General features: G+C 40.9%; 42 protein-coding genes (2 of these 42 only partly in view). 21 read left to right on the plus strand and 21 right to left on the minus strand.

From position 1 onward, the window contains the following. Positions 1 to 226, plus strand: the end of a protein-coding gene (locus L6494_RS18360; RefSeq protein WP_237989118.1) for an alternative oxidase. 437 nt of this gene lie to the left of the window's left edge; only the last 226 of its 663 coding nucleotides appear in the window; the start codon falls outside the window, past its left edge; the stop codon is at positions 224 to 226. 544 nt (positions 227 to 770) lie between these two features. Then, on the plus strand, positions 771 to 2,042 hold the full coding sequence (locus L6494_RS18365; RefSeq protein WP_237989119.1) for a glycoside hydrolase family 10 protein: 1,272 nt from the start codon (positions 771 to 773) through the stop codon (positions 2,040 to 2,042). 128 nt (positions 2,043 to 2,170) lie between these two features. On the opposite strand, the gene L6494_RS18370 is transcribed toward L6494_RS18365, so the two are convergent. The 5 genes from L6494_RS18370 to L6494_RS18390 form a co-directional block, all read right to left on the minus strand. Continuing rightward, positions 2,171 to 2,848 (minus strand): HAD family hydrolase, encoded by a 678-nt coding sequence (locus tag L6494_RS18370; RefSeq protein ID WP_237989120.1) that lies wholly within the window; start codon positions 2,846 to 2,848, stop codon positions 2,171 to 2,173. Between the two features lie 113 nt (positions 2,849 to 2,961). Continuing rightward, a complete protein-coding gene (locus L6494_RS18375; RefSeq protein WP_237989121.1) occupies positions 2,962 to 5,586 on the minus strand; it encodes a CHAT domain-containing protein in 2,625 nt (874 codons plus the stop codon). 14 nt (positions 5,587 to 5,600) lie between these two features. After that, on the minus strand, positions 5,601 to 6,974 hold the full coding sequence (locus L6494_RS18380; RefSeq protein WP_237989122.1) for a hybrid sensor histidine kinase/response regulator: 1,374 nt from the start codon (positions 6,972 to 6,974) through the stop codon (positions 5,601 to 5,603). Continuing rightward, positions 6,971 to 9,667 (minus strand): CHASE2 domain-containing protein, encoded by a 2,697-nt coding sequence (locus L6494_RS18385; RefSeq protein ID WP_330911025.1) that lies wholly within the window; start codon positions 9,665 to 9,667, stop codon positions 6,971 to 6,973. Before L6494_RS18385 ends, L6494_RS18380 begins: the two co-directional genes overlap by 4 nt. 211 nt (positions 9,668 to 9,878) lie before the next feature. Further along, positions 9,879 to 10,598, minus strand: coding sequence for a DUF928 domain-containing protein (locus tag L6494_RS18390; RefSeq protein ID WP_237989124.1), 720 nt, complete (start codon positions 10,596 to 10,598; stop codon positions 9,879 to 9,881). A gap of 718 nt (positions 10,599 to 11,316) precedes the next feature. Here L6494_RS18390 and L6494_RS18395 point away from each other — a divergent pair. Together L6494_RS18395 and L6494_RS18400 are read left to right on the plus strand one after the other, a co-directional pair. Continuing rightward, the gene (locus tag L6494_RS18395) at positions 11,317 to 11,670 is read left to right on the plus strand and encodes a hypothetical protein (RefSeq protein WP_237989125.1); all 354 of its coding nucleotides are present in this window, start codon (positions 11,317 to 11,319) and stop codon (positions 11,668 to 11,670) included. 230 nt (positions 11,671 to 11,900) lie between these two features. Then, entirely contained in the window at positions 11,901 to 12,650 is a 750-nt protein-coding gene (locus L6494_RS18400) for an NF038122 family metalloprotease (RefSeq protein WP_237989126.1), read from the plus strand. 151 nt (positions 12,651 to 12,801) lie between these two features. On the opposite strand, the gene L6494_RS18405 is transcribed toward L6494_RS18400, so the two are convergent. Together L6494_RS18405 and L6494_RS18410 are read right to left on the minus strand one after the other, a co-directional pair. Next, a complete protein-coding gene (locus tag L6494_RS18405; RefSeq protein ID WP_237989127.1) occupies positions 12,802 to 13,335 on the minus strand; it encodes an HARBI1 family protein in 534 nt (177 codons plus the stop codon). A 19-nt stretch (positions 13,336 to 13,354) separates the two neighbouring features. Continuing rightward, the gene (locus L6494_RS18410; protein ID WP_237989128.1) at positions 13,355 to 13,726 is read right to left on the minus strand and encodes a helix-turn-helix domain-containing protein; all 372 of its coding nucleotides are present in this window, start codon (positions 13,724 to 13,726) and stop codon (positions 13,355 to 13,357) included. Between the two features lie 116 nt (positions 13,727 to 13,842). On the opposite strand from L6494_RS18410, the gene L6494_RS18415 reads away from it, so the two are divergent. From L6494_RS18415 to L6494_RS18425, 3 genes are all read left to right on the plus strand, one after another. After that, positions 13,843 to 14,343: a PEP-CTERM sorting domain-containing protein gene (locus L6494_RS18415; RefSeq protein ID WP_237989129.1), complete on the plus strand. Its 501-nt coding sequence runs from the start codon at positions 13,843 to 13,845 to the stop codon at positions 14,341 to 14,343. Positions 14,344 to 14,871: 528 nt separating this feature from the next. Continuing rightward, entirely contained in the window at positions 14,872 to 16,452 is a 1,581-nt protein-coding gene (locus tag L6494_RS18420) for an NF038122 family metalloprotease (RefSeq protein WP_237989130.1), read from the plus strand. A 190-nt stretch (positions 16,453 to 16,642) separates the two neighbouring features. Continuing rightward, positions 16,643 to 19,210, plus strand: a complete 2,568-nt coding sequence (locus L6494_RS18425) for a two-partner secretion domain-containing protein (RefSeq protein WP_237989131.1) — start codon at positions 16,643 to 16,645, stop codon at positions 19,208 to 19,210. A gap of 75 nt (positions 19,211 to 19,285) precedes the next feature. Here L6494_RS18425 and L6494_RS18430 read toward each other — a convergent pair whose 3' ends face one another. Then, positions 19,286 to 19,735, minus strand: a complete 450-nt coding sequence (locus tag L6494_RS18430; protein WP_237989132.1) for an Hsp20/alpha crystallin family protein — start codon at positions 19,733 to 19,735, stop codon at positions 19,286 to 19,288. Positions 19,736 to 20,257: 522 nt separating this feature from the next. On the opposite strand from L6494_RS18430, the gene L6494_RS18435 reads away from it, so the two are divergent. Together L6494_RS18435 and L6494_RS18440 are read left to right on the plus strand one after the other, a co-directional pair. Further along, positions 20,258 to 20,578, plus strand: coding sequence for a DMT family transporter (locus L6494_RS18435; RefSeq protein WP_237989133.1), 321 nt, complete (start codon positions 20,258 to 20,260; stop codon positions 20,576 to 20,578). Between the two features lie 748 nt (positions 20,579 to 21,326). Then, entirely contained in the window at positions 21,327 to 26,447 is a 5,121-nt protein-coding gene (locus tag L6494_RS18440; protein ID WP_237989134.1) for an nSTAND1 domain-containing NTPase, read from the plus strand. A 271-nt stretch (positions 26,448 to 26,718) separates the two neighbouring features. On the opposite strand, the gene L6494_RS18445 is transcribed toward L6494_RS18440, so the two are convergent. After that, positions 26,719 to 30,267: an ExeM/NucH family extracellular endonuclease gene (locus tag L6494_RS18445; RefSeq protein WP_330911026.1), complete on the minus strand. Its 3,549-nt coding sequence runs from the start codon at positions 30,265 to 30,267 to the stop codon at positions 26,719 to 26,721. A gap of 421 nt (positions 30,268 to 30,688) precedes the next feature. On the opposite strand from L6494_RS18445, the gene L6494_RS18450 reads away from it, so the two are divergent. After that, positions 30,689 to 36,016 (plus strand): nSTAND1 domain-containing NTPase, encoded by a 5,328-nt coding sequence (locus L6494_RS18450; protein ID WP_237989135.1) that lies wholly within the window; start codon positions 30,689 to 30,691, stop codon positions 36,014 to 36,016. A 107-nt stretch (positions 36,017 to 36,123) separates the two neighbouring features. Here L6494_RS18450 and pyk read toward each other — a convergent pair whose 3' ends face one another. Beyond that, entirely contained in the window at positions 36,124 to 37,893 is a 1,770-nt protein-coding gene (gene pyk / locus L6494_RS18455; protein ID WP_237989136.1) for a pyruvate kinase, read from the minus strand. A 351-nt stretch (positions 37,894 to 38,244) separates the two neighbouring features. Here pyk and crtR point away from each other — a divergent pair, with 351 nt between their 5' ends. Genes crtR through L6494_RS18475 form a run of 4 tightly spaced genes read left to right on the plus strand, consistent with a single transcriptional unit; the run spans position 38,245 to position 40,020 of the window. Continuing rightward, a complete protein-coding gene (gene crtR / locus L6494_RS18460; protein ID WP_237989137.1) occupies positions 38,245 to 39,135 on the plus strand; it encodes a beta-carotene hydroxylase in 891 nt (296 codons plus the stop codon). Positions 39,136 to 39,148: 13 nt separating this feature from the next. Then, positions 39,149 to 39,430 carry a hypothetical protein gene (locus L6494_RS18465; RefSeq protein WP_237989138.1) on the plus strand — a complete coding sequence of 94 codons (282 nt, stop codon included), beginning with the start codon at positions 39,149 to 39,151 and terminating at the stop codon, positions 39,428 to 39,430. Continuing rightward, positions 39,427 to 39,843, plus strand: coding sequence for a type II toxin-antitoxin system VapC family toxin (locus L6494_RS18470; RefSeq protein ID WP_237989139.1), 417 nt, complete (start codon positions 39,427 to 39,429; stop codon positions 39,841 to 39,843). The genes L6494_RS18465 and L6494_RS18470 overlap by 4 nt, the downstream gene beginning before the upstream one ends. A gap of 21 nt (positions 39,844 to 39,864) precedes the next feature. Further along, the gene (locus L6494_RS18475; RefSeq protein WP_237989140.1) at positions 39,865 to 40,020 is read left to right on the plus strand and encodes a hypothetical protein; all 156 of its coding nucleotides are present in this window, start codon (positions 39,865 to 39,867) and stop codon (positions 40,018 to 40,020) included. A gap of 37 nt (positions 40,021 to 40,057) precedes the next feature. Here L6494_RS18475 and aroH read toward each other — a convergent pair whose 3' ends face one another. The 3 genes from aroH to L6494_RS18490 all read right to left on the minus strand — a co-directional run bounded on the left by aroH (position 40,058) and on the right by L6494_RS18490 (position 42,210). After that, positions 40,058 to 40,459: a chorismate mutase gene (gene aroH, locus L6494_RS18480; protein WP_237989141.1), complete on the minus strand. Its 402-nt coding sequence runs from the start codon at positions 40,457 to 40,459 to the stop codon at positions 40,058 to 40,060. A 151-nt stretch (positions 40,460 to 40,610) separates the two neighbouring features. Continuing rightward, entirely contained in the window at positions 40,611 to 41,432 is an 822-nt protein-coding gene (sppA, locus tag L6494_RS18485; protein WP_237989142.1) for a signal peptide peptidase SppA, read from the minus strand. A gap of 481 nt (positions 41,433 to 41,913) precedes the next feature. Next, positions 41,914 to 42,210 carry a hypothetical protein gene (locus L6494_RS18490; RefSeq protein ID WP_237989143.1) on the minus strand — a complete coding sequence of 99 codons (297 nt, stop codon included), beginning with the start codon at positions 42,208 to 42,210 and terminating at the stop codon, positions 41,914 to 41,916. Positions 42,211 to 42,699: 489 nt separating this feature from the next. Between L6494_RS18490 and L6494_RS18495 the strand changes: the two genes are divergently transcribed. The 5 genes from L6494_RS18495 (at position 42,700) to L6494_RS18515 (ending at position 46,507) form a co-directional block, all read left to right on the plus strand. After that, entirely contained in the window at positions 42,700 to 43,497 is a 798-nt protein-coding gene (locus L6494_RS18495; protein WP_237989144.1) for an MlaE family lipid ABC transporter permease subunit, read from the plus strand. Between the two features lie 16 nt (positions 43,498 to 43,513). Further along, positions 43,514 to 43,951, plus strand: a complete 438-nt coding sequence (locus L6494_RS18500) for a DUF3119 family protein (protein ID WP_237989145.1) — start codon at positions 43,514 to 43,516, stop codon at positions 43,949 to 43,951. A 160-nt stretch (positions 43,952 to 44,111) separates the two neighbouring features. After that, positions 44,112 to 45,341 carry a DUF3086 domain-containing protein gene (locus L6494_RS18505; protein ID WP_237989146.1) on the plus strand — a complete coding sequence of 410 codons (1,230 nt, stop codon included), beginning with the start codon at positions 44,112 to 44,114 and terminating at the stop codon, positions 45,339 to 45,341. 189 nt (positions 45,342 to 45,530) lie between these two features. Continuing rightward, positions 45,531 to 46,211 carry a glycerol-3-phosphate 1-O-acyltransferase PlsY gene (gene plsY, locus L6494_RS18510; protein WP_237989147.1) on the plus strand — a complete coding sequence of 227 codons (681 nt, stop codon included), beginning with the start codon at positions 45,531 to 45,533 and terminating at the stop codon, positions 46,209 to 46,211. 41 nt (positions 46,212 to 46,252) lie between these two features. Next, on the plus strand, positions 46,253 to 46,507 hold the full coding sequence (locus L6494_RS18515) for a TIGR03643 family protein (protein ID WP_237989148.1): 255 nt from the start codon (positions 46,253 to 46,255) through the stop codon (positions 46,505 to 46,507). 80 nt (positions 46,508 to 46,587) lie between these two features. Here L6494_RS18515 and L6494_RS18520 read toward each other — a convergent pair whose 3' ends face one another. The 5 genes from L6494_RS18520 to pipX form a co-directional block, all read right to left on the minus strand. Next, positions 46,588 to 49,275 (minus strand): DEAD/DEAH box helicase, encoded by a 2,688-nt coding sequence (locus tag L6494_RS18520; protein ID WP_237989149.1) that lies wholly within the window; start codon positions 49,273 to 49,275, stop codon positions 46,588 to 46,590. A gap of 182 nt (positions 49,276 to 49,457) precedes the next feature. Next, positions 49,458 to 50,273 carry a pyrroline-5-carboxylate reductase gene (gene proC / locus L6494_RS18525; RefSeq protein WP_237989150.1) on the minus strand — a complete coding sequence of 272 codons (816 nt, stop codon included), beginning with the start codon at positions 50,271 to 50,273 and terminating at the stop codon, positions 49,458 to 49,460. Positions 50,274 to 50,365: 92 nt separating this feature from the next. Then, positions 50,366 to 50,962, minus strand: a complete 597-nt coding sequence (locus L6494_RS18530; RefSeq protein WP_237989151.1) for a cell division protein SepF — start codon at positions 50,960 to 50,962, stop codon at positions 50,366 to 50,368. A gap of 450 nt (positions 50,963 to 51,412) precedes the next feature. Next, a complete protein-coding gene (locus L6494_RS18535) occupies positions 51,413 to 52,081 on the minus strand; it encodes a YggS family pyridoxal phosphate-dependent enzyme (protein ID WP_237989152.1) in 669 nt (222 codons plus the stop codon). Continuing rightward, complete coding sequence (pipX, locus tag L6494_RS18540) at positions 52,078 to 52,356, minus strand: transcriptional coactivator PipX (protein WP_190708427.1); 279 nt, start codon at positions 52,354 to 52,356, stop codon at positions 52,078 to 52,080. Before pipX ends, L6494_RS18535 begins: the two co-directional genes overlap by 4 nt. A 467-nt stretch (positions 52,357 to 52,823) precedes the next feature. Between pipX and L6494_RS18545 the strand changes: the two genes are divergently transcribed. Then, a complete protein-coding gene (locus tag L6494_RS18545) occupies positions 52,824 to 53,039 on the plus strand; it encodes a hypothetical protein (RefSeq protein ID WP_237989153.1) in 216 nt (71 codons plus the stop codon). Here L6494_RS18545 and L6494_RS18550 read toward each other — a convergent pair. From L6494_RS18550 to der, 3 genes are all read right to left on the minus strand, one after another. Next, complete coding sequence (locus L6494_RS18550) at positions 53,036 to 54,433, minus strand: anthranilate synthase component I (protein WP_237989154.1); 1,398 nt, start codon at positions 54,431 to 54,433, stop codon at positions 53,036 to 53,038. The genes L6494_RS18545 and L6494_RS18550 overlap by 4 nt on opposite strands. A gap of 63 nt (positions 54,434 to 54,496) precedes the next feature. Continuing rightward, positions 54,497 to 55,420 (minus strand): energy-coupling factor transporter transmembrane component T family protein, encoded by a 924-nt coding sequence (locus L6494_RS18555; protein ID WP_237989155.1) that lies wholly within the window; start codon positions 55,418 to 55,420, stop codon positions 54,497 to 54,499. 264 nt (positions 55,421 to 55,684) lie between these two features. Next, the gene (der, locus tag L6494_RS18560; protein ID WP_237989156.1) at positions 55,685 to 57,046 is read right to left on the minus strand and encodes a ribosome biogenesis GTPase Der; all 1,362 of its coding nucleotides are present in this window, start codon (positions 57,044 to 57,046) and stop codon (positions 55,685 to 55,687) included. A 429-nt stretch (positions 57,047 to 57,475) separates the two neighbouring features. Between der and L6494_RS18565 the strand changes: the two genes are divergently transcribed. Further along, positions 57,476 to 57,671, plus strand: partial view of a metallophosphoesterase gene (locus L6494_RS18565; RefSeq protein ID WP_237989157.1) — the beginning only. 668 nt of this gene lie beyond the right edge of the window; the window shows 196 of its 864 coding nt (coding positions 1-196); it begins with the start codon at positions 57,476 to 57,478; its stop codon lies off the right edge, out of view.

The raw sequence follows: 57,671 nt of genomic DNA on the forward strand, positions 1-57,671 counted from the left end.
AGCTAGACTCTACTATCGTGATGGCGACTTATATATGTTTGATGAATTTCAAACAGCGCAGACTCCCGCCGAACGTCGTCCACAAATTGATAATCTCTATGATGTGTTTGTAGCCATCCGAGATGATGAGATGGAACACGTCAAGACAATGATTGCTTGTCAATTACCTAATGCTGCACTCTCTTCCATCAGTCCTCATAGTCTCAAACCTCAGACAGTAGAATAATGGTGAGGCGAACTGTTCCGTAATTTGTCCCTAAAATAAAATACAGCCAAAACACAGAGACATGAAAATTTGTTTCTGTGTTTTGTCATTTTTGGTCAGGAGCAATTTTCTTGCCCCTTATACCCGAAAATAAGAGTATGTGAAGCGATCGCTGATAATTTTCTCTAAATTTTTCTCTTTTACATCAAAAGTTTTCGATATCACATTTATTTTCAGTATTATTGACGTTGTTAGTTATGTCATCATTTGATTCAAAGTCAATAAAGCACGGCTATTGCCGATAAACGTCCATCAGGCACTAATTAAGACTAAATGCGTCAACTATACTAAATATGCTAAGTATAGCATTTCCTAATCACATGAGGTATGCAATAGCCCCCTCCTCGCTTGCGGGGAGGGGGTTGGGGGTGGGGTTCTTGTACCCCTCACTAAAGCGAGAACCGCTATATGCTTCAGTTGATCTGATGCAGAAGTTCGATGCGCCGTACTGAAAAATAACTACCAATCACCAATCCTTTAGTAAGCATCAAAGTATTTAAACTGTATGGCTAATAAACTCCTTCACCACACCCTAAGATGGTGCGTCTGGGTAGCTGACGCATCATTGCAACTAATCAAATCTATTTCCTTTAGCCAAGGTTGGCGGCGCAACGGACTGCTGAGGATGGTTTTCCCCATCCTTGTTTTAATCTCATTTGTCACGGTATTATTGGCGAGTAATTTCACCCCCGTTATTGCCCAAGTTCCACGGCAAGAAATTCGTGGGGTATGGATGACCAACAATGACTTTAACGTCCTTAAGGATCGCCGCAAAGTCCAAGAGTCTATGAATCGACTACGGGAGTTGAACTTTAATACTGTTTATCCTGTGGTGTGGAATTCTGGCTATGTGATGTATCCCAGTGCTGTCGCCCAACGAGCCGATATTCAACCCTTTGTGTTTCGAGGCTCAGATGGACACGATATCTTAGCAGACGTAATTAACCAAGCCCATCGTCGGGGTTTGTTAGCAACTGCTTGGTTTGAGTTTGGATTCATGGCCCCCCCTACATCAGAACTCGCCTTGAACCATCCAGAGTGGCTAACAAAAAAACGCGATGGTGGCGAAACTTCCATGAGTGCAGCTGGAGAAGTTGTCTGGCTCAATCCCTTTCACCCCGAAGTGCAGAAGTTTATTAGTGATCTCGTCTTAGAAGTCGTCACAAACTACGATGTTGATGGCATTCAGTTTGACGATCACATGAGTTTGCCCCATGAATTTGGCTATGATCGATATACAGTTTCTCTCTACACCCAAGAAACTAAAAACCCTCCCCCAGCCAATCCCCAAGACCAAGCATGGGTCAAGTGGCGAGCTGATAAAATCACGGCATTCATGACTCAGCTACACCAAGGTGTCAAAGCCAGAAAACCCAATGCTATTTTTTCTGTCGCTCCCAATTACTATGATTTTGCTTACAAGTTTCAACTGCAAGATTGGCTAACTTGGTTACGACAAAATCTTGTGGATGAGTTAATTGTGCAAATTTACCGTCCCAACCTGCAAAATTTTATCGCCAATGTTTCCCGTCCTGAAATTCAAGAAGCACAACAAACAATTCCCACTGCGATCGGGATTATGACAGGTTTACGCAATAACCCTGTTTCCATACAACAAATTAAGTCTCAGGTACGAGTTACCCAACAACGGGGATTAGGAGTAGCCTTCTTCTACTACGGTAGTATGTGGAACTATTCCTCAGAATCCTCTAATGAACGCCAGACTGGATTCCAAGCTTTATTCCCCTATCCTGCTCTGCGTGCTAGGGTAGATTGAACTTAAGCTAGAAGTATGGGGTTAAGGAAGAAGTTTTCCTTAATCCCCAATCTCCAGAATCCCCAGGAGTGATTTAATTTTGCCTTTATTCACTACTCAAAACTCATTACTCATTACTCATTACTCATTTAATATCCCCTAGCCCCTAATCTCTGTTCTAATACTGCACAAGCTTGTTCCAATGATTCCAATACCTGATAAGCCAAACATCTGATTTCTGGGGATGGTTGTTCTATGTCGGGAATCATAATTGGGTACATCCCAGCACTGAAAGCTGATTCTATGCCTACACATGAGTCTTCAAACACCACACACTGTACAGGTGCAACATTAATTCGGCGACTGGCTTCTAAAAATATATCTGGTGCGGGTTTACCTTGAGCAACATCTTCGCTGGTGACAATAGTTGTAAAGTATTGCAGAATACCTGCATTGGTTAAACGGCGAATGCTTCTATTCCTGGATGTGCCTGTTGCTAAAGCGATGACTATACCTAAATTACTTAACTGACGTAATAAATCTAATACCCCAGCTTTTAATGGTAAACCTTCTTGTAGCTCACGGCGATCGCCTATTTCAATCCGTTGTGCTGTCACCGAATCAAAGGGAAAGCTACTTCCATATCTTTGTTTGAGAATTTTTTCTCGCCAAGATAAATCACGTCCGACAAACTCATAATAAAAATCATCCCTCATCAGATAGCCATGACTAGCTAAAGCCTGTTTCCACGCCCAGCGAGCAATGCTTTCTGTATCAAACAACAACCCATCCATGTCAAAAATTGCAGCTCGGATATCTGGTAGCACACTCAATCCTCTGTTTACCAACACCTAATTATGTAATTATGCCGTTGATGGGCAAGAATAACTGTTGCAATCTATTAATCAGGAAATTTTAACTTAATTATGCACAACCATTTCTAAAGCCAATTACCTACCAATACAAATGCTGACCAATAAAAAGGATGTTGAAAATCAGCATTTTGCAAAAAACTGATTTGAGTTTGTCGTAATGCTTCTGCTTTGCTAATACCCGGTTGTCTAAGGTGGTTATAAAATTCCACCATAAATTTAGCTGTGGATTCGTCTTTTACTGACCAGAGAGTAGCTAGAGTGCTGCGCGCACCAGAACGTACTGCTACTCCAGCCAATCCTAATATAGCTCGATTGTCTCCTTTTGCTGTTTGACAAGCACTGAGAACCATCAATTCTAAAGGTGTAGATTGTGATTCGTTTCTGGCTTGCAGGAATTCACCCAATTGTTTAACGTTAATCTTTTCATTCCAACTGAGTATAAAAGTCTCATCAGACTGGCTACTAAACTGACCATGAGTAGCTAAATGTAACACCGAAAATGGTGTTGAGTCTATAGCTTGTTTGAGGTTGGTGTCGGTAAAATTTTCATTTAAAAGTAGTTTTGAAGAAACTTCTGAGGAAATTCCTGTTACTTCCGATTTTACGGCTGGTAAAGCTTTAAACCCTTGGCGTGATTCACTCAGTGCAGCTGTGATCAATTTGATATTGTCACGTTTTAGCGATCGCGCTGGCATTAACTGCATCCCTGGAGATAGTGCTAAACTGTATTTCTCTACTAAATACTGTTTGCCATCATGTAAAGCTGCCATTGGGATATTGCGTAGAGAACCATCTAGCACAAAAGCCAGAGTTTTTACTCTACTGTTGCTTAACTCAGATTCTAGAGGGCGTATTAACCAATCATAAACTTTTTGAGAAATAGATAATCTTTCATCATTAGAGAAAATTGGATTGAGAGATTGGCGCGTCTGTTTGATGATATTTTCTATTTCCCCTGAAGATAGAAGAGTTTTATAGCTAGATAAAGGTCTGCCAGGAATAGATAAAATTACTTCTAAGCGATCGCCTAAAATAATTGGATAGATTACTGCTGCTTGGTTGTCAATTTGATCAATTTGCTCTGGTTTGGCGTTTACACAAGCTTCGCGAAAGAAATTATCTAATTCTGCTAGTTGTAACGCTTCAATTGTGTCTCGTGCTAGTTTTAAGTTTTGTTGACTGGGTTGAGGAGATTCCAGTAATATATCCACCAGTTCCCGATAAATCGGTTCGACACTCTCCTGAAAAGAAAACTGGACATCACGATTAATTGCTACTAAGTCACTACGTAGGGACTTGAGGGTTTTCACAGCACTATCATAAGCTGCGATCGCACCCTGATTATCACCTTGTTTTTTCAAAATCCGCCCAACTTGCCAAGCCGCTTGATAACTAATATCAGCAGCGTTAATCTCTTGAGTAATTTGTAATGCTTTTTGGCTCAAGTTTAAAGCATCAGCTAACTGCTGCTTCTCAAAGTACAATTTGCCTAACTCATTTAAAGCATAAGCTTGAGAGCGCAAATCACCTAGCATTTGCGCCTGTCGTACTGCACGGGCTAAAATTTGGGCTGATTCTTGATATGATATCGGTTCATTTCCAGCCAGCTTTGACAATTTAGTAAAATTGCGGACAAAATTAATTGTTGCATAAATAGACATCCGACTAGCAGGCAGTTTCTCTAATTGCAACTTAATCTCTGATAATAAAGCCTCAGTCTGTTTAGTTTGTCTAGTTTCTAAATAAAGACTGAGTTGATTTAACTGTGCATCTACTCGTAATTGAGGATTTTTGGTCTGAGCGATAACTTGTTGATAATAATCTAAAGCTATCTCAGTTTGTTGTAAATCTCTAGCCGTATTTCCCAAGTTAAACAGAATATTACTGATGTCTGTAGCGGAATTTAAACCTTGACTAATCTTTAAACTCTGCTGTAAAATCTCTTGAGATTCTTGTAAATCTCCTACTAGTTGAAAAGCAATTCCTAAACTTTGTAATGCTTTTGCCTTAATGATAGAGTCTGGCTGATTTTGAAACTTTTGATGGACATTAACTAACAACTGCTTCCCTCTACGATACAATCCTAAAGCTCGCATTGCTTGGGCTTGGTTAATTTGGCTACCTACCTTTCCCAATTCATCACCAGCTACTACATATGCGCTTTCCGCATCTTGCCAAGCTTTTAAAGCTGCTTGTGCTTTTCCTGTTGAAAGTTTTAGGTTTCCTAGGGTATTCAGAGCTACTGCTAAGATAGCAGCGTTTCCTTGTTTCTGGGCGTTGGGATGTTTTAATATCTCTAAACTATTAGTAATAGTAACTTCTGCCTTTTGCCAATCTCCTAAATTCTGATAAGCTAAGGATAGGTAACTTAAACTCCAAGCTTCATTGACCATATCACCTTGGTTTTTAAAGCCAACAGATGCGGCTTCCCAAAATTTTACAGCTTCAGTAAAGCGTCCAGCTTCAAACAGATTTCTACCCTGATTAAGTTGATATTTGGGACTTGAAGTGTCAGTAATGGAGTATTGCCGTAAACTTGAGTCTGTTACCAGATTTAATTTTGATATTTGTCTTAGTTCCTGGTTAGTCTGTGCAGATACTGCAACACCCGTTGTTGTTAAAAATAAAGTTAGCCCTCCCAGAGAGAGCGCATATTTAGTAAGATTTAGCTTATACTGATTTTTGTACATAAATTTCATATCTACTAATAATCTTGCTTAGTTAGAGAACTTGTTAGTAATTCGCTGCTAACAGTCATATCAGAATTGGTGGGAATTTCAATAAAAAATTCTGTTCCTTCACCTAACACAGAACAACATCTTAATCTACCATTGTGTTTCTCTTCAATAATTTGGCGGCTAATAGATAAACCTAAGCCAGTACCTTTACCTCTTGGTTTCGTAGTAAAAAATTGTTCAAATATCTGGTTTTGAATTTCTACTGACATACCTAAACCATTATCTTTGAATGTAACTATTAGTAATTCTTCTTCTTGCTTCCATGTAGTTTTGATGGTAATTTTATTCATCTTATTATTTCTAACATCTGTTTGACATGATTCATCAATGGCATCAATAGCATTAGCAATCATATTCATAAAAACTTGATTGATTTGCTCAGGGTAACATTCAATTAGTGGTAGATTTCCATAGTCTTTAATTACTTCTATATCTGCACGTAATTTATTACCTTTCAAGCGATGTGACAAAATTATTAAAGTGCTGTTGATACCTTCATGAATATCAAAAAATGCTTTCTTAGATATATCTGAACGGGAAAAATTACGTAAACTCTTGCTAATATTATTAATTCTCTGTAATCCCGTATCGATTGAAGACATAATTTTTGGTATATCTATCAATATTTCATCTAATTCTATTAGTGTGGCATTTTTAGTAATATTTACAACTGGATGAGGATAATGTTGATGATAAAGCTGTAAATGCTGAATTAAGGCATTTATATAATTATAAAGAAATCCTAAATTACCCATAGCGAAGCTAAGAGGATTATTAATTTCGTGAGCAACTCCAGCAACTAACTCTCCCAGGGTCGATAATTTTTCACTTTGCACTAACTGTAATTGAGATTGCTGGAGTTGTTCTAAAGTTAGAGAAAGCTTGCTTGTACGTTCTTCTACTAATTTATCAAGTTCTTGGTTTTTTATTTCAAGTTCTTTAGTCAAAACACGCAATTTTAAATGCACTTGAATTCTTGCTAAAACCTCATCTAAATTAAAAGGCTTAGTTATATAGTCTACCCCGCCTGTGACAAGACCTAATACCTTATCAAATTGATCTGTAAGAGCAGTTAGAAAAATAACTGGTATATCTTGAGTACAGGGCTTTTTTTTCAGTTCTGCACAGGTTTGAAACCCATCTATTCCTGGCATCATCACATCTAACAAAATTATATCTGGTTGGGCATATTCAGCTTGCTCAATAGCACTTTCGCCATCAGTTGCTATTAAAATTTCCCATCCTAAAGAAGAAATAGCATCGGATAAGACTTTTAAATTTGTGGGATTATCATCAACAATCAATATGATTGCTTTTTCAAAATTATTAAAAATGTTCATGATATATTAGCCTTTAAAGATTTAATTAATTCGCGTATTTGTTTTATTTGAAATTTATCACTTAATTGTCTAACTTGTTTAATAAAGACGATAAAATCACCATTTAAATCTAATTCTTCTATTTCATTTAATATTACTTGTATTCCTTTGATATTCCCCCTCATAGCCAAATCTAATAGCTTATCAAGTTCTGATATTGGCGGCGCAACTATCAATTGAGAATTATTCTGTTGAGATAGTTGATTGTCAGCAAATTTTACTTGCTTACTCTCCTCTGCATAAATCCAATCGAGTTGTAAATAATCCTGTAAATACTTGAGTAAATCATCCATTTCTAAAGGCTTTGGCAAAAATTCATTTCCTCCCATTTGCAAACTTTTATTTCTATCACTCTCAAATACACTGGCAGAAGAAACTAAAATTGGAACTTTTTTTAATGACTCTGAATTTCTTAAAGCTTGAGTCATTTCAAAGCCATCCATGACAGGCATTGCTAAATCAGTAATAATCAGGTCAGGCTGATTTGTTATTGCTATATTTAATCCTTCTTGTCCATTCGTAGCTTCAAAGCATTCAAAACCAATTGGTCGTATAAAATTACAGATTATAGAACGGTTTTCCCATTTGTCATCTACAATCAGAATTTTTGGCTGTTTGTCTTGAATACCAATAATTTTTTTCTTCTGTAATATAGTAGCCGGTTGTAACCAATGACTAATAACATTTAAATTTAAATCTAGCCAGAATTTACTACCAGTTCCCAAAATACTATCTACTTGGATTTGACTACCCATTAAATCAGCAATTCTACAGCTAATAGCTAATCCTAATCCCGTACCTTCTGCTTGTTTATTTTTATCCCCTACTTGCTCAAAAGGTAAAAAAATCTTTGTCAATTGTTCAGGAGTCATTCCCACTCCTGTGTCTTCCACTAGAAATCTAATTTTGTTGAAATTGTCTCCTGCTTCTAACACTTGTATAGTGAAAGTGACTCCACCTGTCTCAGTAAATTTAATCGCATTACCAAGTAAATTAATTATTATTTGTCGTAACCGTTTCTCATCAGCATTAATTGCTTGAGGGAGATTAGTATCTGGTTGGTAAACAAAAGAGATACCTTTTTGTTGGGCGCGGATACGACACATTTCGACTACTCCTGTGAGGAAGTAAGAGAAATCAAAATCCGTACTGTGTAATTCCAGTTTTCGCGCCTCGATTTTGGATAAGTCTAAAATATCGTTGATGAGAGTGAGCAGGTGAGAACCACACTGATGAATAATATTAATGCCTTCTAATGTTGTTGGTGCTATGCTTTCAGAGCGTTCTAGAATTTGTGCGTACCCTAAAATTCCGTTGAGGGGTGTCCGCAGTTCGTGACTCATGTTTGCTAAAAATTCACTTTTAGCTTGGTTGGCGACATCAGCAGCAATTTTGGCGGTTTCTAACTCTTGGGTGCGATCGCACACTTTTTCTTCTAAGGTGCGAGAATAATCTTGGAGTTGCTGGTTAGCTTTTTCTAATTGTGATTGTTTATACAGGCTATTAGTAACAATTGTAGCCAGAAAAATTGTTAGCAGTGGTGAAATTACAGGAATCCACCAACCAAGCATAAATGCAGTGTAGCTACTCCCCAAACTGATGCCTATACCAGATAAAATTATGACGATTGGCAATCCAGGCAATGAGTGTTTACCCTTAGATTGAATTTGTAATCCTTGCCAAGTCACACCAGTAGTCACAAAAGACCAGCACAAAATCCATACCCATTCTGCTTGCTTAGACCAAACTCCTAGCAATGGTCTACCATCAACAGCAGCATTTAAAATTTGGCTAACTAAATTAGCATGAACTACTACCCCAGCCATGCGTTTGTCTTCATCCTGTAGATTGCGACTGTAACCAACGTTGACAAAATCATTAATACTCTTAGCTGTAGTCCCAATTAAAATAATGCGATCGCGGATTAATTGTGATGATGCAGAGTCATTCAGGATATCTCGCATTTTTACCGTGTCAAAATTTTCTTTGAATCCACGGTAATTCAAGATAATTTGGTATCCTCCAACATCTGCACCTCGATAACTAAATTCTTCACCAGTCAAAGGTGTAAATACTGCTTTCCCTAACCGCAAAGCAGAACCAGTTTGATCTAGTTGCTCTAAAGCAATACCTTTGCTTTGAAGATACATTAAACTTAAGCGTGGTGCTAATCCTAAAAAGATTTTCTCCTCACTATCACCAGCAGATAGCAAAGCGCGTCTGACTTTACCATCTGTATCTAAAAGCATATCAGCTAATGCAATTTGATTTAATTCAGATAATATAGGTGATGGAGCAACTTGATCCCCTGCTAATTTTTTGACTCCAATCAAGTTAGGCGTAGATTTGATCGCTCCTACCAATTCTTGATGACCTGGTTCTACAGGTAAATCTCGATAAATATCCAAGCCGATAGCGGCTGGTTTGTGTGCTTTTAGTTTGACAATCAGCTTGGCTAAAATAGCGTCAGGAATAGGCCATTTACCAATTTGAGTAATGTCTTGTTCATCAATAGTGACAATTAAAATTCTTTTGTCTGGTGGTTCAGCAGGACGGAGAGCAAAAAATTGCTCCATAGCGTTCCACTCTAACAGTTGAAATAACCCTGTCATCCCTCCAGTCATGACACATATTGCTACAGCAGGTGCTGTCATGAATATACTGCGGCAATCCTGGAAACACACCCTGTATATATACTTAACAATTGCTTTTATAGATGACTTCATCAAGGTTGTATTCAAGAGAGGAAATTTTGAAAATCAAATAATACAAATAGTAATTTATAAAGAAGAAGCAAGAGTGGAAATTGCTTAAAGCTTTTTCCCTACTCTTGCTCTTGTTTTGTCTATTTTTGTTTAGTTTTAGTTAATTAGCAAGAGGGACTTCTGCGATCGCACTTAAATCAACAGACTTTAACATTTCTTGCCAAGAAGTAGCCACAGTAGAATTATTAGGTTGTCTTCTCTTTAACTCAGCCAGAGTAGCTAGGGAATCATACCAAATACCCATACTAGCGAGTTGAGACGCTACCTCTAAACTAGACTGATTCTTGAAATTGCGATTAGATTCAACTCGACGAATCCATCCACTTACCCAAGGACTATCAGGCTCTAATTCTTCAGTGCAAATCATCACTAAAGACCATTGATAATTCTTGCCTATTTTCAGTGCTGAAACTGAACTAGGAAGTTTAATTTCTATCACACCAGGTTTCTGAGGTAAGGCTAAGGTTGTCTGATAAGATTGCTTTCCTTGTTCATCTTGCAAGGCAAAAAGTGCTTTTTTAGCATTCGTTTGCGGAACATAAACCAATATTGCCGGACGCTCTGCTAATGTCAAGCCGATATTCGTTTTTGGTAACAATGGTGTAACTGAGGCTTCGGTAATTTTGCTCATATCAGCACCGCAAGTAGAAGCATCACGGGATGCTCCCCCAGTTGAGGTTTTTGGTGCTTGGGTTTTTGGTGGCTTGAAAGTCACCTGCGCCATACTAGGTGTGATTGAAAAGGGAATCGAGGATAAAGAAAATAAAAACGCGATTCCCAACAATTCTGTTTTGAAAAGATATTTCTTTTTGTTTGCCATAAATAACTTATGTTTTGAGAAGTGTTTAAAAAGCAATTGGGTGCAGATATCTTGTTCCTAGCACAACACGGCGTAAATAAAGCAACTATCTAAAATAGTCAGAAAGCTTAAAAATAAGCACTCTTTTTTTATTTTTGCCTTCTTGTACTAGTCGGTACGTTAACTACTATTATTTTAATGTTATTTTTTATGATGTACCCTCAGTGAAATTACTGCTGACTCATCTTTGAGAATAAGTAAAACAGTAAAGACAACGCTATTTACTTCCTTGTGTTTCAACTTCATTAAATCTTATTTATTTAAATGCAACCTCTTGATTAAATAAGATGAACATATAAAAAGTTTACTAGAAAATACTTAATACTTGCTCCCAGGCTTGGTAATTTCAAAGCCTATCTTTTTGTGATAATAACTTTGAATATTCAAGTTAAATAAATAACTTTAAAAAAAACTCATTTTCACAAAGATTTCTTATAGATTTTTGTATAAACAAAATATTTAATTTTCACAGATATTTAACCTACAAATAGGAAAATTTATTTATATTGGCAGTTAATATTGCAAGGACAGGGCAACAAATAAGCTTGTGTGTTGAACTGACTACCTATTGAGATATCTCAGAAAACGGGCTGAAAATAGTGTGCTTCCTTAGATATGACAAAGGCTTTTTCATACTGACTCTCAATAGTAAACACTCAAATCATTAAGGTTTGTCAAAATGTCTTCAAATTGTTTGAAATCACTTCCTTTGTTCGGATGGCTTACACCCCTAACGTTAGCTGCTTCAATGGTGATAATTAGTAATACTTCAGCCCCAGCATTGCAATTTAATTTGACTGATGCACCAGCGACAACCATAGACCAAATGCTCGGCGATGAAATGGCTAGTAGGGATTGGTCAAATTACCTAGCCGATAATGTCACCGTGATTCCTAGCAATAACAATGAAAATGGCGATCGCGGTGAATCGCTAAACCAAATGATCAGTAGTCTTTACGCCTTGGATTGGAATTGGGATTGGTGGCGTTGGAATGGCTATTGGCGCGACTTGTGGGATCGACTTGTGGGATGACTTGTGGGATGACTTGTGGCAATCCTCCGCCAAGGGACGCGCGTAAAAATAAAATACCAGCCAATCTGTATCAACATTAAGTCAAGCAGAGTCCAACACTTTATCCGCCAGTCCCCAACTTAAAAACTAGAGGTAGCTCTTGGAGTAAAGAAGTAACTAACGATAACTGTCTTACTTCCTCAGCCTCAAGAGCCTCCTCAGCTTATCTATATTATCTTGAGTCTAATTCCATGAATAAAAATATCAATCACAGGCAAAATAAATCTCTTGGCTTAATCAAGCTACTTACACCTCTAACACTGGCTGGTTCTGTTGTCATGGTGGGTGGTACATCAGTCCAAGCCTTGCAATTTAATTTCACCTATGCACCAGGGACAACCCTTAACCAAATGCTCGGCTATGAGATGGCGGGTAAATATTGGTCAAATTACTTAGCCGATGATGTCACGGTCAATATCTTTATTGAGCCGACCAATAAGTTACCTACTAACGTCATTGGTGGGGCAATACCAGGGGTGACTTCGCAAAACTTTACTACCGTTTCTCAAGCACTACAAGCAGATGCTACCTCACTTACCGATCAAAAAGCAGTTGCTAGTATATATAACCGATGTAATTCAACATCAACCTTTGTGCAACAAGGTACTGGTGGATACGTGCAGAATAACTGTACAGGGTATAATGCTTATGCTAGACACTATAATGGTGGATCTTTTAACACTAATTATACTTACGGTGTCAACGATATCAATCTTACCCGTGCAAATGCTAAAGCTTTGGGGCTGATTGATGCTCACGATACTGACTATGATGCTTACATTTTGGTGAGTAACTTAGGTAATTTAACCCAGTCTCTCTCATGGAATTATTTTACTGCCGCTAATAGCAGCAGTAATATTCCTACAAGCACTCTCGACTTTTTCAGTGTGGCAGTACATGAACTGACTCACACCCTCGGCTTTATTAGTGGTATGGACTAGACATCTCCGAAAACAGTCAAAGCCTTTGTTTGGCTAGGCTGTAGCCACTAAATGCAATCATCTTAAATTAGCTATTCTGTACGATGAAATAAGACTTTGAGATATTTGCTGTTGATAATTAGGCAAAAATATCTAGTTATATGCGATAATTTTAACCTGATGATATAGCTGATATTTCTAATGGTAATATTAGCCCTCGAATCCGTAACCTTACTAGCCCACAAATCGTCAAAATTACTTGCTTATATTTGCGGGTATTTAACCTAAATCTCTCTTGGACAACTCGAAAGATTTTGACTGACCGTATTCGATGTTCAACAAAGATTCGTTTAGATGAAAATATTTTGTTCTGTTCTTTCTGTTCAGTTGTTAGTTCTTGATTTCTTGGTTTCTTAATTGGAGTTGTAATTAAATCTTCTCCAAGATATGCCTTATCTCCTTTAAATCTTTGTTTGGCATCAAACTCTGAACGATATTCTCGGAACAAAGTTATATCGCTTTTTGGACCAGGTTCACCTGCCACAACATCAACGATATCACTAGCATCAGGTAAAATAATCATTTGAGTTTTAAATGTATGATTACTCTTCTTACCTGAAAAATATTTCTTTTGTTCATCATTGTCTCTAGGTCTTTCTCTGACTTGTTCATAGCTATCTACTATTAATTCATATTCTGTGAGCATTTCTTTTACTACTTCATAGTCAGAAGCGTTTTTTTTTTACTTGTTCAAGCAAACTTGATGGCAGTAATTCTCGCAAGTTAGGCAACCAATAGTTAAACGTATCGTTGGCTGTAGACTCACTTACTTCAAACTGAATACCTAGAAGTTGAAAGGTTGTCAGATGTCGGAGATACACTAAAGTTAAAATGATTTGTTCAGAAATAGATAATTTTGGTTTCCGACCTCCTCCACCAGCAATAATTCTCACTTTCTTAGATTCCAGTAAAGCTTTTTTTTCATGATATAATCTTTCCCCATTTATGATTAATTGTTGTAACTGTTCATATTCCAGACCTATTAACCTTTGGGTTTGTTTAGGATTCTCTTCAATGTAATTCAGTATATTGCTCATGCTTCTGTGTCAAAATAACGCTTTAATGTTCTTTTATCACAGAATAATACTATTTTGGAGATGTCTTTAGTGCAGGGGGTACGAGAAAACTAGTTACAAATAATGATCTAACTGTTATGGATGCTCTTGGTTGGAATCTCAAACAGAACAATCAAGACTTGCTCACCATCTTCAATAGTGCCAAATCTGGACTCGCCAGCAAGATGGGAGTAACTACTAGTTGGATGAATAATAATCCTACTAAAGCCGCTTTACGTCTGACACCAGGATTCATTGATGCTAATAACAATAGCTACGACGATCGCGGCGAAGCCCTCAATAAAATGGTAACTAGCAGTGGTACTTATGACTGGGGTTGGAACGGTTATTGGTGGGGCTGGAATGGCTATTGGCAAGGTTGGGATGGCTTGGTATCAAACGCCACCTTTAATCAAAATGGCTTTTGGCAAAATTTTGCTTGGGAGACACTGGATGAGTTTGGTGATGGTGATCATCCCAGCAGCTATACTCAAACTCAATCTGTTCCCGAACCCACTACTATCTCTGGATTGTTAGGCATGGCTCTACTTGCTCTGACTGCAAGGCTCAAGCGTCATGACTCAAAAATCAAAACTTAGTTGAAACAACATTTATTCCAGCAATTAGCAACACGAAAAATTAAGGTTAGAGAAATCATGGGTGTCTACCATATTAATTAAATAAAAGCCTTGAAAAAAGATATTCGTGGCTTAATCCAAAACTCCATCATTTTATTTAACACACCAAGTATTATTCCTCTATTTATTAAATATTTTCAGGATATTTAAGTATTTTTCACATCAATAAATTCATTCAAAACAATTCTTAATAAATATAGCAATCCCAATCCAAAAGTGAGGAAAATACTGAGATAGAAATCGTTATCTTATGGGCATTTGAGGCTTATTGAACTCTCACATATCATTTAGGATTGCTATATTTCATGCAAATGTTGTTTTCATGAATTTGCACCAGGTTGTTTAATCTTATAATTCACGCCATTTTTCATATATATTTTACACATTTTCCACAAAGGTATTTGTATATTTGTAATTAATCTGCATCGCTGGGTTGCTTATTTAACTGGAAAACACCAAAGCTTAATTCACGTTTTTGGATTTAATACTATGAATATAAACATCAAGAATCGGCAAAGCAAATCCTTTAGTTTACTCAAACTAATTACACCTTTAACGCTGGCTAGCTCTATGGTAATGAGCGTTGGCTCGTCAGCCCAAGCCTTGCAATTTAATTTCACCTATGCACCCGGTACAACCCTTAACCAAATGCTTGGCTATGAGATGGCTGGTAGATATTGGTCAAATTATTTGGCTGATGATGTTACCCTCAATATCTTTATTGAACCGACCAGTATGTTACCTACTAATGTGATTGGTGGGGCAATACCAGGGGTAACTTCACAAAATTACAGTAACGTCGTTAAAAGACTACAAGCAGACATCACTTCATCTGCTGATCAGGCATTTGTAAACAATCTCGGCAGTAAATGTAATAGTCAATGGGTGTATCTCAATGGCAGATGGGTATATGAATGCGTGGGTTATTCTGTTACCACAACCAGTAATTTTAGCGCCTTTAGTTCTAGTACCAGTCAAATTAATCTTACCCGTGCAAATGCTAAAGCTTTGGGGCTAATTAACCCTCACGATACTGCTTATGATGCCTATATACTTGCAAGTAACTTAGGTAATCTTACTCATCCTCTCTCATGGAATTATATTTCTCCCACCAATACCAGCAATAATATTGCTACAAAGACTCTAGACTTTTTCAGTGTGGCAGTACATGAACTGGGTCATAGCCTGGGCTTTATTAGTGGTGTGGATTCACCGGAATATGCAAACTTGTTGTCAACACAAAATCGTTGGCTCAGACCAGATCCGTCTAAATATACTTACTTGATGGATATGTTGCGTTTCTCTGACACTTACACGGCTCAGTATATGAAAATAGTTGATTTATCTATAGGTTTAGAGGCTACTTTATCTATTGATGGCAATACAAAATTAGCTAATATGTCTACTGGAATTAGTAGATTTGGAGGAGACGGTTATCAAGGCAGTCACTGGAAAAGCGATGGTATCTATGATGGCATTATGGAGGCTACTCTGGGTGCAGGCGGCACGAGAAAACTTGTGACCAATAATGATCTGACTGCTTTAGATGTCATGGGTTGGAATCGATGGAATAACACTGAAAACCTACTCACCATCTTCAATAGTGCCAAATCTGGACTAGCAGAAAAGGTAGGAGTTGCTACTAATTATTGGGGTTATCTAGGTACTTCGACTTATATCAGTTGGATGGATGCTTATCCTGATTGGATTGCTTCACTTCTAGCACCTACTTACATCGATGCCAATGCTAATGGACGTGACGATCGCGGTGAAGCATTAAACAGCATGATCACTAGCAGTGGTAGATACAATTGGGGTTGGAATGGTTATTGGTGGGGTTGGAATGGCTATTGGCAAGGTTGGGATGGCTTAGTAGCAAATGCCGACTTTAATCAAAATGGCTTTTGGCAAAATTTCGCCTGGTCAACACTCGATGAAAATGAAGATGGTGATCATCCCAGTAGCTATTCCCAAACTGAATCTGTTCCCGAACCTACAACTATCTCTGGCTTATTAGCAATGGCTGTACTGGGTATTGCTGCTCGACTCAAGCGTTGTCGTGAAAATTAGCAAAGTATTGATTGTTATTTTAGTCAAATTTTGGGGAACTATACGTTAGTTACCAAGACAATATTCCATTTACAGAAATCACTTCTGTTGATTTTAATCACTCTAATTTGTCCCACTTGCTTACGGTTGAATTCATGTTTGCAAGGGGATTTTGTATTAGATAAGCTGGCAAAATTTATATAGAAATAAAATGCTGATTCCACAACAAACAAAAATATTATTTTTTTTAACCTTCTGCCTAGTTCTAGAAACACCTTTAAAGGCATTGGCACAGACTCAACTTAACCCTGATAACACCTTACCTACCAATGTCAATAATATCGGTGGTGGTGTGCATGATATTACTGGCGGTGCTAGACCGAATAATGGTGCTAACCTGTTCCACAGTTTTCAAGATTTTTCAATTCAATCAGGTGACACTGCACGGTTTATTTACGATACAGGTATCAACAATATTATCACGCGAATAACGGGAGGGTCGTCTTCCCAAATTAACGGGACTATTCAAACACTTCTGAATGGTACTAACAATATAGGCAATGCCAATTTATTTCTGATTAATCCGCATGGAATCATCTTTGGTGCTAATGCCAAATTAGATATAGGTGGCTCATTTATTGGGAGTACAGCAGATAGCATCAAATTCGCTGATGGCACAGAATTTAGTGCTACCAACCCTACAGTTACCCCTATTCTGACTGTTAGTGTACCTCTTGGTTTGCAATTTGGTTCTCATCCTAACAGCACAATTCGCGTTAACGGTTCAGGAAACAAGTTAAGACTCAATCCCGATTTTTCCCTCAACAGTAATAACCGTCCACCAGGATTAAGCTTCACAACGCCAAATGGTCAGACTTTAGCACTAATTGCGGGCAAGGTGGAACTAGATGGAGGAAATATTACTGTACCCCAGGGAAGAGTTGAATTATGGTCTGTAAATAATGGTGAAGTTACAATAACCAATCCTAATGGACAGATGCAACTACAACCGACACAAGAAATTAGTTACGGTAATGTTGACCTACTGAATGCTGCTTCTGTAGATACTAGCGGCAATAGTGGTGGTTTTATTGAGGTGCGAGGGCAAAATGTGACTCTCGAAGATGGCTCAGTGATAGTCACAGATACCAGAGGTAATGGTTCTGGAGGCATATTGAATATATCTGCATCTGATGCGTTGAGTGTCAACGGGTTTGTATTAAATCCTAACAACCAGGTGTTTAGCGGTGTACTAGCTGATGTTGGCTCAGGTGCAAGCGGAGAAGGAGGTAAAATCACCATTACCACGAAAACTTTACAAGTGAGCAATGGGGGTCAAATTTCGAGCGGTACTTTTGGGACTGGAAATGCTGGAGAATTGACTGTTACATCTGAGAATGTCCACGTAAGTGGTATTTCTCGCTTTGGACCGAGTGGTTTATTTGCTGGTGTTGCTCCTGGTGCAAAAGGAAACGGGGGTAGCTTGACAGTTCAAACTAATCAATTACAAATTACTGATGGTGGTCAGATATTTACCACTACCTATGGGTTTGGTAAAGCTGGTGATTTGAAAATCTTCGCTGAAGATGTGGAAGTTATCGGTGGGACACAAATTGGCCCTAGTATTATTGCCGCTACAACCATAAAACTAGCAGCTATTCCAGAGCCAATCGCCACTTTTTTAGGTGCTGGTTTTGGTACAGGCGGTAATTTAATGATTGAAACCAATAACTTACGAGTTGCTGATGGGGGTCAGATTGCTGTTAGTACCTCTGGGAATGGCTCGGCTGGTAATATGACGATTAATGCTAACTCAGTAGAATTGACAGGTACTAATCAATTTGGTCGTAGTGGTTTATTGGCTAATGCTATTGTTGGTACTGGTGGAGGTGGTGATATAAACGTGAGTGCTAATCGCTTAGTTGTGCGCGATGGTGCAACTATTAATGTCAGTAACTTTCTCAGTCGAGACCCAGAGAATCTGCGGGGTTTAGCTGGTAAAGGTGCGGCGGGAGATATCGCAGTCAATTCTGCTTATATTTTACTAGCAAATCAAGGGACAATTACGGCTGATACTAATGCCGGGGATAAAGGCAATATTACAATTCAATCGGACACCCTGCAAATACTGCGCGGTAGTCAAATCAGCACCAATGCCCGCAATAGTGCAGTTGGGGGAAATATTAATATTACTACGAATAGTTTAGTTGCTTTTGATAATAGTGATATTACCGCTAATGCTCAAAAAGGTTTTGGTGGTAGGGTGGTTGTGAATGCCAAAGGAATTTTTGGTACTCAATTCCGTCCCCAACTGACTCCAGAAAGTGATATTACTGCTTCTTCTGAGTTAGGTGCAGAGTTTAATGGTACTGTAGAATTGAATACGCCAGATGTTGATCCTGCTAGTGGATTGGTGAAGCTACCAACTAATTTTAGCGATCGCTCACAGCAAATAGCCAGTGGTTGTAGTACCACGCAACAGAATCGTTTTGTGGTCAGTAATCGCGGCGGATTGCCTACCAATCCTACCGATACTCTCAGAGGTGAGATAGTTTGGTATGATGTCCGTGATTTATCAAATGAAGTAGCCAACATAACGGCAAGCAGTAACTATAAATCTGCAAGTAATCAACAAAAAATTGTAGAGGCTCAAGGGTTAATTGTCAGTGCAGATGGTACAATACAGCTACTAGCCGCCATACCACAGGTAACACCTCTTACTCCTTGGCAAGTGTCGCCGTCATGCGATGTTAAACAGTCAATATTTTTGCCAAATTAGTAATAACGGCGAAAAATCCCAGTATTTTCGATATACCGGGATTTTTAGTTATAAATTCTCACCAATTAAATGTAATTAGCCGACTGAATCTAGATTAATTTTGACAACTTTGTGCTTTTCTTCTTCGGCTTTAGGTAGTGTTAAATTCAAGATACCATCTTTGTATTCTGCCTTAACATTAGTATTTTGAATGCGGGTAGGTAAAGGAATCACACGTTGGAATTTACCATAGTGAAATTCACTCTTGATTTTGCCTTTATCTTCGGTCTTAGTTTCAGATTTACGCTCACCGCTAATATATACAGCTTTATCGGTGACTTGTAAATCTATATCTTTTGCTTCCATACCTGGAAGTTCCAGCTTCAAGTAGACTGCATCGTCTGTTTCTTGCAATTCAGCAGCAGGAACTTTTGCTGCGGTTCTATCCAAAATTGTTGTACCTAACATATCGGCTTCAAAAATATGGTTAAGTTCGCGTTGAATAGTGTTCAATTCTTGTAAAGGATTCCAATGAATTAGTGCCATGTCTTTAACTCCTCTGAGGATGATGAGTGGAAATGAATTCAAAATTTGTTTGATTTGCTCTCATCTTATTCAGAAAATACTTTGGTGTAAATTCGGTTTTTATCACCTCATCAATGATAATTACCGAACCCTGCTAGACAGTACGGTAAACCAGATTTTAATTGTTCGGCAAACCCTAAATTGTTGTCAGCTTTAAATCGGATTAATATATTTATTTGTGTAGTTCATGATCGCGTGAGTTATTGCAAAAATCCTCTCAGGGATGATTTGCCAATAAAATTTAAGGATACTCAAATTATTGCTAGGTCTGAGTTTGAGTAAATATGTGCCTTATTTACTCAAATTCCTAAAACTCTTACAATACATCTACTTGACTTGAGGTTACAAATTAGCTCTAAGGACTGAAGTCCTTACTACTAACCTCCTACATTGGTTGTTGCTAAAGTAGCAGAATTACTCAGACAATTATTCATAAAATACTAGCAAATTGAAAAGTCTTCTTGTCAAAATATCAGCACAAATATGTTAATTAATTGGTTTTACTTAGTGTCAGCAATATTGTTTGAGGTTTTAGGCACAACCTGCATGAAATTGTCAGAAGGATTTAAAAATTTAATTCCTTCTATCTTGATATTTGTATTTTATGGTTGCGGTTTTACTTTCTCTACCCTTTCCCTCGAAAGAATTGACGTTGGTGTGGCTTATGCTATTTGGTCAGGGTTAGGAACAATGTTAATTGCTAGTATTGGTATTATCTGGTTTCAAGAATCTATGTCGTTGGTAAAATTTCTATCTATTGCTTTAATTATTACTGGTGTAATTGGCATCAATGCGAGTAAATAGCTAGGATATTGAAGTATAGTCATGCAAGTTATAAAAATACCTCATTCATGTGCAGATGAATGAGGTAGGCATCAGAGGAAATCAACAAGGGTTTACAAGTTTATGCTGCATATTTAAAGCAGAAGATTGTCAAGCAATGGCTACCATCAAAGCAGCAGACTGAATTAAGTTCGACTGCTTTTTTTATTGCAACTGTGATCAGATGTGCTAGATCATAACTGCGATGGTATTCCACCCGCCGGAGACGACCGCTTGACTGTGAACACTCTAACAGAGATAATTTTGTATTTGTAGCCACTTTGACTATTTTTTTGTATATAAAAATTACGAAATTATCTGATACAAAGGTCTTGAAAATAAGCGGTTTGCGAAAAAATTACACATTATTTTTTAATAAACATAGAAAAAAGCTATCCACAGTTAGATGTGCAGAAATGGCTTAATCTAGGAAATGTATTAGATTATTCATTGTTTCAGAAATTGTCAGCAATGGAACTGTAATAAAATAACAGGATTGACCCGGCTTCGGATTGTCACGTCACAACTAGACAACACAATATGTCAGTATGGTAAGAAAATGTTCTGTTATATTCTTCAAAGAGGGTATAGGGGTATAGGGGTGTAGGGGTATAGGGGTGTAGGGTTATAGGGGTATAGGGGTATAGGAGAAGATAACTAATGACTAATTACTAATTACTATTGACTAATGACTATTGACTAATTACCAATTTTGAATTCTGAATTAACAATGTCTCCACTCGGTATTGCTACAAGTCACATAACTCATACTCTAGAAACAGGAGAAGCGAAACTTTGGTTGTTGCTAGTGGGAGTCAACCAATACCAAGATGAGAAACTATCATCATTGCGCTACTCAGCTGTTGATTGTCAAGGGCTAGCTGCTGCTTTAGTTGATGCGACCCAGGCTTTTTCTCACAAACAAGAATGGGTACACCATGATTTTGTCTCCCAACAGCCCCTATTATCTAAAGTACGCGACAGTTTAGACCAAATTAGTCATACAGCCCAACCACAAGACACAATTTTATTTTATTTTTCAGGTCACGGAATGCTAGAACCAAATTCCCAGCAGGCGATTTTGTGTCTAGCAGATACTCAAACCGATGACTTACTTAATACAGGTTTAGAATTACAAGAACTTTTGCAATTGTTAGGTAACAGTCAAGCACAGACCCAATTAGTCTGGCTGGATGCTTGTCACAGTGGTAGTCTTAGCTTTAGAGGGACAAGAAGCGACACCACACAATCGGCTTTACCCAACCCAACACCCCAGATAGTAGAATTACTACGCCAAAGGGCAAAACAGAGTAAAGGATTTTACGCTTTACTTTCTTGTGATACCAATCAACAGTCTTGGGAATTTCCTGAATTGGGACACGGGGTATTTACTTATTATTTAATGCGGGGTTTACGGGGTGAGGCTGCTGATAGTCAAGGTTTAATTGATGCAGACGGGCTTTATCGTTATGTTTATCACCAAACAAAGCAATATATTGAGCAAACTAACCAACAATTACGATTAATTAATCAACAAAATCGCACTAGGGGAAACACTAACTTTTATTCTGAATATCCCTTGCAAACTCCCAAGCGCATTGTTGAAGGAGTGGGTGAGGTAATTCTAGGGGTAAAACCTGCTTTAATGAAATCATCTTACGCCCGACAAGCATTAATTGTAGAAGGATTAGCAACTAATCAGAATACTTTGGGGTTGAGTAAACTGTTGCAGGCTGTGGGTGGTTTTGAGATAGAGTATTGGCCACGAAGCAACACTAGCCAAGATTTACAGACGACAATTCAAAGTTGTTTCCAAATTATAGAATCAACACCCCAAAATCAACACCAGACTTTTACCACAGTATTTTTATATTTACGGGGATGCTTAGAAATAACTGAGGCGGGAGAACCAATCCTAGTGTTGGGAGAAAATACCCGCCTGAGTCGTTCTTGGTTAAGACAACAACTACGACGTTCTCGTTATACTCAACAAATCATCATTTTAGATTGTCCTCTAGAAATACAAAGTGATGTACTCCTAAAAGATTGGGTGGAAGATTTGCAACTGGGGTTTGAACAAGGACAATGTATTATTGCGGCGGCTTCATCTCCAGATAACCCAGAACAATTTGCTCAGGCTCTCAACTCTACCTTACAAGCAGCCCAAGAGCAACCCAGTTTATCAGCTGCTACCTGGATTAGCCAATTACAACAAATCTGGACTAAAAATTCCCCACCTTTGTTGATTTGGCTATCTGGTACTCAAGGAGTCATTGAAATTATTCCTACCCGTACAGGTAATAGGAGTAATCAGCTACCCGCTACGATTGATTTAGGTATCTGTCCATACCGAGGATTACAGGCATTTAGTGAAGAAGATGCTCAGTATTTCTACGGTAGAGAAATCCTGACACAACAAATAATTGCTGAGTTAGAGAGAAAATCATTTATTGCTGTGGTGGGGGCTTCTGGTAGTGGAAAATCATCTTTAGTGCAGGCGGGTGTAATGGCTCAACTGCGCCGAGGTAAACAATTACGGGGTAGTCCAGACTGGTGGATAAGAAGCTTTCGCCCTGGGACAAATCCCCTAGAAGCTTTATCCCGCCGCATGGTAGATAGGGGGACTGAACGAGAAAAAGCCTATCAGCAACAACAGCTAGAGGGGATGCTGTATCAAGGGGTAGAAGGATTGGTGCATTGGGTAAATCAGCGTCCTGAAGCAATGGTAGTTTTGGTAGTAGACCAGTTTGAAGAATTATTCACCCTGACTGCTAGTGAAGATAGACAAAGATTTCTAGAAATTGTCTTGGGAACTTTGGCAAGAGTATCAGAAAAATTTAAATTAATTATTACTTTACGGGCAGATTTTATTGCTCCCTGTTTGGAAGTAGGGAAATTAGCTCAGTTATTACAACAGTCAAGTATTTTATTACCGCCAAGCTTAACTAAAGAAGAGTATCGCCGGATTATTATTCACCCTGCTGAACAGGTTGGGTTAACAGTAGAGCCAGAGTTAGTAGAGGTATTATTACAGGAGTTAAATTACTCCCCTGGCTATTTACCATTGCTGGAATTTGTGCTGGAACAGTTGTGGGAATACAGGGAAAATGGTGTCATTACTTTACGGGTATATCAGCAAACTTTGGGTGGAATTAAAGGTGCATTAGAAAAGAAAGCCCAAGCCGTTTATGAAAGTTTAGACCCAGAAGCTCAAGAATGTGCTAGATGGATTTTTTTAGCGTTGACACAGTTAGGTGAAGGTACAGAAGATACGAGGCGACGGGTAGGGAAATCAACGTTAATTGTGAACAAATATCCCGTTGTTTTGGTAGAGAGAACATTGCAGATATTAACGGCGGCTAAGTTGATAGTTGTAAATGCAGAGGAAGAAGGGGGACAGGCTGCTGCTGTGAGCATCAGTCCATTCCCCACTCCCTCAGTCAGTATTGAGGTAGCCCATGAAATCATTATTCGCCACTGGTCAACGTTACGCTGGTGGTTAGAGGAAAATCGTAGTAGATTGCGATCGCATCGTCAAATTGAACAAGCTGCTACTCTCTGGAAGCAACATGACCGCCAAGCCGATTTTCTGTTGCAAGGTGTGCGGTTAGCGGAAGCGGAAGAAATTTATCTCAATTACACTGATGAACTGTCTTTAGATGTCCAAAATTTTATTGCGGCTGGTTTACAAGCCAGACGAAAACAGCAACAAAAGGAACAAAATCGACTCCGACAAGCACAAAGGGCTGTAGCTATTATCAGCACCCTGGGATTAACTGCTTTTGCTTTAGCGGTTTTTGCTTACCAACAAACTCAAAAGGCGCAATTACAGGAAATTCAGGCTCTCAATTCCCTCTCGGAAAACTATTTGCTTTCACACAAGCAGTTAGAAGCCCTATTAACTAGTGTGCAAGCGGGTAAGGAAGTCCAAAAAATTAACCTCGGATTTCCCCCAGAAGTCCGCAATAAAACTGCAACTATTCTCCAACAAGCTGTCTACAGTACCCAAGAACGTAACCGCTTTTTACATAATTCTTGGGTGACAAGCGTCAGTTTCTCCCCAGATGGGGAAGTTTTAGCTTCTGGAAGTGCTGACAACTCCATCCATCTGTGGCGTAATGATGGCAAGTTAATCAATACTCTGACAGGTCACAGTGATGGGGTCAATAGTGTGGTTTTTTCTCCAGATGGGGAAATTTTAGCTTCTGCTAGTGCCGATAGTACGATTAAACTCTGGAATCGTAGCGGTAAATTACTGACAACGCTCAATGGACATAACCAAGCTGTCAATAGTGTCAGTTTTTCGCCAGATAGTAAAATTATCGTCTCTGGTAGTGCTGACAACACTGTCAAACTTTGGACTCGTGAGGGTAATTTATTGCTCACTCTCACCGGACATAACGGGGGTATAAATTCTGTTGCTTTCTCCCCAGAAGGTGATACTATCGCCTCTGTCAGTGATGACAGCACAATTAAACTGTGGAGTTTGGATGGTCGTCTGCTAACAACTATACCCGCCCATACTAAAGAAGTACGGAGTGTCAGTTTTAGTCCTGATGGTAAAACTATTGCTTCTGCAAGTGCAGACCATACAGTGAAACTCTGGACGCGTGACGGGACTTTACTGAGAACATTGGAAGGACATAATCAAGGTGTCTGGCGAGTAATATTTTCCCCCAATGGACAAATGATTGCAACTGCTAGTGCCGATCAAACTATCACCCTCTGGTCGCGTGATGGTAGCGTACTGGGAACTTTTTTAGGTCATGGCCATGAAGTCAACAGTCTTAGTTTTAGCCCAGACAGTAAGATTTTGGCTTCAGCTAGTGATGACAACACAGTGAGACTGTGGAATTTAGACAGAACCCTACCCAAAACTTTTTATGGGCATAAAGGCAGTGTAAATCAAGTTAGCTTTACTGATAATGGTGATACCGTGACTTCCTTGAGTGCCGATAGCACTATGAAGCTATGGAATTTAGAAGGACAGTTAATCAAAACCTTCACTTCTCCTATTCCTGATGTGACTGGTGTTAGCTTCAGTAGCGATCGCAATATAGTTGCCTTAGCTAGCACTAGTCAAGGTATCCAAATTCGCAACCAGGATGGAAACTTACTCCGCACTCTCCAAAATCATAACCATTGGGTCACGAGTATGAGTTTTAGTCCTGATAATCAAATCCTTGCGTCTGGTAGCGCAGATAAAACCATCAAACTTTGGAGTTTAGATGGTCGCCTACTCAATACTCTCTCAGGACATAACGGTTGGGTGACAGATGTTAAATTTACTCCTGATGGGAAAAATATTATCTCTGCTAGTGCAGATAAAACCATCAAAATTTGGACTTTGGATGGTAAACTGCTGAAGACTCTGCAAGGTCATAGTGCCAGTATTTGGAGTGTGAATGTTTCTCCTGACAGTCAAACCATTGCCTCAGCCAGTCAAGATGAAACAGTGAAACTTTGGAACATAGATGGTCAGTTATTAAAGACCTTACAGGGGCATAATGACTTAGTTTTTAACGTCAATTTCTCCCCCGATGGCAAAACTCTGGCTTCCGCTAGCGATGACGGCACAATTAAACTGTGGAATATTGCTAATGGAACTTTGTTAACCACCTTCCAAGGACATCAAGGCGGTGTAAGGACTGTCCGTTTTAGTCCCAATGGTAAGCTACTAGTTTCCGGGGGACAGGATGCTACCGTCAAACTATGGAATTTAGAGGGGATAGAACTACACACCCTAGTTCTTGATCAACTACTAAATCGAGCTTGCGATCGCCTCACCGATTATCTCACTACTAACCCCAATATCACTACAGAAGACTATCAACTATGTTTTGGGGACTAGTACCGCAAGGCGGAATTCAAAATTCAAAATTCAAAATTCAAAATTCAAAATTCAAAATGAATACAGCGTAAGCGTTTCATTGATTTGGAATGGTCTGTTTATTTCCGCCGACCTGTACTAGTACCGCTACGCGGAAGTCAAAAATCAAAAGTCAAAAGTCCTATATCTTAAAGCTTTGACTGATTGAGAATGGTCTGTTTATTTCCGCCGTGCTGTACTAGTAGAGACGTAGCAATGCTACGCCTCTACAATGTTGCTAGATAATCATTCGTCAAGCAATTACAGTCATATTGCTATGAGTCAGTGCTGCTTTATTTGATAACAAACCTATTTGAACTTTGGCTGCATTGCCGATGCCATCTTCATCAAAGAACAGTTGACCTGTAGTATTGTTGTAGATAAAGCGATCGCTTGCTGTTGTCGCATTACTACCGAGGCGGAATAGTCCAGAATCGAGTGTACCCAAGGCTTGGCTGAGTCCAAATTCTAACTTGGAGATTAAAATTGTGTCTTGCCTAACTTTAAAATCAGTAATAATATCAAACTCTCCAGTTCTAGTATCACTCAAATAGAAGCGATCGCGTCCTCTACCACCAATCAATAAGTCACTTCCCTTACCACCAACTAACAGATCATCACCATTACCACCGAGTAAGGTATCATTGCCGTCACCACCATACAGGCTATCATTACCTTTACCACCTAGTATGATATCATTACCACCCAGACCCCGGATCAGATCATTCCTATTAGTACCTATGAGAATATCGTTACCAGGAGTACCAATAATGCCGCCACTAGGGTTAATTGTCAAGCTTACAGACGCTGTTGCTGTGCCACCTTTACCATCACTGATACTATAGGTAAAACTATCACTACCAACGTAGCCAGTATTGGGGGTATAGGTAATAAAGTCATCAGCAAAGTCGCTGGGTGTACCATTGTCGTTGATAACAGCAGTACCGTTGACAGGGTTAGATAATAAACTCAGTTGTAGCGCATCACCATTAATATCACTGTCATTAGTCAAGACGTTAATGTTAACGGCAGTGTTTTCATCAGTGGTAGCTGTATCATTCACAGCTATAGGTGCAGTGTTCAAGTTCAGCCCTACAATCACCGGGTCATGGTCTGAGGAACGGAAGGCATCAGGACTATATAAGCTGGTTTGTTGTCCTACTGACTTAAAGTTGGTATTGTAGTCTAGAATATTGGGTTCATCTGCATTAATATGCCACTTGACAGAACCACTTACTTGTGCAGCTAGAGAGCTATTGGCTAAAGCATGGTCTAAAGCACCCCACTGACCACTGAAAACGAAGGAGTAAGAGGTATTTGGTATCAGGTTGTTATATCCGGCACTTTCCAAAGCCCTAATTGGGTCTTCCTGAGCGTAGGCGTTGATGTCGCCGAGAATTAGGTAATCTGTGTCAGTAGTCCCTGTGGGATTTGTCCCTAACCATGCGGCCAAATCTTGAGATGCACGAGTCCGCGTCCCATTAGATAAACCTTGACCATCGCCAGCATCAGCATCATCCAAACCCCCAGAACTTGAACCCTTAGATTTAAAGTGATTGATGACAGATGTGAATTGTTCACCTGTGGAGTTTTGTAGGAATGTCTGGGCTAGGGGTTTACGATTATTGTTATCAAAAGCACCTTGACCAAAGCCATCGGGGACTGTGGCGGCTGCACCTACGGGGGTAACACTACCGGGTTTATAGATAAAACCAACGGCTATAGCATCTGTACCTAGTTGAGACAGTCCTGGATCAATAAAAGCATAAGTACCAGCACCAGCAACAGCATTGAGTCCGTTGACTAAATCTTGAATGGCACTATTTGCACCGTAGCCATCATTTTCAATTTCAATTAGACCGACAACATCGGCATTTAGTCCCAGAATAGCAGCAATTGTCTTTTGACGCTGGCGGTTGAACTCAGTCAGATTTTCTGCACCCCGTTGTTCAGGACTGGTGAAGCCGCTACCAGTTCCATCACCGTTGAAGTAATTGAGGACGTTAAAGCTAGCAACCTTGAGTGTACCGCCTACATTTGGTGTGGTTTCTGGACGAAGATTAGCGGGTGTAAAGTCTACGCCTGTTGAGGTTTGAACGCGGTATCCTTCAAAACGATGGTCTAAAACGCCGGTGATATTAGTAACGGTATCGCCACCGCGTAGGGTGTTGGTAGCACTTAAAGGTTGACCACCACGACCAAAAAGAATTGGGTCAGGGTTTTGAGTACCTCTACCGTCATCTAAGATAATCCGCCGTGTGGCAATTTCATCTAAATAAGCAGCGTAGCCAGCAACACTGGGGTCATTGAATTGGGTATATTGTTCTAGTCTGGCATCCGTACCGGGTTGGTTACTATCTCCAGTGGCTGAGAGTACAACTTGACCAAAACGGCCGAGTTGGAAATGTTCGGTGACAGTTAAATCCCCACTACCAGCACTGATATTTACTAACATCCCTTCGTAGCGTTCCAACTCAGCCACGCTAGTTACAGGAAACTCGATGTTAGTGGCTGTAGGTAGTATGTCTGCACCTAAGTTGATGACGCTGCTGATTTGAGATAATTGGGTAAGGCTGCTGACACTATTGTTAGGGCTAAATTCGCTGACAGTTCCAGTCACCCGGACTTTATCACCGACGCTACCAGAAAATTGTCCTGTAGGGTCGAAAACAAAGATACCTTCGGAAGTTGTCGAGTCATTATCAGTATCAGCATCTTCTTCTTGCACGAAGAAACCATTTAACCCTGAACCACCAGGGAAAGCCGCAACCACAACACCTTCAATGGTACGAATATCGCCAAAAACAGGGTTAAAAGCTGCACCACTACCTTGAATTTCATGAATTTTGGTAATGCTAAGAACAACATCATTATCGGTAATTGTAGCGGTGACTGAGCCGATGTTAATACCGTTGTAGCTGTTATCACTACTAGCTACACTGTGGCTGATAATACTAGTGTGTGCGCCTTCTACTAGTAAATCATCAACTGCGATCGCTGTCACCAATTGGGGTATATTCCAGTTAGCAGGGGTGAAGGTAAGACTAGTAGTGTTGGTTGTGCTTTGGGAATCAGGGGTGATTGTAATGATGACATCTGCGGTAGGCTGAGTATTGAGTACAATCGTGTAAGTATCCGTTGTACCTCCTTCGGTGAGGTTGGTACTACCACCAGACTCAATCAAGGTGACACCAGGTAAGGCTTCTGCGGAAACCTGTAAGTTATCAATTCCTAATCCATGATCATTACCAGCATCATTTACATCACTCCAGCGTAGCCAGATTTCTTCCCCAGGAGCAAGGGCAAACCCAGTAATATTACCTGAGACATTAACACGGTTGCTGTTATCGTTACCATTTAATGCGCCTGCTGTGCTGGTAGCAATGGGACTGGTAAAATCTAGGGAATCAACATCAGTCCAAGTTCCCGAATTAATGCTGGTAGCACCAATTTGATAAGCAAAGTCTAGTGTGTGCGGTGTTGTATTACCAGCATTACGCCATTGTTCGCCAATGTAACTGATAGATAAGGATGTTAGGGTAGTGCCGGTGTCATTCACAAACCGCGCACCGTAGAAAATAGAGCCAGTCGAACCAGAAGCCACTGAACCTAAAGCTCTATCTGAGTTACTAGCTGCACCAAAGCTGTAAAGACTACCGGTGTTACTAGAACCAGTACCAGCATTAATTAAGGTGCGGCTACTGTACCAATTGGGAATAGTTTGGTTATCCGTCCAAGTTGTGTTAGTTGTGCTGAGGCTATCAAAGTCTTGGAAGTAAGGCGTGTTGAGGGAAATTGCCATAATTATTAATATGTAAGCAAAATGGTGAAAAATTGCAAAAATCGTCACAAAACACAGACCTATGCTTGACTAGGTTGTATTGGCTGTTGTTGCCAAGTCATGTTATTTGTGTAAATAAACACCCAAAATTTACTAGCCTAATGTTAAGAAGATGCTAAAAAACGGTAAAATTACTGAATGTTTTGATGTCCAAAAAAATCTCTGTAGATGTAGGGTGTGTTAGGCGTAAGCCGTAACGCACCAAAGATTTTGATCTAAGATAATTGAGTTCGTAGTCAGGACTAAAGTCCTGAAAGAAGGGCTAAAGCCCTTACTACAAACTTTTATTAAAGTGGGTGATTGCATAAAAATACAATGTCAACCCTAACAAGTTAATGAAGACAAGGTATCTTGATTTTGAGTTAATTTTTCCTTAACTAAAATGCCCCGTGCTGTTGCTACCAGTAGTTCTCATCAAACCAAGAAAACAATCACCTCTAAACTGTGGTTGCTACTGGTGGGAGTCAATCAATACCAGGATGTACAACTGCCATCTCTGCGTTATTCCGCAGTTGATTGTCAGGTATTAGCAGAAGCTTTAACAGGTGCAACTCAAGAACAATTTTCTCAAAAAGAAATTAATATTTATCATGACTTTGCTACAGAATTACCACTGTTAATTAATATTCGCGATCGCTTAAAGCAAATTACTGCATCTGCTCAACCTACCGACACAATTTTATTTTATTTTTCTGGTCACGGAATGTTACAGCCAAATACACAACAAGCATTTTTGTGTTTGGCAGATACTCAAAAAGATAACTTAGAAAATACAGGTTTATCTGTTAAAGAATTACTAGAATTTTTAAGTAATAGTGGTGTTCAAAATCAGATAATTTGGCTCGATGCTTGTCATAGTGGCGGCATGACTTTACGCGGATTAAATCCCACACCGCAATTAGTGGCAGTTTTACAACAACGGGCTGCTAAAAGTAAAGGGTTTTATGCCTTACTTTCTTGCGATACAGACCAACAATCATGGGAATTTCCTGAACTGGGGCATGGGGTATTCACCTATTATTTAATGCGGGGTTTACGTGGTGAGGCATCTGATAATCAAGGGATGATTTCTGCTGATGGCTTATATCGCTATGTTTATCACCAAACATTGCAATATATAGATAAAACTAACCAACAATTAAGATTAATTAACCAACAAAAACGCGGTAAAGGAGATACCGAACTTTATAGTGAATATCCCCTGCAAACACCCAAGCGGATTGTTGAAGGTATCGGGGAATTAATTATAGGGAAAATTCCGGCGATCGCAGAATCAATTCCCCCTAGAAAAGCATTAGTAATTGAAGGAATTATCGGCTCACAAACAGCCATAGATTTTAGTAAAGTGTTGGGTAGTGTGGGAGCTTTTGAATTAGAATATTTACCCCGTGCTGCTAATACAACGGCTCAAGATATCCGCGAAAGCATCAAAGAATGTTTACGTTCTAGCAATCAAATACAAACATATCAGACTGAAGAATCTATTACAGTCTTACTATATCTGCGGGGACGACTAGAAGAAACTTCCACAGGAGAAGCAGAATTAGTTTTATTAGATGATATTCGGTTGAGTCGTGCTTGGCTCAGACAACAGTTACGCCATTCTATGGTGACACAACAAATTATTATCTTAGATTGTCCAGTCGGGACGCAAAGTTTATCCTTGCCAGATTGGATAGAAGATTTACAATTAAACTCCACTACAGGACAATGTATTATTGCGGCGACTAGTCCCAAAACCAACCCAGAATTATTTGCTCAAGCATTGATAGAGACCATAAAAGCTGCTTCTGTCTCTAATGGTTTATCAGTAGCCGCTTGGATTACCCAATTACAAATTCATCTAGCAGAACAGCCGCAAATAACTGCATCTCTACCTTTACAAATTTGGCTATCAGGTACACAAGGCGTAATCGAAATTATCCCCGCAACCACTGGTATACACAACCATCAAAAATCCGCAGTCTTAGATTTAAAAATTTGTCCCTATCGCGGTTTAAAAGCCTTTGGTGAAGAAGATGCTCAATATTTTTACGGGAGAGAATCCTTAACTCAGCAGTTAATTGCTCACATCGCACACAAATCATTTTTAGCCGTAGTTGGTGCGTCTGGTAGCGGTAAATCCTCCGTTGTCCAAGCTGGATTAATTTCTCAACTACGTCTAGGAAAACAATTACCTGATAGTGATTCCTGGTTAATTAAAACCATCCGTCCCGGTGCGCGTCCTTTGCAGGCTTTAGCGCGACGGTTGGGAGAGGTGAGAGGAGCAGGGGAACAGGGGAGCAGAGGGGACAAGGGGGACAAGGTAGAAAATTCTTCTTGGTCTTTAGTCCCCAATCCCCAATCCCCATTGCCCCTTATCCCCAGAGGGGGCCCCGAGTTCCCCAATCCCCAATCCCCAGTCCCCAGTCCCCAATCCCCAACTCCCAATCCCCAATCCCCCCACCTCCTCCTAGAAGCCATGCTTTACCAAGGGGTAGAAGGCTTTGTTTACTGGTTGCGTAGTCGTCCAGAACCGATGGTTATTTTGGTGGTTGACCAGTTTGAAGAATTATTCACCCTTGCACCGGCTGAAGATAGACAGCGATTTTTAGAATTAGTGTTGGGGGCGATAGAATACGCCTCTGATAAATTTAAATTGGTGGTGACTGTTAGAGCAGACTTTATCGCCGCTTGTTTGGAAGTATCAGCACTGGCTAATTTATTACAGCAGTCTAGTGTATTAGTTGCACCAAATTTAACTGACGATGACTACCGCCGTGTCATTATCAACCCAGCCGAACAGGTGGGTTTAAAAGTTGAGTCGGGACTGGTAGAAATTTTACTCCAGGAGTTAAACCACTCGGCTGGAGATTTACCTCTATTGGAATTTGTTTTAGAACAGTTATGGGAATACCGCCAAGCCGGGGAATTAACGCTGACAGCCTATCAGCAACAAATTGGTGGTATTAAAGGCGCGTTAGAACGTAAAGCACAGGAAGTCTATGAAAATTTAGACTCTGAGGCGAAAGAATGCGCTAGATGGATTTTTCTTTCACTGACACAGTTAGGGGAAGGGACAGAAGACACCAGACGCAGGATATTGAAATCTGAGTTAGTGGTGAGGAAATATCCTGATGAATTGGTGGAAAGAACACTCTCTGCTTTAACTACAGCAAAATTGGTGGTTGTGAATTTAGAAGAAGAAATAGGAGGACAAGGTAAAAGTTCCTCCCTTCCTTTCCCAACTCCCAACTCCCAACTCCCTACTTCCTCAGTCACTATCGAAGTAGCGCACGAAATTCTTATCCGTCACTGGTCAACGTTGCGCTGGTGGTTGGAGGAAAATCGTAGTAGACTGCGATCGCAACGTCAAATTGAACAAGCAGCATCTCTGTGGAAACAAAATCATCAACAATCAGATTTTTTGTTACACGGTGTTCGTCTAGCTGAAGCTGAAGAAATTTATGTTAAATACACAGATGAATTATCTGTTGATGTGCAAAATTTTATTGCTGCTTGTTTAGATGCTCGCCAACAAGAACAATTAGAACAAAAAAAGCGTCTCCGACAAGCTCAAAAAGCTGTAGTTATCATTAGTGTTTTGGGAATCGCTGCTAGTGGTTTTGGTGGTTTAGCCTATATACAGAAGCGCGCGGCACAGTTACGAGAAGTTGCAGCTTTAAATGCTTCCTCAGAGGCGTTTTTGTTATCTCATCAACAATTAGAAAGTGTGATAGCTAGTGTTAAAGCTGGACGAGAACTCAAACAGGTCTTTGCTCCAGCTAAAGATATACAAATCACAACAGCCGCGACTTTTCAGCAAGCTATTAATAACACTCAAGAAATTAATCGTTTCCCCGGTCATAATCAACAGGTAAACAGTATAATTTTTCATCCTAGTAGTAAAATTTTAGCTTCTGCTAGCGATGACCGCACAATCAAAATTTGGTCTACAGATGGGCGATTAATTGAAACTATAGTACATCAACAAAGATTAACTGCGATCGCTTTTAATGTAGATGGTAAATATATTGCTGTTGCTGGTGCTGATCATAATATTAAAATCTATGCTTTTGATACTTCTTGTTTAAATTTAGATAACTTAAAAAGCACTGAAACCCGTATCAAAGGCTGTACCACACTCATCAACAACATTATCGGACATACAGATGTTGTTACTGATGTTAATTTTAGCCCAGATGGTAAACTCATCGCAACTGCCAGTTTTGATAAAACGATAAAATTATGGCGCACAGATAACGGGAAATTAATTAATAGTTGGAATGCTCATAATGGTTGGGTAAATTCTGTCAACTTCAGCCCAGATGGTAAAATAATTGCCTCTGGTGGTGAAGATAATTTATTAAAATTATGGCGCACAGATAATGGTAAATTAATTAAAACTCTGCCAGGACACAAAGCCCGTATTACCTGCATTAAGTTTAGTCATGATGGTAAATTTATCGCTTCTGCCAGTGGTGACAAAACTATTAAACTGTGGAATTATCAAGGGAAACTATTACAAAATATAGCAGCACACAATGACCAAATTAATCATATTAATTTTAGCCCAGATAATCAAATTTTAGCTTCTGTAAGTGCCGATAGGACTATTAAACTCTGGACATTAGATGGTAGATTAATAAAAACTATTCAAGGACATGGTGAACAAGTTAAATATGTTAGCTTTAGTCCAAATGGTAAATATATTGCTTCTGGTAGTAGTGATAAAACTATTAAAATTTGGCAACTAACATCTGATAAAATGCCTGTGAGCAATCATGTTCAAGACGTAAATTTTAGTCCTGATGGTAAAACTTTTGTTTCTGGTGGTTGGGATGGTAAAGTAACAATTTGGCAAAGAACGCAAATTGGGAATGTGTCACCGCTAATTAAATTTACAGCCCATCAAGATATGATTCAAGCTGTTGGTATTAGTCCAGACGGTAAAATTTTAGCAACAGCCAGTGCTGATAAAACTATTAAAATTTGGAATATTCAAACTCAGCAATTACTCCAAACATTCACAGGACATCAAGACAGAGTTACTAGTATTAGCTTTAGTCCAGATAATCAGGTACTCGCTGCTGCAAGTGCTGATAAAACTATTAAAATCTGGCGACTACTAGATAGTCAACTATTAAGAACAATCACAGGACATAATGATGAAGTGACCAGTATTAATTTTAGTCCTGATGGTAAATTCTTAGTTTCCGGTAGTGCTGACAATACAGTGAAAATTTGGCAAACTACTGATGGTACGCTAGTTCAAGATTTACAGGGACATGGTTTAGCGATCGCATCCGTAAAATTTAGCCCAGATGGTAAAATATTAGCCTCCGCCAGTTGGGACAATACCATCAAACTTTGGCAAATACCAGACGGGAAGTTAATCCAAACACTCACAGGACATACAGACGGCGTAACCAGCCTCAGTTTTACACCAGATAGTCAAATCCTCACTTCAGGTAGTGCCGACAATACAATAAAATTCTGGGATATTACCAACGGTAAATCACTCACAACTTTCTCAGGACATCCTGGGAAAGTGAATAGTGTTAGTTTTAGCCCCAATGCTAAAGTCTTGGTGAGTGGTGGTGAAGATGCTGGGGTAATGCTGTGGAACTTGGATTTAGATAATTTGATGCAGCAAGGATGCTCCCGTATCAGCAATTACCTTCAGCATAACGGGAATATTAGCTCAAGCGATCGCGCTATTTGTAAATAAACCACTCATGGTTCAACCTAGATGATTAGGGTGGTCAGATCCCCTAGCGTGGTCAGATCCCCGACTTCTTTAAGAAGTCGGGGATCTTTGCAGCCCTTACGAATTATTTAAGGTGTTCCCACTACTCCAGAGTAAATTAAACCCCGTTGTAAATCCATAGTGAGAATTGCCCCATCACGAATTACCTCTGTAGCTTTCTTCACACCCACAATCACAGGTACACCCAAGCGTAAACCAATAACTGCTGCGTGACTAGTGAGACTTTCATCCTCAGTAATAATCCCGCCAGCTTTGCGAATAGCATCCACATAATCAGCACCGGTGCGGGATGCAACTAAAATATCGCCAGGGTTAAAGTTAGTGGAATCCATACCCGTATGAGCTACCCTAGCACGACCACTGATTGAACCTTGTCCCAGTCCAATCCCTTGGCCGAGTATGGCTGTCACTACCTCAACTTTAATTAAATCCGTTGAGCCGGAAACCCCTTGGAGTGTACCAGCAGTCATCACCACCAAATCACCCTCAAACAGCAACTTATGCTCCTGAGCCACATTAATCGCGGCTTGGAATGTTTGACCAGCAGAAGGTAATTCTAATACCAATAAAGGCTTAACTCCCCATACCATTTGTAGCTGTCGCGCTACATTGACGTGGGGTGTCACTGCCAAAATCGGCGTATGGGGACGGAATTTCGAGACATTGCGAGCTGTCGCCCCAGTTTGGGTTAAGGTCATAATTGCTGCTGCTCCCAACTGTTCAGCAATTTGTCCTACAGCTTGGCTAATAGCATTGGGGATAGAACGGCGATTATCTCGCAGTTGCCGTAATTTTGCACTATTATCTTCTTCCTGCTCAATGCGTTCAGCAATACGTGCCATTGTCGCCACTGCTTCTACTGCGTAACTACCCACAGCAGTTTCATTGGAAAGCATGACGGCATCTGTACCATCTAAAATCGCATTGGCTACGTCTGACACTTCCGCACGAGTAGGACGGGGGTTACTCACCATGCTATCTAACATTTGCGTAGCAGTGATGATAGGAATCCCCAAACGGTTGGCTGTGGCAATTAACCGCTTTTGCAGTACAGGGACATCTTCGGCTGGTAGTTCTACACCTAAGTCACCTCTAGCTACCATTACGCCATCACATAAAGCGAGAACAGCTTCCATTTGTTCGATAGCTTCATGCTTTTCAATCTTGGCAACAACAGGTACTTGCTTACCGGTGCTGGAAATTAGCTCTTTAATTTCGATAATGTCCTGGGGGTTGCGAACAAAGGACAATGCTACCCAGTCTACACCCTGGTCTAGACCGAACATCAGATCCTCGCGGTCTTTGTCGGTCATGGCTTTAATCGAAAGGTAAACACCAGGGAAGTTGACACCTTTATTGTTAGATAACTTACCTGCAACGGTGATACGACAATGTAAATCACCTTTCTCGCGGTTGATATCCTCCACCACCATTTCGACGCGACCATCATCAAGGAGGATTTTTGCACCCACAGGGACTTCATCCGCCAAATAATCGTAGGTGACACAGCTAATTTCTTGGCAACCAACAACTGGGCGATTTGTCAAGGTGAAGCGATCGCCTTTAGCTAAAACTATAGACCCATTCTCAAACTTTCCCAAGCGAATTTTTGGCCCTTGCAAGTCTTGGAGAATTGCCACTGGCTGATTTAGTTCAAAAGCGGTTTGCCGAATTAGGCGAATACTACGTTGATGGTCGGCATGAGAACCGTGGGAGAAGTTGAGCCGCAGCGTTGTTGCACCCGCTTCAATAATGGCTTTCAGCATTTCTGGGCTGCTAGTGGCAGGGCCAATTGTAGCGACAATTTTTGTCCGGCGAACAGAATCTCTTAATTGCATAGGGGCTGATTCTAGGGAGCTATTTAGTGAGTCATAGTAAGGTGAGGGGCGTTTGATTTGGATTCACTCCAATGTCGCCAGAGGTATTAGAACTGTGGCACAGAGTAGATATCGTACACCAATCTGTGTTCCATCCTCCCTCACTGAGAGATTTTTACATCAAGCTTATTCGTTATGCGGATAGCACACCCTCATCAGCAAAGACTGGAGTCTTGTCTGGAATCATAGCGTTATTCATCCACTAATCGGTAACGATGTAGATAAATCTTGCTATATAAAAGCTTATAAAAGTTTATTATTCACTAATCTTTGTCGTATATTCGTAATAATTCGATCAAAAAGGAGATACTAATGCTCACATTGGAGGCACAGCAACCACTAAAAATCCCACCCAAGGAATTTTTAACGCCTCCTGGTGATTTTAATCCCACAATGCTGTTATTTCTGGCATCTGTGGCCATGTTAGTAGTATCTAACTGTGGTTATTGGCTTTGGAACTGGCCGCATTGGCTGTGCTTTGTTGTTAACACCCTAGCTTTACATTGTGCAGGGACAGTAATTCACGATGCTTGTCATCAATCTGCTCACCGCAACCGGGTAATTAATGCCATGTTAGGTCATGGTAGCGCGTTGATATTAGCTTTTGCGTTTCCTGTGTTTACGCGGGTACATTTACAGCATCACGCCCATGTCAATCATCCCAAAGACGACCCCGATCATTATGTCTCTACAGGCGGGCCACTATGGTTAATTGCTGTGCGGTTTTTGTATCACGAAGTATTTTTCTTTCAACGTAAGTTGTGGCGGAAGAATGAACTACTAGAGTGGTTTATTAGCCGCTTGATTGTGGTAGCAATTGTTTATATTTCCGTTCAGTATCACTTTTTAGGATACATTCTCAATTTTTGGTTCATCCCGGCTTTTATCGTGGGGATAGCACTGGGGTTATTTTTTGATTATCTACCCCATCGTCCCTTTGCGGAGCGCGATCGCTGGAAAAATGCCCGCGTCTACCCAGGGAAACTGCTCAACATCTTGATTATGGGTCAAAATTACCATCTAATTCATCATTTATGGCCTTCTATTCCCTGGTATAATTATCAACCTGCTTACTATGTGATGAAGCCCCTGTTAGATGAGAAAGGCTGTTACCAAACTTCAGGATTGTTGCAGAAGAAAGATTTCTTTGAGTTTGTTTACGACATCTTTTTAGGAATTAGATTCCATCGCCACGAAGAATAAAAGAGGTCAATTTATGAGTACAAAAGAAGAACTAATCAAAGAAATTGCTCAAGCACCTGATTTTATAATTGAAGAAGTTTTAAATTTTTTACTCTTCATTAAAAACAGATTTAAGCAAAGGATTTCCGAAAGCCAAACAGGTGATCATACCGAAAAATCACCACAACAATCCTTTTTAAACTTAGTTGATGATATTACCAACCAAATTCCTCAATCAGAATGGGAAAAGCTACCATCTGACCTTTCAAAAAATTTAGATTACTATCTATATGGCTCACCAAAAATTGAAGAATGAAAAAAGTATTTGCTGATACAGGTTATTGGATTGCTCTACTAAATCCTAACGATGAATTACATCTTAAAGCTAGAAGTGTAACGACATCTTTATCAGCTAATGCACGTATAGTTACAAGTGAAATGGTATTCACAGAATTGTTGAATGCTTTTTCTAAACAAGGAAGTATTTTAAAAAAAGCAGCAATTAGTTTAATTAATAAATCTTTTAGTAACCCTAATATTGAGATTATCCCCCAAACAAGTGAATTGTTTATTAGCGCACTCGAATTGTATAGCCAACGTCTAGATCAAGGTTGGAGTCATACAGATTGCGCTTCATTTAAAATCATGGAAATGCAAAACCTTTCAGAAGCTCTTGCTTATGATAAACACTTTGAACAAGCAGGTTTTACAGCTTTGCTTCGGTATTGAATTTTTAAATTTTCTAGATTATTGTATAGCATTCAGGACTTACGAAACTGGTACAGCGATCGCTATGCCCACAGCAGGCATCGCTATGAGATGCAAATTGGTAAAACTAAACTGCTGTTTTTCCTCCAGCGATGCTCTCCTCAAGTAGCTGAGAAAATTCTCCGCCCTGGAATTTAGCTAAATTGGACAGAAGCCCCTTTTTCCAATAACCAAGTTAAACTTTTGACTCTACTACTTGCTGTGAAGCTTGTAAAGCCTGGGGTAAACTCCAATCAGGACGCAGTTTCTTAGCTTCCCGTAAATAAATATGATGAATGGGGGTGGAGGTGGGTATATAGGCGTGGATTAAAAAGCGAATGCAACGCTGTAAACTACCCTCGACGTGCATTTGCTGCACATCTAGCATAGCTACATTATCCCAACCGGGGCGCGGTCTAGCGATCGCAGCCGGAAAAATCGCATCTAAATCCCGCGTCACGGAAAAAGTCACACTAATCATGTCTTGTGGCTGGACTTGATTTCGCCTTTCAAGTTCGTCTAGCAGTTCTATAACTGCGCCGCGCATGGCTTCCACTGTGTTTTCCGAAACGGTTGTCGCTCCACGAATAGCTTGCATTCGCCACTCCACGCCAAAATCCTCCTGAATTAGTCAATAGTCATTAGTCATTGGTCATTAGCATTGGACATAAAAAAGTCAAAAGTCAAAAAGCAAAAATTCAAGAATTTTGAATTTTGAATTTTGAATTTTGAATTAGTTTGTCACCTGATTACGGTCTATATAACCACAATGGCAAACCACTAGTAGACATTTCAAATTCTAGCCAATCAACACCTGCACCTAGTCTGGAAGAAACTTGACGACTCCCCGGTAAAATCCGACTTAACAGGGGTTTTCGTTCTTCTAGCGTATAACAAGGCGTTTTCTCCGGATCAAGTCCAACTAACTCTGCTGTCCAACAACGGGCTTCTTCTTCTGTTCCTAAGCGGTCTACTACACCCAATTCTAAGGCTTGCTGCCCGGTGAAAATCCGTCCATCAGCAAAACTTTTAACTTTTTCTACCTCTAAAGACCTTCCCTCTGCTACAGTCTGGACAAACTGCTGATAGCTGGTGTCAATCAACTGTTGTAATATGTCTTGTTCTGGGTCGGTTAGTTGCCGGTCAAATGCCAAAATATCTTTATAAGGGCCGGACTTAATTACCTTGAAGGAAACACCAATCTTTTCTAGCAGGCGTTCTAAGTTATTACCACGCAGAATTACACCAATGCTACCCGTGATAGTTCCAGGGTTAGCCATGATGTGTTCAGCACCCATACCAATGTACACACCACCAGAAGCAGATATATTCCCAAAACTGGCGACAATCTTGATTTTCTGGCGTAATCGCTTCAATGCGCTGTAAATTTCTTGAGAATCCCCAACTGTACCTCCAGGGCTGTCGATACGTAGTAGTAAAGCTGGAAATTTCTTTTCCTCGACGGTTTTTAATGCTTCTAGTACCCGTTTGCGCGTAGCACTAGCGATCGCACCTGTAATTTCAATTCGAGCAATTTGTTTACGAAACTTTGACTTAAACGGCCAAACCATGAGCAAATAATTAACCTAGTAATAATTTCAATATAAGTTGTCTAGCGTCCAGATGACCCGACTTGATAAAGTTATGTGAGTGCTGTTAGCGGTAGCGGGGCGTTTAGCCCGTGCTGAGTTTTGCCCTATAAGCTTTTTGAATTTTGACTTCCGCGTAGCGGTGCTAGTACCGCAAGGCTAAAATAGTTCAGAAAATGTATTAACTGACAACTAAATGACCTGATTAATTAATAATTATTAATAAATATAGTTAAAACTAACTTATCAATTCCCATATCAAATTAGGACAGGACTAACAGAATCTTCCGTTTTAGCAAAAATAATTTTGTGCTTTGCTATTAGTCCATAAACACCTAAAAACCACAATTTCATCACTACTACAGGACAGCATAAATCAACAGACCATTCTCAATCGTTCAAAGTCTTCAAATACAAGACTTTTGACTTTTGACTTTTGACTTTTGACTTCCGCGTAGCGGTGCTAGGAGTCTATACGCAAAATTTGATAACGGTAGTAAACGTAAGTATCGAATAGCCCTCCGACAAAACCACAAGTCAGGCTAATCGCCAAAATCCCGTTGATAATAGACCCGTTACCAAAAATAGTGAGGAAATTCAATATTCCAGTAGCACTGATCGTAGCTAGCTCTTGCAATAGGGGAATATAGCCACCTACAGCTAAAAAGAGTAATATGCCGCCGATGACAACAAAAGGAGTCACGAAACTAAAAATAATCGTGAGCATCAAAGAGCGAAGATAGTTAGTAAAAGTAGTCATTTCAGACCAACTCCTAGAATCAAGTCAACAATAGCTAATTAGCTATACGTCCTCTTCTACAATACGTGCGATCGCTCCTCAAAGGTCAATCTGTCAAAAATCTTAAGTTTTCATTAAAAAACATAGTCGCCTACTACACTCAGTGCATTAGTCTAAAACAGCAGAATAATCTCTCAAACCCTTATTAAACCAAGCTTATATTACAAGCGATCGGGATGTTAAGACTTTTAACGTGTTCATAAAAAGCTATGTTTCCTGAGAAAAACATTACAATAAGTTAATATTTCGAGTAATTTAGGTGACAGGGGACAGGTGACAGGTGACAGAGGACAAGAAAGCAGGAGGAGCAGGGGAGAAAAATACAATGCCCAATGCCAAATGCCCATTGACTAATGCCCAATACCCCATGCCCATTGACTAAATGACTATTGACTAATGACTATTCACTTTCGCTATTCTTAAGGCAGTCACCGAGTTAGCTATAGAACATTGAGTGAAACTACATCCAAATCCGGGTTAGGAACGTGGAGTCAGCGATTGCTGGCGGCGATTTTTTTGGGTGGACAAGCTATGGTTCACCTGCTGAGGGGAAAAATCCATTGGCGCAATACTAAAGAGCAAATGGCAGCCGTCGGGCCAGATTCTCTATTTATTGCCTTGCTAACGGCTGTTTTTGTGGGCGCAGTATTTACCATTCAGGTAGCACGAGAGTTTATTAATTTCGGTGCGGGAAATCTTGTTGGTGGAGTGTTGGCAGTAGCATTAACACGAGAATTATCACCCGTGCTGACAGCTGTCATATTAGCAGGGCGTGTTGGTTCAGCATTCGCCGCAGAAATTGGCACAATGCGAGTCACAGAACAAATTGATGCCATGTTAATGCTCAGAACCGACCCCATTGATTATTTAGTTATCCCCCGCCTGCTAGCTTGCTGCTTGATGCTGCCAATCTTAACTCTCTTGTCTTTGGTGACAGGAATGTTAGGAGGATTGCTGATTGCGTCGAGTATGTATGGCATCTCTGACACAATGTTTTTAGACTCAGCCCGCAACCTTTTAGGTAGTTGGGATATTTTGAGTGCCATGATTAAAGCCTGTTGCTTTGGGATGTTCATCGCTGTGATTGGTTGTAGCTGGGGTTTGACCACTACAGGAGGAGCGAAAGGGGTGGGACAATCAACCACAACGGCTGTTGTCACCGCCTTGCTAATTATCTTTGTAAGCAACTTTTTCCTATCCTGGATTATGTTTCAGGGAACGGGTGGTGCATTGTTGCAAGGATTTTAAGAGTGACTATTGACTAATGACTTTTACAATAGAGAAAGTATTTAGTAATAAAGCAGGACGAGAAACTGTGACCAGTTCAATTGCTCCCAACTTCACATCAACTGTGGAACTTCAACCCAGTTACAATATCCCTGTGGTTCTGGTAATTACTGCTGTTCCACTCATATTCGTGCAACCTTTGCTAGGAGGAGTGTTTGCACTACTAGGTTTATTTCTTTTATTTCAAGCGGTGACTCTGCGGTTGCAATTTACCGCCACTGACTTAGATATTAAAAGAGGTGAAAAGCTGATTCGGCGTTTTCCTTATCGGGAATGGCAAAACTGGCGAATTTTTTGGCATCCAGTGCCTATATTGTTTTATTTTAAAGAAATTAACAGTATTCACTTTCTGCCAATTTTGTTTGACCCTAATACCCTCAGAACTTGCTTGGAAGAGCGTTGTCCACGGATTTAGCCGCAACTGCTACACAGTCATACAAGCAAGCTATGCGAAGTGTCTCTTATCCTGTGTTGATTGGTTTCGAGTTAGACTATTGAATCAAGAATTTTCGGGCAAGTCAATAGTATATTTCTAAAAGCTATTTATTCGTTTTATAGGGATTGCATTATAGTTTATGAACCCAGAGGAATCTCAAACCCCAGAACCGATTGATGAGTGGTTGGAACAAATCGAAGTAGAAACCCCCAAACCAGAAAATCTAGAAAACCCATCTGAAGAGCCTGTTCTGGAAATAGCAGCCCAAACACCATCTGTTGAGCAGCCATCAGATGATACAAATCCTGAACCTGTCTCTGATGCAGAAGCACCAAATGCTTTGGTTGAGCAGTTAGCAGGGGAAAATACAGCACTGGGTTCAGTCACAGAATCAGAAAAACTCATTGCTGAACTCCAACGCACTGAAGCAGCCCTCAAAGCTGAAATAGCAACCCTGCAAACGACATACGACACCCTTCAGGGACAAATCAGAGAAACTCAAACTGCACTGGGAAAAGTAGTGCAAGAGTCGTTAGCACAACTAGAACAACGCAAACAAACCCTACAAATTTCTATAGAACAACTAGAACGTCGCCAAGAACGCATCCGCAATGAGATGCGAACTACTTTTGCTGGGACATCTCAAGACTTGGCAATTCGAGTACAAGGTTTTAAAGACTATCTCACGGGTAGCTTACAAGATTTAGCAGCCGCAGCAGAACAGTTACAACTATTACCCCCGGTTACAGAAAGAGAAAAACCAGTCGCAGTTATCAAAGAAGCTAAACCTGCTGAACCCCAAGCCGGAACTCCCCAGTTTGCTCAACAGCAGTTTCAAGAAACAACTAAACAAATTCGTCGCCTAATTGACCAATACCGTAATAAACCCGATTATTATGGGCCGGCTTGGCAATTACGCCGCACCTTTGAACCAGTCCACGCGGAACGAGTCTCTAATTGGTTCTTTAGCCAAGGGGGACGGGGTGCGTTGCGGACAATGGGTAGTCGCTTGCAGAATGTGTTGATTGCATCGGCGGCAATTTCGATATTACATAAACTGTATGGCGATCGCCTCCGTACCCTAGTTTTGGCTAACACTCCAGAACGTCTAGGTGAATGGCGGCGGGGTTTACAAGATTGTCTAGGCATAGGTCGCCCAGATTTTGGGCCAGACAGGGGAGTAGTATTATTTGAAACAGCAGATGCCCTAGCTCAAAAAGCAGACCGCCTAACCAAAACCAATCAATTACCCTTAATTCTCATTGATGATTCAGAGGAGCAAATCAGCCTGGGACTTCTACAATTCCCTCTGTGGTTAGCTTTTGCCCCTGACCCCAAAACCATGAGAAATTATGATGATGATTTTTAGGTATTGGTAGTCAGTGGTTGCGTGGAATGTTAACGGAATCAAGAGACTGACTTGGTTGACTAATTAAGAATAGTCTGTTTGTTTATGCCGTGCTGTACTAGTGCGATCAGCTATTCACACTTAGTTAAAAACTCTGGGGCGACTCAATATAGACTATTGACATAAACTATTGACTCTTTTGAATTTCCTATGGCTGTTTGGTTAAGTTTGTGTGGTGCAGTCGTACTTGTAGCTTACCTGTTGGGTTCTTTCCCTACAGGGTATATTGCTGTCAAACAACTTAAGGGTATTGATATCCGGGAAGTGGGTTCAGGCTCAACAGGTGCAACCAATGTTCTGAGAACTTTAGGTAAAGGTGCGGGAGCATTTGTTTTATTGATTGATTGCTTTAAGGGAGTATTAGCGATCGCTCTAGTCTACTATTTATTCAACTTCGCCTCTAATCAAAATCTTATCCCCACCTCAGTAGATTTAAAACTTTGGCAACCTTGGCTAGTTACCTTAGTAGGTTTAGCCGCCATCTTGGGACACAGCAAGTCTATCTTTTTAGGGTTTACAGGTGGTAAATCTGTCGCCACCAGCTTAGGTATTTTGTTGGCGATGAGTTGGCAAGTGGGTTTGGCTACACTGGGTGTGTTTGCCATCGTCGTAGCCATATCGCGGATTGTATCATTGAGTTCAATTATTGGCGCGATCGCAGTGTCTATCCTCATGGCAATTTTCCACCAACCCTTACCCTATATTTTGTTTGGTGTGGCTGGTGGATTGTATGTCATTTTGCGCCACCGAGGTAATATTGAGCGGTTATTAGCTGGTACAGAACCAAAAATTGGACAGAAGCTAGCCACCGAATCAGAAAATAACGCCTAAATTTAGTCAATTATTAGAATATTAATAACTGCAAATCAAATATGAAATTACCTGAACTAGATTCTACAACCATAGATCGCATTATTGAAATGGCTTGGGAAGATAGAACCCCTTTTGAAGCCATTGAAGCCCAATTTGGCTTGTTAGAAAAACAAGTAATTGCCCTGATGAGGCGTGAAATGAAAGAATCTAGTTTTCGGATGTGGCGAGAGCGCGTCACTAAGCGTAAAACGAAGCATTTAAGTCAGCGAGATTTTATTCCAGGTAGGTTTAAGTCAGATAACCAAAAGACCTAGAAGTAACTAATAAGATTTTTGAACTGGCTAAATAAACTACCCCTAGCTAGCTCCGCTTGAGCTAAAGGTAGTTCGTTTGACTATTCCACTACTTCATTAACTGGGAATCGATCAATTAGTTGCATGGCACGGTAGGCGTTACGCTGCAAAGCATCTGGCAAATTGGGAACGTGGGGTATCTGCGATAATAAATCCAATGTCCGGCGTAAAATTCGCACCACATCACCTTCATCTAAAGTGGTGTTTTCACATAATTCTACCCACTCAGTGCCTAAAGCCCACTGCTCGACAAGGGCAATTAAGCCAATGTATCGATTCTCCAAGCCTACTGGCAAAGTGACGCTATGACGGTACTGCACCTTTAACACAGCCCGGCGAATTTTTTGTAAGCTTGACCAAGCTTCGTCTATTTCTGGGGACAGGTTAAAGTTAACTCTACTATCGGGACGGGGGCTTTCTGTGACTAAAGCAGCGATGACAGCAGCTAAATGCTGAGGATCTAAGTTGTCCAATTCACCACTAGCTAAGGCTAAACCTAACCACAGTTCATTTTCTCCCCGAATGGCGGCGGCAACTTGTCCTAATCGCGTGGGGACGAGATTATCTAAGCAATCAAATTGCTGCAAAATCGTGATTAAATTGAGAAATTCTTCCCAATAACGTTGGGATTGTTGCTCTACTTGCCCCTGCAACTCTTGCAGTTCTTCTTCAATTTCAGCGTAGCGTTCCCGACGCTTGAAAACTTTGGCAATATTCCCTGATTGATAGAGGGGATGGGCTTCTAATTGGGCTTGTACAGCATTCACGCGACTCAATTGTTCTGCTACTTCCTGGGGAAGATCCAAAGACCCATCGGGGTCAGGGATACTTTGAGCGATCGCAGCTGTTCTTTCATCACCACGACAGGATTTTCCTGGTTTAAAGACTAACTCTTGGGGTGGAATGATATCCTGTGGTACTTCCACACGGGGCAATTCGGCATATAAATCTACTACATCGACCGTCGCCGCCACATACCAGCGATTATCTTTTCCTAAGCATATCAAGTAGCTAGATTCACCAGATGTAGGAGATTGTCCAACTAAAACGGCTGTTACAGGGTCAGATGTTGTAATATTTTTGCCCTTGAGACTCAGCAATGTCCCAGAAACAGCAAAGTCCAGCAGCATCTTAATTTGTTCTTGTCGCGCTTCCTGGGCTTGTTCTTGTAGAGTTTTTAATAACTGGCGTTCTACTTTATGACGTTGCCACAATTTTTCATAAATAGCCACTTCATGTTGACTAACAGAGGCGATTTGCTCTTGTAATGTGGCTAATTCGGTTTGTAGTTCTTCTATGTACTCATAGTCTGGTCTTAAATGCAATGTCGCCATGTACTGCCCAAAACTGCGTTCTATCAGTTCCTTGGCTTTCTCTATGGTGTGGGTTTGCAGCAAGTTTAAAACCATGCCGTAGCTAGGGGTAAACTGACTAACTAGCGGGTCTGGCTTAGAGGTGGCTAAATACGCCGCTTCTTTTGCTCCTTCAAAGGGAGTTTGGACTGTGACTACATAACCTTGTTTATCCATCCCCCGCCGACCAGCCCTACCCGCCATTTGCAGAAATTCCGAAGCGTTCAACAGGCGGTGTCCGGTGTCGGTACGTTTGGAGAGGGTGGAAATCACTGTTGTCCTAGCGGGCATATTAATTCCGGCTGCTAGGGTTTCTGTGGCGAATACTACTTTAATTAAACCTTGTTGGAATAGTTCTTCTACCAAAGCTTTCCAAGCTGGTAAAATTCCGGCATGGTGGGCAGCAATTCCCCGATAGAGGGGGGCAATTTGTCCTGTGCGTCCGGCTTCGGGGTTGCGGGTTAAAAAATCGTCGATTTGTCGCCGCAACACCTGTGACTCATCATTATCTACCAGCCATAAATCACCAACCTCTGCCACAGCTTTGTCACATCCCCGGCGACTGAAGATAAAATAAATCGCCGGCAACATATCCCGCTCTTGTAAATGGTTTAGGGTATATATCAGGCTGGGGGCTTCTGGTCTGCCATTTCTTCCTCTATCCCTATCCGCTTGTTTTCGTTTCCCTCTGTTGGCGAGACGGGGGTTAATTTTGGTATTGCTGTCATTTAGCAGGGGAAACAGTCCCTTGGGACTACAGTAATTAAAAGCTAAGGGGACAGGGCGAAAATCGGAGTAAATTAGGTCAGTAGGGCCATGAACGCGATTTAGCCAGTCGGTGAGTTGGTCGCTATTGGCAACGGTAGCAGATAGGGCGACTAGTTGGACTTCACGGGGACAGTAAATAATCGATTCTTCCCAAACAGTACCTCGTTGGCGATCGTTCATGTAGTGGCATTCATCCAACACCACTGCTTCCACATCCACCAAGGAAATACCAACTTGCCCAATTGGTGTGCCGTAGAGCATATTCCGAAAAATTTCGGTAGTCATCACCAAAATGGGGGCATCCCTATTAATGGAAGCATCTCCCGTTAACAGACCCACCGAGTCAAAGCCAAATTTTTCGCGGAAGTCACGTAATTTTTGATTAGACAGTGCTTTTAAAGGAGTGGTGTAGAATACCCGTTTCCCTCGTGTTAGGGCGCGATAAATAGCGTATTCACCAACCAAAGTTTTGCCCGAACCTGTGGGCGCACACACGACAACAGATCGCCCCGCGTTCAGGGACGCGATCGCATCTTTTTGAAACTGATCTAGCTCAAAGGGAAATATCAACCCTAAGTCTAGTTCTGGGGACGGCACGGGATAATTCACTCAATCACTTTTACAACCGGACTGTTTACTATATTAACGAGTCTTTTGTCAACTTCGTTAGTGAGAATGGGAATTGGGAATTGGGAATTGGGCATTAGGAAAAATTCTCTACTTTCTCCTACTCACCACTCACTACTCACTACTCACTACTCACTACTCAGCACTCAGCACTCACTACTCTCTCATTTTCCCAATTCTTGCGATCGCAATGCTGCTGCTTTGACTGCTTCAATTAGGGCAGAACGAAATCCTGCTTGTTCTAATTTAGCTACACCTGCAATTGTTGTCCCACCAGGGCTGGTAACGCGGTCTTTTAGTTCGGCTGGGTGCATTTTGCTATCTTGCAATAATTTGGTTGTCCCCAGGACGGTTTGTAATGCTAGTTGATTGGCAATTGACCTCGGTAATCCGGCTGCAACGCCTCCATCGGCGAGGGCTTCTACTAAGATTGCTACGTAAGCCGGGCCACTCCCAGATAAACCTGTGACTGCATCCATCAAGGATTCACTCACTTCGACAACTTCCCCTACAGCCGAGAATATCTGCTGTGCTAACTTTTGGTGTTGGGGGTGAGTGTATGCACCTAAACTCATAGCTGTCATACCTGCACCAACAGTTGCGGGGGTGTTGGGCATGGCTCTAATGACTGGTAATTCGGGAAATGCTGCTTCTAGCTGACTTAAAGACACTCCCGCCAAAATTGAAATGACTAGGGGTGAGTGTCCTGAGACTAAAATCATTTCTGCTAATTCTTGAGCGATCGCACTAAATACCTGCGGTTTCACTGCCAAAAACAAAACTTCTTGGGCTTGGCTTAACACCAGACAATTATCTGTAGTGACACTCACATCATATTTCTGCTTTAAAAAAGCTTGGCGCGCTAGCTGCGGTTCGCTGACTATGACTTCTGAGGGGTGATAAATTTCTCGCGCGATAAGGCGGGATAACAGCGATTCTCCCATTACCCCACCACCAATTAAGCCAAATTTTATAGTCATTAGTCACTTAGTCATTAGTCATTGGTCATTTGTCGATAGTCAATAGTCAAAAACTTTGAACTTGTGACTATTGACTAATGACTAATTTAACCTCATTGTACCATCCGGTTAGCTTCGTTGCCCCAAGCTGTTGGATTGGGGGTTGCAGGACGAGAAGGACGGGCTGGGGGTTGGGGTACTTCATGAATAACTCCACCTTGGGTGCTGACTTGCACGCAGCTAGGCGTAAACAAAAAGATACTTTCGCCAATGCGTTCTTGATGTCCATCTAATGCGTAAGTCCCACCAGCTACAAAATCAACTGCACGTTGTGCTTGATCTGGATCCATGATTGTCAGATTCAACACTACTGACTTACGCTCACGCAATGCTTGAATTGCCTGGGGCATTTCTTCAAATGTCCGAGGTTCTAGAACTAATACTTCAGAAATCCCGTTAATTGCTCCTGGCATACCAATCACATTCCCCATCGTCGATTTTGTTCCTGTTACTACCTCATCACCCATTGTAGTCACTGGTTCTCGCCAACGTCGATTAGGTGGGGTGGCTTCTGCTGGTGCTGGCTGGGGATTTTCTTGTTGATACAGGTTTTGGTAGTTATCTGTATCTGCTTCTTCTTCGTAGTATTCGTATTCCACTTGTTCATTGAGACCTACAAAGTCTCGTAGTTTAGAAAATATATTATTCATTTAGTGACGCTCCTGCTGATAATTGTCTCTATTTATCCGGTTCATCAAATGATGTAGCTAATGGGAACGCTACAAAGGGCAGACAATCCCAATAATTTTATCGCTATTTGTAGCATCTACTACTGTTATTGGCAATGGACTGACGTTGTACCAATTCAAAATTAAGTAAGCTAGATATCACAAGTATTTGAGCGTGTGTATCTTTAGCATTCTTTCTGCAAATTCGGTATTACATCGAACGTCTGTACATTAACCTAGATACAATAATTGAGTCAAGATTATATCCCAACACTGATCCGAAAGGAAGTTGACTTTAACACCTTTTTCTGATTTTTTATTTTTATTAAGAAAATATTTTATGTGTTTTATTGCACCAGTATAAGCCTACTTTATCCGTAGCTCATACTGGGCAACTAAAAACACTATCAAAGAATAATGGGGTTATTCTACTTAAGTGCGCTTACCAAACAAGATAGTCCCTAATCTTACCATTGTTGCCCCAGCTTGTATCGCCAGTTGGTAGTCCCCCGACATACCCATCGACAACTCTTGCATTTTGATGTGATCCCAGTTTTGTGCAGAAATTTCTTTAGCTAACTGGTGTGTACTATTAAATACATAAAGGATTTCCGCATCATTTAACCCAAAAGGCGGAATTGTCATTAAACCCTGAATTTGTAAACTTTTACACTGGTTGAGCGCAGGCAAATCAGCTAGTAATTCCGGCACACTCCAACCTGACTTACTGGGGTCAGGGAGGATTTTCACTTGTAGACACACTTGGGGGTTTACGCCTAGCTGTTGCGCTACTTGATCTAAACGCTGTGCCAGCTGCAAACTATCTAGGGAGTGAATCCAGTCAAATAGTTCAAGGGCTTTTTTAGCTTTATTACTTTGCAAATGGCCAATAAAATGCCAAGTAATATCTGATAACTCTTGTAACTGTTCTTGTTTGGTAGCAGCTTCTTGGATGCGATTTTCAGCAAAATCGCGGATACCTGCTGCATAAGCAGCGCGAATAACTTCAGTTGGCATTTGCTTGGTGACAGCAATTAACCTGACTGAAGCTGGGAAGGATGCACGAATTTGAGTAATACGTTCGTTAATCGAACTAGTCATTGGAAGGTGCGTTGGAAAACACTCTGAAGCTGATCGTACTCCTGTGACAGACCATTGCGACGCAAAGTTCGCAAACGATTTTCCAACAACATTCGGGCTTCTGTACGCCCTATGGGTTGAAATTTAAGTGCTTTCATGTCGTTCACCACCAAAAAAAACAGGCGTTGGGCGTAGAGTGTAGTGAACAGATCCTGGGCATCATCAACCATGCAGATCCGATATAGCAAGCCCCAAGTGGGATGATTGATGTAAGTTTCTGCGCTTTCTGGATTCATCTAATAATCAAGTAGGAGAATAATATATTTTTTGGCAGTGAAGTACAAACATCCAGACGATAATATCTCCCTTTCGCCAGAATATTTGTAGAAATTCATTTGAGAATCAGCAAATTCTACCCTTTTATGAAGTTGATGACGACCTTGATATTTCTGATAGGTAGATGAAGCTAGTAAAACAAGACAAAAAGCAAAAGAGAACAGACTGAGTATGTGGGCTTGGGAATAACTTCTACAATGCTACTAACGATGGGATGCGCCCTTTGAACTCGTCCAGGGCAAAAGCCGACTCTCATACTGCTGTTTACTCTCACATTTCTCTATGTTGCCATAATTATCGCTCGTTAGAGCAAAATCGCCAACAGGGGAATTTTCCTAATAATTGTTCGTCTTCACAGTCTGTATTGTTACAGTTTGGGGAATTCAATTCAAAATACCCTACGGGAAGCAAGCTACAAAATTCAAAATTGAATCACCCCCTACACCCCTACACCCCTACACCCCTACACCCCTACACCCCTACACCCCTACACCCCTACACCCCTACACCCCTACACCCCTACACCCCTACACCCCTACACCCCTACACCCCTACACCCCTACACCCCTACACCCCTACACCCCTACACCCCTACACCCCTACACCCCTACACCCCTACACCCCTACACCCCCACACCCCTAATTAACCATTTTCAATGCTGCTAACTGCGCTTGGGCTTTGTGCAGAGATTCGTACCATTCTTTTTCCGGGTCACTGTCGGCGACGATTCCAGCACCTACTTGTCCCCAAACGGTCTTGAATGGGGAGTTGGGAGTTAGTAGTAGGGTACGGATGAGAATATTTAAGTCTAGATTACCACGCCAATCTAAATAACCGCATGAACCGTAGAATAAGCTGCGGCGCACCGGTTCTAGTTCTTCGATGATTTCCATGCACCGGACTTTGGGACAGCCTGTAATTGTACCACCAGGGAACAAGGCACGAATTAAATCAATGGGTGTGCAATCGCTCAATTTCCCTGTAACATTGCTGACGAGGTGCATAACGTGGCTATATCTTTCAATGGTCAGCAATTCATCAACGGTGACTGTTCCCCATTCACAGACTCGCCCTAAATCATTGCGTTCCAAATCCACCAGCATGATGTGTTCTGCCCGTTCTTTGGTGTTGCTGAGGAGTTCTTGGGCTAGTTGCTGGTCTTGTTCTGGAGTTATACCACGCGATCGCGTGCCGGCGATCGGTCTGGTTTCGGCTTGCCCATTTTGTAATAAAACTAATCTTTCTGGTGAACAGCTAATAACTTCACCCCAAGGTGTGCGCCAATAGCTAGCAAATGGGGAAGGATTAATTTTATGTAATGCTTGATAAATTGACCAACCACTAGCTGAGGTAGTGGCGGCAAATCTTAAAGATAGGTTCGCTTGAAAGATATCTCCCGCTTGAATATATTTTTTGGCCCGGTTAACGGCGGTTTCATAATCTGATTGAGATGTAAAAAATTTTGGTGCAACAGGGTAATTGCTGATGGGGGTGATATGCTGCGGTGAGTTTTCTGGATCTATTTGTGCTAAACGCAGTTCCAACCCATCAAGATCAACCGCATCGCTAGCAGCTAACCATAAAACTTGTTGGACATGATCCAAAACTGCAAAAACATCTGGTTCATACCAAAAAGCTACAGGAAACGGTAAGGGATCAATTTTTGTCTGGGGTAGCTGTTCAATTTCCCAAGCTGCGTCATAGCCAAGCCATCCCAGCCAACCGCCAGTGAAGGGGAGTTGTGGAGATGGGGGAGAAATTTTATCTTGTTTCCCTATTCCCCTAACTTGCAACAAATTTTCCAGCAAACCGAAAATATCCCCTAATTCTGGTGTCCACATCTGCGGAACTCCATTTATTATCCTAGGTGCGCCTGCACAGATAGAATAGCGACTCAGTTGGGGTTGGTTCGTGGGTGTGGGGTAGGGACTTTCTAGGAGGGTGGCTATTTCAGATGTAGTGTTGGAGTGAAATAAGGCAGAGAAAATTTCCGAACCAGTACGATTTTCTAATGGAAGCGATCGCCAGTGCCACATAAAAAGGCAGGGGTATAGGGGTGTAGGGGTGTAGGGGTGTAGGGGTGTAGGGGAAACAAGCGATTAAACTTGATTTCCTAAAACGATTCTTACTCCCCAAAATAGGGTGAGAGTTGCGATCGCTAACCAATCCCATGATTTTAAACGTAAATCATGCCACGGGACTCGGTGTTCGTTGGGACTGGTAAAACCGCGTACCATCATCGCACTAGCCATTTGTTCAGCGCGTAACAAGAGATTTTCTAATAATCTTTCGGCGACAATTAACCAGACTTTGAATCCACCTTTTAAACCTAACTTTTTCCAATTAATTGCCCTAGTCATCACAGAACGGACTAAATTCTGTACCTCTTCTAAGACTAGGGGAATAAACCGCAATGATAAAGTTAGAGTCAAAGTAATTTCAGTGACGGGTATCTTAAATCGCCGTAGCGGCTGCATCAGGCTTTCTATACCGGCGGTAATTTCCTCTGGTGCAGTTGTCAGTAAATACAAGTTGGTGCTGTAAATAACAGTAAATATAATCGTACTTAAGCGCGTTCCTAAATCTATAGAACGGCGAGTGATTTTCACCGGGCCTTGATGGAACAAGACATAGTTATAGCTTTTGCTACTTTTTACCTGTTCTTGAACAACTGGGGAATTATTATTAGTTAGTGGGGCTAAAACTTGAGAGTTAGCTGGTAGACGTGGCTGATAATTTATACCCAATCCATCAGGACTGATAGCTGAAATCATGAACACTAAAAATGTTAGTGTTAACAACCAACCCATTTGTTGTTGCCAGACGCGCCGGGGGATTTTAGCAGTTAAAGTAAAAATAATTAATAGTGCTACTAGTAGTATACGCCATTGATTATTAGCAAAACTGTAGCTAGTCAGAAAACTCATTAACCAGATAAACTTGACCCGTGGATCAAGTTTATGTAACCAAGTTTGTGGCTGTTCTAGATATAATCCTAACGGTAGCGATCGCAGTAAATCCATTTTTCAGTGCTAAGTGAGAGAGTGCTGAGTTATGAGTTATGGAAAGTTAAAAGTTTACACTAATGAGAATTTAAAGGTTAGTAAATTCTCAAATTAAAGTTTAGTTTGAACTTTTGATTCTTGACTATTCTGCCCTGATATCCAGAACTTAGCACACTTTATTTTCCCCACTCAGCACTCCCCACTCCTTACTCCTCACTCCCCACTCCTCACTCCTCACTCCTCACTCCTCACTCAGCACTCAGCACTCAGCACTCCTCACTCTTAAACACGAGTTGCACGGTTAACATTACCGCTTTCCATATCTCGGACTTTCTTACTCCGCCACAATATGCGAATGGGAGTACCTTTAAACCCTAATTGTTGGCGGAATTGTCTTTCAATGTAACGTCGGTAGTTGTCATTAAAGCGTTTAGCTTCATTGACAAATAAAGCAATAGTTGGCGGTTGGCTGCTGACTTGTGTACCGTAATAAATTTTACCTTGTCGTCCACCGCGTGAAGTTGGGGGAGAATGCCATTTCAAAGCATCTTCCAAAACTTCGTTAACCACTGATGTACTAACGCGGCGTTTGTGTTCTGTGGCTGCTTGAGTCACCAACTCTAAAATCTTTTCTACCCGTTGTCCGGTTAAAGCACTGACAAAAATGGTTTCTGCCCATTCTGTAAAATGTAGCCGGCCTTCCATATTTTTTTCGTAGTCGTAGATAGTATAGGAGTCTTTTTCGACTGCATCCCACTTATTGACGACGATAATACAGGCTCGACCTTCTTCAATAATTCGCCCAGCTAATTTTTGATCTTGTTCTGTTACACCATCTAGGGCATCTAAAACTAATAAAACCACATCGGCGCGGCGAATTGCTTTAAAAGCGCGGTTAATGCTAAAAAATTCCGGGCCGTATTCGACGTTTTTCTTTTTGCGAATCCCGGCTGTATCTATCAGGCGATAGGATTGTCCATCTCTTTCGATAAAAGTATCGATCGCATCGCGGGTTGTGCCAGAAATGGGGCTAACAATGACTCTTTCTTCACCCACAAAAGAGTTGAGTAAGCTTGATTTGCCGACATTAGGCCGTCCGACGATCGCAATTTTTATTTCATTGCTGTCTGCTACATCCGCAACAGTAGGGATGTGTTTGATGAGTTCGTCTAATAACTCACCTGTACCGTTGCCATGAATCGCGGAGAGGGGGTATGGTTCTCCTAGGCCTAGTTCCCAAAATTCGGCAGCTTGAATTGAACCCTGTTCAGGGGATTCGCATTTATTCACTGCTAGAAAAATTGGCACTGGTTGTTGGCGTAACCATTCGGCAATTTCTTCATCTGCCGAATTAGGGCCAGTTTGACCATTAACAACAAAGATAGCAGCAGAAGCTTCTGCCAGGGCTGCTAAAGCCTGTTGGCGGATCAGGGGCAGAAATTCGGTGTCATCATTAAATACCAAACCGCCTGTATCTACTACTAAAAACTCGCGATCGCTCCAGTAAGCCGGCATATAAGTGCGATCGCGCGTCATACCCGGTTCATCATGGACAATCGCCGTTTGTTCCCCGGCGAGTCGATTAACCAGGGTGGATTTGCCCACATTTGGGCGACCGATAATTGCAACAATTGGCAGTCCCATAAACCAAGGGTAATTGAGAGAAAGGCTAGTATATCACATCTCTCATTATAGGTTACAGGTGATAGGGGACAGGTGACAGGGAAGAGGTGATAGGGGACAGGGGACAGGTGACAGGCTTCGCCGTGAGCGTCAGCCGAACGGTGACAGGTGACAGGTGACAGCGAAGAGTTAGTGGACTTTCACGCTCATCAATCAATATAACGTTTCCTAATCACATGAGGTATATCATAGCCCCCTCCTCGCTTGCGGGGAGGGGGTTGGGGGTGGGGTTCTTGTACTAAAGCAAGAACCGCTACACCTGCAATTCTTAATTACGAATTACGAATTACGAATTACGAATTACGCTTCTATCTCCAAGGTGATTTACCGCGAAATTTAAAAAAATAGCATAGCAGCAGAACTGGCAGTTACGTCACAGGAGATTACATCTTGAGAAATCGTAAGTGGCTGCTCAAAGCCAGTCAACTAACCTTTCAATACTTGCGGGGGTTGTTTTTATTAATATTCTGCATCTTACTATACGCCAAGGTAATTGAACCAAATTGGATTGAGATCAAATCTTTACAACTGACTCTACCCCATCTCGCATCAGAATTTAACGGCTATCGGATTGTGCAGATTAGCG

The sequence above is a fragment of the Nostoc sp. UHCC 0870 genome (assembly GCF_022063185.1).
Lineage (GTDB): Bacteria > Cyanobacteriota > Cyanobacteriia > Cyanobacteriales > Nostocaceae > Trichormus.

Coding starts and splice junctions, on each gene's coding strand:
- L6494_RS18365 (WP_237989119.1), top strand. CDS start 771: ATGGCTAATAAACTCCTTCACCACACCCTAAGATGGTGCGTCTGGGTA.
- L6494_RS18375 (WP_237989121.1), bottom strand. CDS start 5,586: ATGTACAAAAATCAGTATAAGCTAAATCTTACTAAATATGCGCTCTCT.
- L6494_RS18380 (WP_237989122.1), bottom strand. CDS start 6,974: ATGAACATTTTTAATAATTTTGAAAAAGCAATCATATTGATTGTTGAT.
- L6494_RS18385 (WP_330911025.1), bottom strand. CDS start 9,667: ATGACAGCACCTGCTGTAGCAATATGTGTCATGACTGGAGGGATGACA.
- L6494_RS18390 (WP_237989124.1), bottom strand. CDS start 10,598: ATGGCAAACAAAAAGAAATATCTTTTCAAAACAGAATTGTTGGGAATC.
- L6494_RS18395 (WP_237989125.1), top strand. CDS start 11,317: ATGTCTTCAAATTGTTTGAAATCACTTCCTTTGTTCGGATGGCTTACA.
- L6494_RS18400 (WP_237989126.1), top strand. CDS start 11,901: ATGAATAAAAATATCAATCACAGGCAAAATAAATCTCTTGGCTTAATC.
- L6494_RS18405 (WP_237989127.1), bottom strand. CDS start 13,335: ATGCTCACAGAATATGAATTAATAGTAGATAGCTATGAACAAGTCAGA.
- L6494_RS18410 (WP_237989128.1), bottom strand. CDS start 13,726: ATGAGCAATATACTGAATTACATTGAAGAGAATCCTAAACAAACCCAA.
- L6494_RS18415 (WP_237989129.1), top strand. CDS start 13,843: ATGGATGCTCTTGGTTGGAATCTCAAACAGAACAATCAAGACTTGCTC.
- L6494_RS18420 (WP_237989130.1), top strand. CDS start 14,872: ATGAATATAAACATCAAGAATCGGCAAAGCAAATCCTTTAGTTTACTC.
- L6494_RS18425 (WP_237989131.1), top strand. CDS start 16,643: ATGCTGATTCCACAACAAACAAAAATATTATTTTTTTTAACCTTCTGC.
- L6494_RS18430 (WP_237989132.1), bottom strand. CDS start 19,735: ATGGCACTAATTCATTGGAATCCTTTACAAGAATTGAACACTATTCAA.
- L6494_RS18435 (WP_237989133.1), top strand. CDS start 20,258: ATGTTAATTAATTGGTTTTACTTAGTGTCAGCAATATTGTTTGAGGTT.
- L6494_RS18440 (WP_237989134.1), top strand. CDS start 21,327: ATGTCTCCACTCGGTATTGCTACAAGTCACATAACTCATACTCTAGAA.
- L6494_RS18445 (WP_330911026.1), bottom strand. CDS start 30,267: ATGGCAATTTCCCTCAACACGCCTTACTTCCAAGACTTTGATAGCCTC.
- L6494_RS18450 (WP_237989135.1), top strand. CDS start 30,689: ATGCCCCGTGCTGTTGCTACCAGTAGTTCTCATCAAACCAAGAAAACA.
- pyk (WP_237989136.1), bottom strand. CDS start 37,893: ATGCAATTAAGAGATTCTGTTCGCCGGACAAAAATTGTCGCTACAATT.
- crtR (WP_237989137.1), top strand. CDS start 38,245: ATGCTCACATTGGAGGCACAGCAACCACTAAAAATCCCACCCAAGGAA.
- L6494_RS18465 (WP_237989138.1), top strand. CDS start 39,149: ATGAGTACAAAAGAAGAACTAATCAAAGAAATTGCTCAAGCACCTGAT.
- L6494_RS18470 (WP_237989139.1), top strand. CDS start 39,427: ATGAAAAAAGTATTTGCTGATACAGGTTATTGGATTGCTCTACTAAAT.
- aroH (WP_237989141.1), bottom strand. CDS start 40,459: ATGCAAGCTATTCGTGGAGCGACAACCGTTTCGGAAAACACAGTGGAA.
- sppA (WP_237989142.1), bottom strand. CDS start 41,432: ATGGTTTGGCCGTTTAAGTCAAAGTTTCGTAAACAAATTGCTCGAATT.
- L6494_RS18490 (WP_237989143.1), bottom strand. CDS start 42,210: ATGACTACTTTTACTAACTATCTTCGCTCTTTGATGCTCACGATTATT.
- L6494_RS18500 (WP_237989145.1), top strand. CDS start 43,514: ATGACTTTTACAATAGAGAAAGTATTTAGTAATAAAGCAGGACGAGAA.
- L6494_RS18505 (WP_237989146.1), top strand. CDS start 44,112: ATGAACCCAGAGGAATCTCAAACCCCAGAACCGATTGATGAGTGGTTG.
- plsY (WP_237989147.1), top strand. CDS start 45,531: ATGGCTGTTTGGTTAAGTTTGTGTGGTGCAGTCGTACTTGTAGCTTAC.
- L6494_RS18515 (WP_237989148.1), top strand. CDS start 46,253: ATGAAATTACCTGAACTAGATTCTACAACCATAGATCGCATTATTGAA.
- proC (WP_237989150.1), bottom strand. CDS start 50,273: ATGACTATAAAATTTGGCTTAATTGGTGGTGGGGTAATGGGAGAATCG.
- L6494_RS18530 (WP_237989151.1), bottom strand. CDS start 50,962: ATGAATAATATATTTTCTAAACTACGAGACTTTGTAGGTCTCAATGAA.
- L6494_RS18535 (WP_237989152.1), bottom strand. CDS start 52,081: ATGACTAGTTCGATTAACGAACGTATTACTCAAATTCGTGCATCCTTC.
- pipX (WP_190708427.1), bottom strand. CDS start 52,356: ATGAATCCAGAAAGCGCAGAAACTTACATCAATCATCCCACTTGGGGC.
- L6494_RS18550 (WP_237989154.1), bottom strand. CDS start 54,433: ATGTGGCACTGGCGATCGCTTCCATTAGAAAATCGTACTGGTTCGGAA.
- L6494_RS18555 (WP_237989155.1), bottom strand. CDS start 55,420: ATGGATTTACTGCGATCGCTACCGTTAGGATTATATCTAGAACAGCCA.
- der (WP_237989156.1), bottom strand. CDS start 57,046: ATGGGACTGCCAATTGTTGCAATTATCGGTCGCCCAAATGTGGGCAAA.